We start from the raw sequence: 57,338 nt of genomic DNA, 5'->3' as shown, positions 1-57,338 counted from the left end.
CCGCGTCCAGGACACGGCCGCGCAGGACACCGGCTACATCGACAGCTGGAAGATCACGTTCTGAGCGCTGCCACTCCGGTAAGGCCATGGTGACGTGACCGGCCCCCGCCGTGCGGGACGGGGACCGGTCACACCATTCGTATCCGCCGGGGACGCGGGGGCACCCATACCCCTGAGATCCCTCAGACCGTGATGTCCTTCGTGGTGAACCGGGCCCACGCGGCCGAGCCGAAGACCGCCGCATAGAGCGCCTGGAGGCCGAGGTTGCGCTGGAGCTGCTCCCAGTAGACCGGCTCGCGCAGCAGGTCGGCGAAGCTCAGCCAGTAGTGCGGGAAGAGATACGGCTGGACGGCGTGCAGCTGCGGGAACTGATCCAGGATCTGCGCCGTGATCAACAGCCCCACGGTGGTGGCCATCGCCGCGATACCGCTGTTGGTGAGCGTCGAGACGAACAGCCCCACCGCCGCCACCCCGACCAGGGACGCGGCGACCACGCCCGCGATCGCCACCGCGCGCAGCAGCCCCTCGCCGAAGGAGACCCGCGTTCCGCTGATCAGAGTGACGTCCCCGACGGGGAAGAGCAGCATCCCCACGGTCAGCGCGGAGACGGCCACGACCAGGGTGGCCGTGAGGCAGAAGACCAGCGTCGAGGCGTATTTGGCGAGCAGCAGCCGGCTCCGCCCGGCGGGCGCGACGAGGAGATAGCGCAGCGTGCCGGAGCCCGCCTCGCCCGCCACGGCGTCGCCCGCGACCACGCCGACGGCCATCGGCAGGAAGAACGGCAGCGTCGCGGCGAGGGACGCGAAGACCAGGAACAGGCCGTTGTTGCTGATCTGGCTGATGAACGCCGGGCCGTGACCGTTGCCACCGGACGAGCCGCCGTCGCCCGTTTCCATCTTCACGGCGATGCCGACCAGCACGGGGACCGACGCGAGCACGCCGAGCAGGGCCAGCGTCCGCCACCGGCGCAGCACGGTGGTGACCTCGCTGCGGAAGAGGGACAGCTGCCACAAGGGGCTCGGGGCCGTCCGCGCGCCCCGGCCGTCCGCCACGTCAGCCCGCGACATCGAAGCCCTCCCCGGTGAGCGCGACGAAGGCGTCCTCCAGCGAGGCCCGTTCGACGCCGAAGGACCGCACCCGCACGTCCGCCCGGACCAGGGCCGCGTTGAGGTCGGCGAGGTCGAGGGGGCCGGAGGTGCCGGATGGGCCGGACAGAGGGGTCAGAGGCAGCTCGCCGGTGACGCCCGTTTCCAGGACGACGAGATCGGTCACACCGTGTTCCTTGAGGACGCGGGCGGCGTCCGCGGGGTCGGGGGTGGTGACGGCCAGCCGGCCGCGGGTCGAGGAGGCCAGCTCGCCGACCGTGCCCTGGGTGAGCAGCCGCCCCTGGGCCATGACCGCGGCGTGCGTGCAGACCTGCTCGATCTCGTCGAGGAGGTGGGAGGAGAGGAAGACGGTGGTGCCGTCGGCGGCGAGCTCGCGCACGAGGGTACGGATCTCGCGCATGCCCTGCGGATCGAGGCCGTTGGTCGGCTCGTCCAGCACGAGCAGCTCGCGGGGCTGGAGGAGGGCCGCGGCGAGGCCGAGGCGCTGCTTCATGCCGAGGGAGTACGCGCGGGCCTTCCTGCCCGCGGCGGCGGCGAGACCCACCCGGTCCAGCGCGGCGGCGACCCGGGCCGCGCGGGTGCGGGGGTCGGCGGTGGGGTCGGCGGCGTCGTAGCGCACGAGGTTGTCGCGGCCGGTGAGGAAGCCGTAGAGGGCGGGGCCCTCGATGAGCGCCCCCACCCGGGGCAGCACCCGCCGCGCGGCGCGCGGCATGGGTTCACCGAGGACGTGAGCGGAGCCGGAGCTCGGTTCGATCAGGCCCATGAGCATGCGGATGGTGGTGGTCTTGCCGGACCCGTTGGGCCCGAGGAAACCGAAGACGCTGCCGCGCGGGACGGTGAGGTCCAAGCCGTCGACGGCGAGCTGACCGCCGCGGTACCGCTTGGTGAGCCCCCGCGTCTCGATGACGGCGGCGACGGCATTGTCGACGGGGCCCGTGGCGGCGGATGCGACGGCGGTGTCGACGGGGTCGGGGTCAGCGGGTTCGCCGGACGGTTTCGGCTCGGCATGCACGGCGGACCCGGCGGGCGCGGGGGCGCCTGACGCGGGGGCCCGCGACACGGCAGCACCCGACACGACAGCGCCTGACACGGCAGCACCCGACGCGCCTGACGCGACGCGGGCCGCGGGTGCGGCCGGGCGACCCGGGGCCTCGCCCGGCTCGACGGCCGGCGTTGTCACCTGACCGCCGCCGGAGGCGATCCGCTCCTCCTCCACCGGTTCCCCTTTCGTCGTCCCCCGTCCCCGCCCAGTCCCCAGCCCGCTGCCCGGCGGCACCGTGGTGCCGCCGGGCAGCGGGGCCAAGCGGGCCAAGCAGGCCAAGGAGGAGAGGCAGCCTGCCTACTTCGCGCTGTTGGCGGCCTTGACCAGCGCGTCCTTGGTGACCGCGCCCGCGTAGACCCTGCCGTCGTCCGTCATCAGGACATTGACGATGCGGGTGCTGAACAGCCGGCCGGAGCCGAAGTCGCCCGAGACCTTCTTGCCGAAGCTGTCCAGCAGGGCCGCGGCGTCGCCCCCCTTGCCCTTGCTCTTGCCCTTGGCGTCCTCGCTCAGCTTGCCGACCGCGTCCTTGGGGCCCTTGATCTCGGCGATCGAGGACCAGCCCTTGCCGATGACCTTCATGCCGGACGCGCCGGAGGCTCCGTCCAGGCCGGGCAGACCGGTCAGGCCCGGCAGTTCACCGGCGCCGGGCAGCTTGCCCTTGAGCTTCGCGGCGTCGTCACCCTTGCCCGGCTTCCCTGAGTCCTCGGTGACCTTGGTGCCCTTCGACGGGGCGAAGGTGAAGTTCTTCGCGCCGGGCTTGCCGAAGTCGACCTTGGTGAAGCCCGCGTCGACGATGGCCTTGCCGCTCTTCGGGGCGAGGGTGAACTTCAGCGGCACGCCGTTCTTCGCGTCGACCGCGATCCGGACGGCACCGACCGTGGAGTCGCCGCCCTTCGGCTTGATCACCAACTGGTACGCGTCCCGGCCGGCCACCTTGGCGGTGCCGTCGACGGTCACCGAGGTGGTGTCGTCCACGGCGGCCAGGGCCCGCTTGGCCAGCTCCTGCGGCGAAACACCGGCCAGGTCCTTCGGCACCTCGTGTCCGTCGCCGCCCTGCTGCTCCGGGACCTTGGAGTGGTGGGCGGCGTCGCTCGCGCTGTCGTACGCCCAGACGTCGTCGCCGTTACGGATCACGGAGTACTCGGCGGCGCGCTCGACCATGGAGAGCCGCTGCTTGTCGGGGCCGTCGACGGCTATGCGCAGGGTGTGCGAGCCGGAGAGGAGCTCGGTCAGCTTGGCCTGCGGGTCGGCGGCGTCCCCGCCCTTCCCGCCGCCCGGGCCCTTGCCCGCGTCACCGAGCGAGAAACCCGAGGGCAGCGACGGCAGACCGAGATCGGTGGAGATCTTGACGGTGCCGGAGGCCTGCTGCACATCCGACTTCGCCATCTTGGCTATCAGGTCCTGCGCACTGATCTTCGGCAGGTCCGGGTCTCCGGTGCTCGCCAGGGCCGGTACGACGAACCCGATCGTCGCCGCCGCGACTCCGGCCACCGCGACCGGCACCACGTAACGGGCGGCCTTCCGGCGGCCCGTGCCGGACGTCCCGGTCTCGTCGGCGCCCTGGGTCGGTTGGATCCGTGCCATCTGCTCTACCTCCGTCGTCGGCGGCGGTCATACGCGTCGTGCACTCGCCCACCCCTAGGCTCATTGTGGCCCGACCGCTCGGTGGTGGCGCGGGAGTCCGGGGTTTCCCCCGGGGAACGACACTGTCAATTCCACCAAACCGGCCACGCGACGTCGTCAGCCGACGGGATCACATTCCCGTAGTTCTCGGGGATGACACCCCTTAAGGGCCGTACCACCACAGGGGAATCGGCCGAGACCGTACGGTCCCTCCGGGCGGGCCGGAGCACGCGAGCCCCGGTGCGGGGGCTCAGCCCGCCCGGTGCACGACCGCGTCGCAAAGGTCCTCGAGCGCGGACTTCGCGTCGCACGCGGGCAGCGGCGCGAGGATCGCGCGGGCCTCCTGCGCGTAGCGGACGGTGTCGCGGCGCGCCTGCTCCAGGGCCGGGTGGGCGCGCAGCAGGCGCAGCACCTCGGCGTGCCGGGCATCGTCGGTGAGATCGCCGTCGAGGAGTTCGCACAGTCGGCGGTCGTCGGCCGAACCGCTGGCGGCGGCCTGCGCGCGCAGGTGGAGCACGGGCAGGGTGGGAATGCCCTCGCGCAGGTCGGTGCCGGGGGTCTTGCCCGACTCGTGGGAGTCGCTGGCGATGTCGAGGACGTCGTCGGCGAGCTGGAAGGCCGTGCCGAGCCGCTCACCGTAGTGGGTGAGGATCTCGACGGTGCGCTCGTCGGCGCCGGACATCATCGCGCCGTACCGTCCGGCGACGGCGATCAGCGAGCCGGTCTTGCCGGCGATGACGTCGAGGTAGTGCTCGATGGGGTCGCGGCCGTCACGCGGGCCCGCGGTCTCCAGGATCTGGCCGGTGACCAGGCGCTCGAAGGCTTCGGCCTGGATGCGCACGGCCTCCGGGCCGAGGTCGGCCAGGATGTGCGAGGCCCGGGAGAAGAGGAAGTCGCCGGTCAGGACGGCCACGGAGTTGCCCCAGCGGGCGTTGGCGCTGTCCACGCCGCGGCGCACATCGGCCTCGTCCATGACGTCGTCGTGGTAGAGCGTGGCCAGGTGCGTCAGCTCGACGACGACGGCCGACGGCACGATGCCCGGGGCGTACGGGTCGCCGAACTGGGCGGCGAGCATCACCAGCAACGGGCGGAACCGCTTGCCTCCGGCCCGGACGAGGTGCTGGGCGGCCTCGGTGATGAAGGGCACGCCGCTCTTGGTGGCCTCCAGGAGGCCCTCCTCGACGGCGGCCAACCCGGCCTGGACATCGGCTTCAAGAGCCTGGTCCCGCACGCTCAGCCCGAAAGGCCCGACGACGGTCACGAGGGGTACTCCTGTCTGCCTGCGAACACGGGGATTGTCGATGTGTCGCTGTCTCCACCAAAAGTCAGCGTATCCGGTCGACTGTGGATCACCGTGGGCGCCTGCCCGGCCGGCACTCTCCCGGGGCTCCCCGGCCGCCTTGGAACACGCGTCGGCCTCCGCCGTCACACTGCTCGACGTCTGCCCCGCCGTGTCCTTGATCACCCGGCCGTCACCGCACAGACGTACTGGCCGGCTCCGCCACCCGTGGCAGACCGGCCAGTACGGATTCCCCTGTGTTCCTTTGTGTCCGGGCCCCGCGGGTTGTCCTGCGGGCCGCGGGCCGTCTTTGCCGCCTGCGGCGGCGGGTGCCCTGCGGGCGCGCCCTCAAGCGCCGGACGGGCTGCTGTGCTCTGTCCTCAAGCGCCGGACGGGCTGCAATCAGCCCGTCCGGCGCTTGAGGACACGGCCGCGCAGGCTTAGAGCGCCGCCACCGCCCTGGCCAGCCGGGGCGAGGCGTACTCCGTGCCGCAGACGAACCGCATCACCGGGCCGTAGCTGGCGGCGGCCGGCAGGCCCGTGAAGAACAGACCGGGCACGGACGAGTGGTAGCCGGGGCCCAGCCGCGGGCCGCCCGCGCCGACCGCGAGCTTGGCGCGCAGGCCGTGGCCCAGGAAGTCCAGGGCGGCGAGGTCCACCCGGTAGCCCGTCGCGGCCAGGACGTGATCGGCGGCCAGCTCACCGGCCGCGCCGCCGTCGACGACGAGGGTCAGCACCGGCCGTCCCGACTCCACCCGGCATCGCGCGATCCGCTTGCCCTCGGTGACCTGCACCCGGCCGACGAAACGATCGCGCAGCCACCAGGCGCCGAGCGGGCCCAGCACCCGCCCCACGAGGAACCGGCGGGCCGGGGCCGGAAGATGGCGGAAAGCATCCGCGTAGTAGGAGAACGCGTACAGCGACCAGGCCCGCCCGAAGGGGGACGAGGGACGAAGCGGAGGCTGTCCGTCCGGTGCGGCTCCGAAGCGCACCGCACCCCGGGTGCGGGCGAGCACGCGCACGGAGGCCGCCCCGGCCTCGGCGAGCAGCACCGCGCTCTCCAGCGCCGACTGCCCGGCACCCACGACGACGACGTTCTGGCCGCTGAAACGGGAGAAGTCGCGGTGCTGCGAGCTGTGCGAGACCGGGCCGCCGGGGGAGGGACCGTCCGGGACGGCGGTGGCCAGCTGGGGCGGCAGATGGGCGAAGCCGCTCAGCCCGGTGGCGACCACGACGGCGCGGGCGGTGAACTGCTCCCCCGAGTCGAGCTTCAGCTCGAAGCCCGGCCGGGCGCCGCGCCGGTCGACCGAGACCACCCGCACCTGCTCCAGCCCCGGCACCAGCCGTTCCTGGAACCACAGCCCGTAGCGGGCGAAGATCTCGACCGGGATCGGGTCCCAGTCGGATTCGTAGCGGCGCTCCCCCGTCGCGCGGCAGAAGTCGAGGAGGGTGTGGCCGGGCTGCGGAGCGTCGATGTTGGAGGCGTCGGGGATGGATTTCAGCAGCATCCCGACGGGCATGTGCGCGCGCCAGCTCACCATCGGCGAGCCCAGGACGCGCACAGGAATGCCGCGTGCCCGCAGGTGGGCGGCGGTCGAGAGACCATATGGACCAGCCCCGATGACTGCTACCGGAAGTGTCACGAGTCCCCTCCCAGGGCGTTACTCGACGACGGCAGCGGAACGGCGACGGGATCGCCACAGCTGCCACAGGTGCCGCACGCCCGGTCGTATGAACCGGGCGAGCATGGTGAAGAACGGCTTCATGTCGTCCGCCGCGGCCCAGGCCAGCTCGGTGCCGCTCGCCCGGGCGGGTGCGTGGGGGGTGGTGTAGCCGCTGCGGCGGTAGGCGGCGAGCGCGGGCAGGTCGATGTTCTCCACGACGAAGCGACGGCCCGCGCGCTGCTCCCCCTCGGGGACCTCACGGCCGGTGAGGTCCAGGTGCTGGGCGCGGACGACGTCGATGCCCGCCGCGCTCTCGAAGAGGCGGAACTGCGCGCCCATGCGGGGGTTGAAGTCCAGGAGCTTGTAGCGGCCGTCGCGGCGGTCGTAGCGCCAGTCCAGGTCGATGATGCCGCTGAATCCGACCTGCTTGATGAACTGGGCGGCCATCGAGGCGAGTTCGGGGTTGTCGACGACGTACGCGTTGGCCGTCATGCCCGCGTGCGGCGGCCAGGAGCGCACCTTGACCCCGGTGAACATCGCCAGCGGCGCGCTCTCCGCGTCGAAGTACGCGTGGACGATCCAGTCCTCGGCGTCCTCGCGCGGCAGGTACTCCTGGAGGATCACCCCCGGCACCGGACCCCAGCCGCGCGCCAGCTCCAGCAGCTCGCGGGGGCCGCCTATCCGCGTCGTGCCGTGCACGGCGGGCTGCCGACGGCGCTCGAACGCCTCCCGGTTCTTGGCCACCAGGGGAAAGCGGGCGGTCGTCGCGTACTTCTCGACCTCCTCGTAGGAGGCGGGGAACAGGGACGCCGGAGCGGGCACCCCGTGCTCCACACACAGCTCGTACAGCCCCTGCTTGCTGGCGAGTCTGCGGGGCAGGCCCCGGTCCACCGGCGGGAAGAGGAACGGCCCGGACAGCGCCTCGGCGTGCTCGGCGATGAGCACCGCCGCCTCTTCGTCGGTAGGCACCAGGACCGTGGGGCGCCCGATGGACCGCCCGATCGCCAGGAGCCCGTCGACCAGCTCCTCGGAGCGCTCGGTGCCGGTGGTGGGCCAGACGAAGGCGCGGTCGAGATAGCGGGAGAGCGCGGCGGGGGTCCAGCGGTCCTCGGTGATGGCGTACATCGGGATTCCGAGCCGACCGAGACTGCGGATCGCGCCGACGCCGCCGTGGTGCAGGGGATAGCCACCGATCTTCACGATCAGCCCGGGCACGGACCGGTCCGCCGCGATGGGCGTGCTCCTGCTCGCCACCAGCACCCCCCTCGGCCACTCACCCGCAGCGGCCCCCCACTGTGTGTGACTCGACACAGGACGCTACTTCGGAACTGCCGCCTCCAGCAAGGAAATCCGGGACATTGCCAGCTCTTTGGCGGACGTTCGGACGGCGCGCGAGCAGCGCTTGAGCAACCGTTCGAGCCTCCCGGCCGGCGATGCGGGGTGAGCGTGCGTTGCGAGCCGTCTTGACCGCCGGTCCTTCGGCTGCGGGCCCGTCTTGCCGCGTACGGCGGCGGGGCGCCTCTCGCCTCGTCGGCAGATTCTCGACTACCGGCCCGCCTTGCCGCCTGCGGCGGCGGGCGCCCTGCGGGCGCGTCCTCAATCGCCGGACGGGCTGGTTTCAGCAGCGGAGGTGCGCAGCCGAAGGTCCGCCGGGCAGGCCCCGCGCCGCGGCCAGCACGTAATGTGGTGCCCAGTTCCCACCGGCCCTCCAGGAGCGTCCCGGAGAAAGCGAGGCAGCGTCCCATGCCCGAGCACCGCCCCCGCGAACTGTCCGAAGGCGACCCCTTCGGCGCGGCCACCCTCCCCTACGGCGTGTTCACCACGCCCGACGCCCCGGACCACCCCCGGGTCGGTGTCCGTTACGGCGACTTCGTGCTCGACGCGGCGGCCGCGGCGGCCGCCCACGGTTCCGCGCACGCCGCGCTGCTGGACCAGCCGACGCTCAACCCCCTGCTGGCCGCTGGACGCCCCGTGTGGCAGGCCGTCCGCGCCGAGGTCCGCACCTGGCTCACCGGGGAGCACTTCCACCCGCTCGCCGAGGTGACGCTGCGGCTGCCCTTCGAGGTCGCCGACTACGTCGACTTCTACGCGAGCGAGCACCACGCCACCAACGTCGGCCGGATCTTCCGGCCCGACGGCGAGCCGCTCACGCCCAACTGGAAGCACCTGCCCATCGGCTACCACGGCCGCGCCGGGACGATCGTGGTCTCCGGCACCGATGTCGTGCGCCCCCAGGGCCAGCGCAAGACCCCCGCCGACGCCACCCCCGTCTTCGGGCCGTCCGTGCGGCTCGACATCGAGGCCGAGGTGGGCTTCGTCGTCGGCACCCCGGCACCGGCGAACACCCCGGTCGGCCTCGACGACTTCCGCGAGCACGTCTTCGGCGTCTGCCTCGTCAACGACTGGTCGGCGCGCGACATCCAGGCCTGGGAGTACGTGCCGCTCGGCCCGTTCCTCGGCAAGTCCTTCGCGACCTCCGTCTCCGCGTGGATCACCCCGCTCGACGCCTTCGACGACGCCCGCACCGCGCCGCCGGAGCGCACCCACCCGCTGCTGCCCTACCTCGACGACGCCGGCAGCGAGCCGGGCGGCATCGACCTGCGCATCGAGGTGCGCATCAACGGCGAGACCGTCGCCCGGCCGCCGTTCGCCGCCATGTACTGGACGGCGGCCCAGCAGCTGGCCCATATGACCGTCAACGGCGCCTCGTTGCGCACGGGCGACTTCTACGCCTCCGGCACGGTCAGCGGCCCCGAGCCCGACCAGCGCGGCTGCCTCCTCGAGCTCACCGAGGGCAAGGGCCCGTATCTGGCGGACGGCGACGAGGTCACCCTGACGGCCTGGGCGCCGGGGCCGGGCGGCGCCCGGATCGGGCTCGGCGAGGTCACCGGCCGTATCGTCCCCGCGCACGGCACCACCACGCCATGAACCACGGCACGTCGGCCCTCACGCTGCCGGAAGAGCTGCTGCTGCTCGCCCTCCACCCCGAAAAGGGCAACAGGCTGTGCAGCTCCCGGTATCTGGGATACGGCTTGGCCGGGGCCGTACTGGCCGAACTGCAGCTGGGCGGGCACATCAGGGAGGACCGTGCGCGCCCGGTCGTGCTCCGGAGTGTGCCGCCGGCCGACCGGCGGCTGTCCGGCGCCCTGCGGAGCCTGGGCGAGCCCGGCGCCAAGGCGCCGAAGACGTACCGCTGGGTGCGGACCGCCGCCCGGCACATGGAGGAGCCCTGGCTCACGGGGCTGGTGGAGCGGCGCGCCGTGCGCGCGGAGCGGCGGCGGGCGCTCGGCATCTTCCCCTGCACGAGGTACCCCGTCGGGCCGGTCGATCTGACCGCCGAGACCCGTCGGCGGTTCGAGGCGGCGCGGACGGCGGGCTGGCCCGACCAGCGCTCCCGGGCGCTCGCCGCCCTGGTGTTCGCCATAGGCGTCGGTGGCGTCCTCTACCCCGGCTGGGGCGCGCGGCACCAACGCTCGGCCATGCGGGACATCCTCGACCATTCGTGGACGGCCAAGGCGGTACGCCGCAACATCCAGGCCGACAGGTCCAGCGGTTCCGGGGGCTTCGGCGGCGACGGCGGCAGTGACGGGGGCGGTGACGGCGGGGGTGGCGGTGACGGCGGAGGCGGTGGCGGCGGGGGCGACTGAACGCCCCGGGGCCGCTGGACCAGGGCTGCTAACTTGGCATGTCCTGTTCGACGGCTGAGGAGTAGTACGTGCGCAAGGCAGCGCAGTTCACGGGGGCGGCGCTCATCGCCGCTGTGCTGATGACCGGTTGTGGCAGCGGGAGCGACGACGGCAAGAAGAAGGACAAGGAGACCGGGGCCACGGCCCCGGCGTCCGACAAGCCGGGCGCGGGCGGGGAATCCGCCAAGCCCGGTGCCGGGGACCCCGCCAAGCTGGACGGCATGTGGAACCGCCAGAAGGGCAACGACATCGTCCGGGTGACCATCATGAGCACCACGGCCATCTCCGCCTCCGCCGGCGCGGTGTGCAACGGCCCGGCGACGACGTCCGGCACCACGGTCAAGCTCGACCTCAAGTGCAACACGGGCGACAACACCCGCGCCAAGGGCACCGCCACCCTGTCGGCCGACGGCAAGAAGCTCACGGTCAGCTGGGACAACGGCCCGACCGAGGACTTCACCAAGGACCCCATCAAGGTCGAGATGCCGAAGATCGAGATGCCGAAGGTTCCGACGGGCTGACCGGGCCCGTACCTGCCGCCTCTCGCCTGACCGGCGGACCTTCGGCTGCCGGCCGCTGTGCCGCCTGCGGCGGCGGGCGCCCTGCGGGCGCGTCCTCAAACGCCGGACGGGCTGCTATTGGCTGAGCTCAGCCGATAGCAGCCCGTCGACGTGTGAGGACACCGCCGGACAGGCCTACCGCACGAACGTGCCCGCCTGGCCCGCCAGGTCCAGGAAGTACTGCGGGGCCACGCCGAGGACCACGGTGACGGCGACTCCCACGGCGATGGCCGTGGAGGTGAGCGCGCTGGGCACGGCCACCGTCGGACCGTCGGCCTTCGGCTCGCTGAAGAACATCAGCACGATCACCCGGATGTAGAAGAACGCGGCGATGGCCGAGGACAGCACACCCACGATGACCAGCGTCCCCGCACCGCCCTGCGCCGCCGCCTTGAAGACGGCGAACTTGCCGGCGAAGCCGCTCGTGAGCGGAATGCCCGCGAAGGCCAGCAGGAAGACCGCGAAAACGGCCGCCACCAGCGGCGAACGCCGCCCGAGCCCGGCCCACTTCGACAGGTGCGTGGCCTCGCCGCCCGCGTCGCGCACCAGCGTCACGATCGAGAAGGCGCCGAGGGTCACGAAGGAGTACGCGGCGAGGTAGAACAGCACGGAGGAGACGCCGTCCGGGCTGGCCGCGATGACACCGGCGAGGATGAACCCGGCGTGGGCGATGGAGGAGTAGGCCAGCAGCCGCTTCACATCCGTCTGCGTCACGGCCACGATCGCGCCGAGCAGCATCGTGACGATCGCGACGCCCCACATGACCGGCCGCCAGTCCCAGCGCATCCCCGGCAGGACCACGTACAGCAGCCGCAGCAGGGCGCCGAAGCCGGCGACCTTCGTCGCGGCCGCCATGAAGCCGGTGACGGGGGTCGGGGCGCCTTGGTAGACGTCGGGGGTCCACATGTGGAACGGCACCGCGCCGACCTTGAACAGCAGGCCCATCAGCACCAGCGCGCCGCCGATCAGCAGCAGCGCGTCATTGCCCATGGTCTGGGCCAGGGCGGGGTCGACCGTGCGGGTGGTGCCGCTCACCACCTCGGCGATGCCGGAGTACGTGACGGTGCCCGCGTAGCCGTACAGGAGGGCCACGCCGAAGAGCAGGAAGGCGGAGGAGAAGGCGCCGAGGAGGAAGTACTTGACGGCCGACTCCTGGGAGAGCAGCCGCTGGCGGCGGGCCAGCGCGCACAGCACGTACAGCGGGAGGGAGAAGACCTCCAGCGCGACGAAGAGCGTCAGCAGGTCGTTCGCCGCGGGGAAGACCAGCATCCCGCCGACCGCGAAAAGCGCGAGCGGGAAGACCTCGGTGGTGGTGAACCCCGCCTTCACCGCGGCCTGTTCGGCCTCGCCGCCCGGGACGGCGGAGCCCTGCGCGGCGAAGGAGTCGACCCGGTTGCCGTGCGCGGCGGGGTCGAGCCGGCACTCGGCGAAGGTGAAGACGGCGATCAGCGAGACCAGGAGAATGGTGCCCTGGAGGAACAGCGCCGGACCGTCGACGGCGACGGCCCCCATGGCGGCGACGCGGGCCTTGTCGCCCGCGTGGCCGCCCGCCGCCAGGGCGACGACGGCCGCGAAGGCGGCGGCGAGGCCCACGACGGACAGCAGCAGCTGTGCGTGGTACCGGGCGCGGCGCGGCAGGAACGCCTCGACGAGAATGCCCAGGACCGCGACGCCGAGCACGATCAGTGTCGGGGAGAGCTGGGCGTATTCGATGTGCGGCGCGGGGATCTTCTCGGGGGGATCGGCCGCCAGTGTCCACAGGCTGTGGACGGGTGCTGCGTGGCTCACTTCGCGGCCTCCACATCGGTCAGGGGCACATCGGGCTTGGGGTCGACCTTGTCCACCTGGGTCATCGTGTGCTCGACGGCCGGGTCGACGATCTCGGTCACCGGCTTCGGATAGACGCCGAGGAAGATCAGCAGGGCGATCAGCGGAGCGACGACGACCAGCTCACGCACCCGCAGGTCCGGCATGCCCCGGACGGAGTCCTTCACCGGGCCGGTCATGGTGCGCTGGTACAGCACGAGGACGTACAGCGCGGCGAGCACGATGCCGAACGTCGCGATGGCCCCGATGACCGGATAGCGGCTGAACGTGCCGGTCAGGACCAGGAATTCGGAGACGAAGGGCGCGAGCCCGGGCAGCGGCAGGGTGGCCAGTCCGCCGACGAGGAACGTCCCCGCGAGGACGGGGGCGACCTTCTGGACGCCCCCGTAGTCGGCGATGAGCCGCGAGCCGCGCCGCGAGATCAGGAAGCCCGCGACGAGCATCAACGCCGCGGTGGAGATCCCGTGGTTGACCATGTAGAGCGTCGCGCCGCCCTGGCCCTGTGTGGTCATCGCGAAGATGCCGAGGATGATGAAGCCGAAGTGCGAGATCGAGGCGTAGGCGACCAGCCGCTTGATGTCCCGCTGGCCGACCGCGAGGAGCGCTCCGTAGAGGATGCTCACCAGCGCCAGCACCAGGATCACGGGTGTCGCCCACTTGGATGCCTCCGGGAAGAGCTGGAGGCAGAAGCGCAGCATCGCGAAGGTGCCGACCTTGTCCACCACGGCGGTGATCAGCACGGCGACGGGGGCGGTGGCCTCGCCCATGGCGTTGGGCAGCCAGGTGTGCAGCGGCCACAGCGGCGCCTTCACCGCGAAGGCGAAGAAGAAGCCGAGGAACAGGGCCCGTTCGGTACTGGTGGCGATGTCCAGCTTGCCGTCGGCCCGGGCCTGGACGATCTCCTGGAGGGAGAAGGTGCCGGTGCCGAGCTGGTCGGCGGTGACCGCGTACAGCCCGATGACGGCGGCCAGCATGATCAGCCCGCCGGCCAGGTTGTAGAGCAGGAACTTCACGGCCGCGTACGACCGCTGGGCCGCCGTCTCCTCCTCGCCGCGCCCGCCGGCCCGGTCACCGAAGCCGCCGATGAGGAAGTACATCGGGATCAGCATGGCTTCGAAGAAGATGTAGAAGAGGAAGACGTCGGTGGCCTCGAAGGAGATCACCACCATCGCCTCGACCATGAGGATCAGCGCGAAGAAGCCCTGGGTGGGCCGCCAGCGCGATGATGTCGTCTCCAGCGGGTCGGCATCGTGCCAGCCGGCCAGGATCACGAAGGGGATCAGCAGGGCGGTCAGGGCGATCAGCACGACCGCGATGCCGTCCACGCCCAGCTCGTAGCGGACCCCGAAGTCCTTGATCCAGGCGTGGGATTCGGTCAGCTGGAACGGTCCCCCGGCGCCCGGGTCGAACCGCACGAGCTGGACGGCGGCGAGCGCCAGGGTGGCGAGCGAGAAGACCAGCGCGAGCCACTTGGCGGCCGAGCGCCGCGCGGCCGGGACGGCGGCGGTGAGGACCGCGCCGAGCGCGGGGACCACGGCCGTGGCCGTCAGCAGGGGAAATGACATGGATCAGACCGCCCTCATCAGCAGGGTGGCGACGATGAGCACCGCCGCACCGCCGAACATCGAGACCGCGTAACTGCGCGCGTAACCGTTCTGCAGTTTGCGCATCCGGCCCGAGAGCCCGCCGACCGAGGCGGCGGTGCCGTTGACGACACCGTCGACCAGGCTGTGGTCGACGTAGACCAGGCTGCGGGTGAGGTGCTCGCCGCCGCGGACCAGCACCACGTGGTTGAAGTCGTCCTGGAGCAGATCGCGGCGGGCGGCCCGGGTCAGCAGGCTGCCGCGCGGCGCGGTGACCGGAACGGGCCCGCGCCCGTACTGGAACCAGGCGAGCGCGACACCGACGACGAGCACCACCACGGTCGCGGCCGTCACCGTCAGCGCGCTGACCGGCGCATTGCCGTGCGCGTGCCCGGTGACGGGCTCCAGCCACTTCAGGAAGGCGTCGTTGAGGCTGAACAGCCCGCCGGCGAAGACGGATCCGAAGGCCAGGACGACCATCGGGATCGTCATCGTCCGCGGCGACTCGTGCGGGTGGGGCAGCTCCCCGGCCCCTTCCGTCGTCGCGGCGGGCTCCGCACCGGACTCCTGCGCGGAGGGGGCCGGCTGCCACCTCTTCTCACCGAAGAAGGTCATGATCATGACGCGGGTCATGTAGTACGCCGTGATGGCCGCGCCGAGCAGCGCCACCCCGCCGAGGATCCAGCCCTCCGTGCCGCCCTTGGCGAAGGCGGCTTCGATGATCTTGTCCTTGGAGAAGAAGCCGGACAGACCGGGGAAGCCGATGATCGCCAGATAGCCGAGACCGAAGGTGACGAACGTGACCGGCATGTACCTCCGCAGGCCGCCGTAGCGCCGCATGTCGACCTCGCCGTTCATGCCGTGCATGACCGATCCCGCCCCGAGGAAGAGGCCGGCCTTGAAGAAGCCGTGGGTCACCAGGTGCATGATGGCGAAGACATAGCCGATCGGGCCGAGCCCGGCGGCGAGGATCATGTACCCGATCTGGGACATGGTCGAGCCCGCCAGGGCCTTCTTGATGTCGTCCTTCGCGCAACCGACGATCGCACCGAAGAGCAGGGTGACCGCGCCGACCGTGACGACGGCCAACTGGGCGTCCGGAGCACCGTTGAAGATCGCTCCGGAGCGGGTGATCAGATACACCCCGGCGGTCACCATCGTCGCCGCGTGGATGAGGGCCGAGACCGGGGTCGGGCCCTCCATCGCGTCACCGAGCCAGGACTGCAGCGGCACCTGGGCGGACTTGCCGCAGGCGGCGAGCAGCAGCATCAGCGCGACGGCCGTCAGCCTGCCCTGACCCGCGTCGCCGGCGCTCTCCAGGACGGGCCCGAAGGCGAAGGTGCCGAAGGTGGTGAACATCAGCATGATCGCGATCGACAGGCCGACGTCACCGACGCGGTTGACGATGAACGCCTTCTTCGCGGCGGTGGCCGCGCTCGGCTTGTGCTGCCAGAAGCCGATCAGCAGGTACGAGGCGAGGCCGACGCCCTCCCAGCCCACATACAGCAGCAGGTAGTTGTCGGCGACGACGAGCAGCAGCATGGCGGCGAGGAACAGGTTCAGATAGCCGAAGAAGCACCGCCGCTTCTCGTCGTGCTCCATGTAGCCGACCGAGTAGAGGTGGATCAGCGTGCCCACCCCCGTGATCAGCAGCACGAAGGTCATCGACAGCTGGTCGAGCTGGAAGCCGACGTCCGCCCGGAAGCCGCCGACCGGCACCCAGCTGAACACCGTGGTGTGCAGGGCGCGCCGCTCGCCGTCGCGCCCCAGCATGTCGGCGAAGAGCACCACGCCGATCACGAACGACACGGCCGCGAGCAGGGTGCCGATCCAATGGCCGCTCTTGTCCAGCCGCCGACCGCCGCACAACAGCACGGCCGCGCCCAGCAGCGGTGCCGCGACGAGCAATCCGATGAGGTTCTCCACGTCAGCGTCCCCTTACAGCTTCAGCAGGCTGGCGTCGTCGACCGAGGCCGAGTGGCGGGAGCGGAAGATCGTCATGATGATCGCCAGGCCGACGACGACCTCGGCGGCGGCCACGACCATCGTGAAGAAGGCGATGATCTGGCCGTCGAGGTTGCCGTGCATCCGGGAGAAGGTGACGAACGCCAGATTGCAGGCGTTCAGCATCAGCTCGACGCACATGAAGACGACGATCGCGTTCCGCCGGATCAGCACGCCGGCCGCTCCGATGGTGAACAACAGAGCCGCCAGATAGAGGTAGTTGACCGGGTTCACTTCGCGGCCCCCTTCGTGTCCTCGCTGTGGCCGCGCTCCAGCCAGTCCCCGGAGCGCTGCTCCAGGGCCGCCAGCTCGGCGAGCGCCTCGCCGGAGACGTCACGGACCTGGCCCCGGGCGCGGAGGGTCGGGCTGACGGTGAGCTCGGAGGGCGTGCCGTCGGGCAGCAGGCCGGGGATGTCGACGGCGTTGTGCCGGGCGTAGACGCCGGGTGCGGGTAGCGGCGGCAGCTGCTTGCCTTCCCGGACGCGCGCCTCGGACCGCTCGCGCTGGGTCGCGGCGCGCTCGGCGCGCTCGCGGTGGGTGAGCACCATCGCGCCGACGGCGGCGGTGATCAGCAGGGCGCCGGTGATCTCGAAGGCGAAGACGTACTTGGTGAAGATGAGGGCCGCGAGGCCCTGGACGTTGCCGCCGGAGTTGGCCTGGCCGAGTCCGTTGAACCGGCGGAGCGAGGCATTGGCGATGCCGGCGATGAGCAGGATGCCGAAGCCCAGCCCGCAGCCGGCGGCGAGCCAGCGCTGGCCCCTGATGGTCTCCTTGAGGGAGTCGGCGGCGGTGACGCCGACCAGCATGACGACGAAGAGGAACAGCATCATGATCGCGCCGGTGTAGACGACGATCTGGACGATGCCGAGGAAGTACGCCCCGTTGGCGAGGTAGAAGACCGCCAGGATGATCATGGTGGCGGCCAGCGACAGGGCGCTGTGCACGGCCTTCCTCATCAGGACGGTGGCGAGCGCGCCGAGCACGGCGACGGTGCCCAGCACCCAGAACTGGACCGCCTCACCCGTGGAGGTGGCGGAAGCGGCGGCCAAGGCGATCGTCCCGGCGCTCATTTCCCGGCCACCTTCCGTGAGGCGGGCTCCTCGGGGCCGAAGTCGGAGGAACCCTCCTGCGGCTTGCCCCCCTTGGAGACGGCGGTCTGCTGGACGGTCCCGGGCGCGGCGCCGGTCACCAGGCCGCGGTAGTAGTCCTGCTCGGTCATCCCGGGGAAGATCGCGTGCGGGGTGTCGACCATGCGGTCGTCGAGGCCCGCCAGCAGCTCTTCCTTGGTGTAGATGAGCGACGCGCGGCTGGTGTTGGCCAGCTCGTACTCGTTGGTCATCGTCAGCGCCCGGGTGGGGCAGGCCTCGACGCACAGTCCGCAGAGGATGCAGCGCAGGTAGTTGATCTGGTAGACGCGGCCGTAGCGCTCACCCGGGGAGTAGCGCTCCTCGTCGGTGTTGTCCGCGCCCTCCACATAGATCGCGTCCGCCGGGCAGGCCCACGCGCACAGCTCGCAGCCGACGCACTTCTCCAGGCCGTCGGGGTGACGGTTGAGCTGGTGACGGCCGTGGAAGCGGGGGGCGGTGAGCTTTTTCTCCTCCGGGTACTGCTCGGTGAGCCGCTTCTTGAACATGGCCTTGAAGGTCACGCCGAAGCCGGCCACGGGGTTCTGGAAGGGGGTCCGGGGGGTGTCCCCCCGGGGGGATTCAGCAGGCACCACCGGCCTCCTTTCCGTCACGCGAGTCGTCACTGAGAGTATCGACGCCACCACTGACAATCAGCTCGCGGTCCTGGCGCGACCGCCTGCGGGGCACCGGCGGCAGGGTCTGCCCGGGCAGCGGCGGCACGGGGAAGCCGCCCGCCATCGGGTCGAAGCCGGGGCCCGGCCCGTCGGGCACGCCGTCGGCGCCGTCCCGCTGCCCGCCGCGGTCCCGGAAGATGTCGAACACGAAGGAGACCAGCAGGATCGCGACGACCGCGCCGCCGACGTAGAGCACGATCTCCTGGAAGTCGTACCGCTCGTTGCGCAGCGCCCGCACCGTGGCGACGAGCATCAGCCACACCATCGAGACGGGGATGAGGACCTTCCACCCCAGCTTCATGAACTGGTCGTAGCGCAGCCGCGGCAGCGTGCCGCGCAGCCAGATGAAGAAGAACAGCAGCAGCTGGAGCTTGATGACGAACCAGAGCATCGGCCACCAGCCGTGGTTCGCGCCCTCCCAGAACGCCGAGATCGGGTACGGGGCCCGCCAGCCGCCCAGGAAGAGCGTCACCGCGACCGCCGAGACCGTGACCATGTTGACGTACTCGGCCAGCATGAACATCGCGAACTTGATCGAGGAGTACTCGGTGTTGAAGCCGCCGACCAGGTCGCCCTCGGACTCGGGCAGGTCGAACGGCGCCCGGTTGGTCTCGCCGACCATCGACACGATGTAGATCAGGAAGGAGACCGGCAGCAGCAGCGCGTACCAGCGGTCCTGCTGAGCATCGACGATCGTCGACGTCGACATGGAACCGGAGTAGAGGAAGACGGCGGCGAACGAGACGCCCATCGCGATCTCGTACGAGATCATCTGCGCGCAGGAGCGCAGGCCGCCGAGCAGCGGGTAGGTCGAGCCGGAGGACCAGCCCGCGAGGACGATGCCGTAGATGCCGATGGAGGCGGTGGCGAGGATGTAGAGCACCGCGATCGGCAGATCGGTGAGCTGCATCGTCGTGCGCTGGCCGAAGATGGAGACCTCGTTGCCGGCCGGGCCGAAGGGGATCACCGCGATCGCCATGAAGGCCGGGACGGCGGCGACGACCGGGGCGAGGAGATAGACCGCCTTGTCGGCGCGCTTGACGATCACGTCCTCTTTGAGCATCAGCTTGATGCCGTCCGCGAGGGACTGCAGCATGCCCCACGGGCCGTGCCGGTTGGGGCCGATGCGCAACTGCATCCAGGCGACGATCTTGCGCTCGAAGACGATCGAGAGCAGCACGGTCACCATGACGAACGCGAAGCAGAAGACCGCCTTGAGGGCGACCAGCCACCAGGGGTCCCGGCCGAACATCGACAGGTCCTCGGCGGCCAGTTCGTGGAGCGGGGCGAAATTCGTGATCACAGCCGGACCTCCCGCGCGCCGGTGCCGGCCGTATCCGCTCCCGAGGTGTCCGGGCCGATCCGTACGAGCGTGCCCGGGCTCGCGCCCACGGCGTCGGCGACCGAGCCGCCGACGGAGTTCAGCGGCAGCCACACCACCCGGTCGGGCATGGCCGTGACGGCGAGCGGCAGCCACACCGTCCCGGCCGGGCCGGTCACCGCCAGCGACTGTCCGTCGCGCACCCCCGCCTCCGCCGCCGTTGCGGCGGAGAGCCGGGCGAGCGCCGCGTGCCGGGTGCCGGCCAGGGCTTCGTCGCCGTCCTGGAGCCGTCCCTCGTCGAGCAGCAGCCGGTGGCCCGCGAGGACCGCCTCGCCGGGCCGGGGGGCGGGCAGCGGACGGGCGGACTCGGCCGGGTCCGCCGCGTGGGCGCCGGTCCAGGTGCCGAGCCGGGCCATTTCCGCCCGTGCGGCCGGCACGTCCGGCAGCGCGAGGGCCGCGCCCATGGCATCCGCGAGCATGTGCAGCACCCGGACGTCCGGCATGAGGTGGCGCCGCGTCACCTGGTCGGGTTTGATCGCGACCTCGAACGGGCGAGCCCGGCCCTCCCAGTTGAGGAACGTGCCCGACTTCTCCGCCACCGCGGCGACCGGCAGCACCACGTCCGCCCGGTCCGTCACCTCGCTCGGCCGCTGCTCCAGGCTGACGAGGAAGCCGATGGCGTCCAGCGCGGCACGCGCGCGTGCCGGATCGGGCAGGTCCGCGACCTCCACCCCGGCCACCACCAGGGCGCCCAGCTCGCCCGTGGCGGCCGCCTCGATGATCTGGCCGGTGTCCCGGCCGGGGCTGCGGGGCAGTTCGCCCGTGCCCCACGCGGCGGCCGTCTCCTCACGCGCGCGCGGGTCGGTGGCCGGACGGCCGCCCGGCAGCAGCCCCGGCAGGGCACCCGCCTCCAGCGCGCCCCGCTCGCCCGCCCGGCGCGGGATCCACACCAGGCTCGCCCCGGTCGCCGTGGCGGCGGCCACGACGGCGGTCAGGGCGCCCGGCACGGCCGCCGTCCGCTCCCCCACGATGATCACCGAACCGGGGGCGCGCAGCGCGTCGGCCGCGGCCCGGCCTTCCGTGTCGAGCCCATCGGAGAACCCATTGGAGAGGCCACCTGACAGCCCGCCGGAGTGACCGGCGGTGTCCGCCAGCGCCCGCAGCCACGCGGTCTCGGTGCCGGGGGCGGCGGGCAGCAGCGTGCCGCCGGCCTTCACCAGCCCCCGCGTGGCGTGCGTGGCGAGCGCGAAGAGGCGCTGCCCGTGCTTGCGGTGCGCCTTGCGCAGCCGCAGGAACACCCCGGGCGCCTCCTCCTCCGCCTCGAACCCGACGAGCAGCACCGCCGGGGCCTTCTCCAGCGCCGTGTACGTCAGCCCGCCGCCGTCGACGTCCCGGCCGCGGCCGGCGATCCGGGCCGCGAGGAAGTCGGCCTCTTCCGCGCTGTGCACGCGCGCGCGGAAGTCGATGTCATGCGTATCGAGGGCGACGCGCGCGAACTTGGCGTAGGCGTAGGCGTCCTCGACCGTCAGCCGTCCACCCGTCAGCACCCCGGCCCGGCCGCGCGCGGCGCACAGCCCGCGGGCCGCGGCGTCGAGCGCCTCGGGCCAGCTCGCCGGCTCCAGCACGCCCTCGGCGTTCCGCACGAGCGGGTGCGTCAGCCGGTCCGGCCGCTGCGCGTAGCGGAACGCGAAGCGGCCCTTGTCGCACACCCACTCCTCGTTGACCTCGGGGTCGTCGGCGGCGAGGCGGCGCATGACCTTGCCGCGCCGGTGGTCCGTGCGCGTCGCGCAGCCGCCCGCGCAGTGCTCGCAGACCGTCGGCGAGGAGACCAGGTCGAAGGGCCGCGCGCGGAAGCGGTACGCCGCCGAGGTGAGCGCCCCCACCGGGCAGATCTGGATGGTGTTGCCCGAGAAGTACGACTCGAAGGGGTCGCCCTCGCCCGTGCCGACCTGTTGGAGCGCGCCGCGCTCCAACAGCTCGATCATCGGGTCGCCCGCGATCTGCTGGGAGAAGCGGGTGCAGCGCGCGCACAGCACGCACCGCTCGCGGTCCAGCAGCACCTGGGGGGAGAGCGGCACCGGCTTCTCGAACGTGCGCTTGTGGCCCTCGAAGCGGGTGTCGGACTGCCCGGCGGTCATCGCCTGGTTCTGCAGGGGGCACTCGCCGCCCTTGTCGCAGACCGGGCAGTCGAGCGGGTGGTTGATGAGCAGCAGCTCCATCACCCCGCGCTGGGCCTTCTCGGCGACGGGCGAGGTGAGCTGGGTCCTGACCACCATGCCGTCGGTGCAGGTGATCGTGCAGGACGCCATCGGCTTGCGCTGGCCCTCGACCTCGACGATGCACTGTCGGCAGGCGCCGGCGGGGTCGAGCAGTGGGTGGTCGCAGAACCGGGGGATGGCGATGCCGAGCAGTTCGGCGGCCCGGATGACGAGCGTGCCCTTGGGCACGGAGAGGGCGATGCCGTCGATGGTGACGGAGACGAGGTCGTCCGGCGGCGGTGCCGCCTCTCCTCCGGAGGGGGCGGATGTGGTGACGGTCATGCGTGCACCTCCGGGTGCGACGGCCTGGTGTCATCGGCCCACACCGTCGACGCGGCCGGGTCGAAGGGGCAGCCCTTGCCGGTGATGTGCCGTTCGTACTCCTCGCGGAAGTACTTCAGCGAGGAGAAGATCGGGCTCGCGGCACCGTCGCCGAGCGCGCAGAAGGACTTGCCGTTGATGTTGTCGGCGATGTCGTTGAGCTTGTCGAGGTCGGCCATGCGCCCGTTACCGGCCTCGATGTCGCGGAGCAACTGCACCAGCCAGTAGGTGCCTTCGCGGCAGGGGGTGCACTTGCCGCACGACTCGTGGGCGTAGAACTCGGTCCAGCGGGTGACGGCCCGCACGACGCAGGTCGTCTCGTCGAAGCACTGCAGGGCCTTGGTGCCGAGCATGGACCCGGCGGCGCCCACCGCCTCGTAGTCGAGGGGCACGTCGAGGTGCTCGTCGGTGAACATCGGGGTGGACGAGCCGCCCGGGGTCCAGAACTTGAGGCGATGGCCGGGGCGCATGCCGCCGCTCATATCCAGCAGTTGGCGCAGTGTGATCCCCAGCGGCGCCTCGTACTGGCCGGGGCCCGCGACATGGCCGCTGAGGGAGTAGAGCGTGAAGCCCGGGGACTTCTCGCTGCCCATCGAACGGAACCAGTCCTTGCCCCGGTTGAGGATCGCGGGAACCGAGGCGATGGACTCGACGTTGTTCACCACGGTGGGGCAGGCGTAGAGCCCGGCGACCGCGGGGAAGGGGGGCCGGAGCCGGGGCTGGCCGCGACGGCCTTCGAGCGAGTCGAGGAGTGCCGTTTCCTCGCCGCAGATGTACGCCCCCGCCCCCGCGTGCACGGTGATGTCGAGGTCGAGTCCGCTGCCCAGGATGTTCCGGCCGAGGTAGCCCGCCGCGCGGGCCTCACGCACGGCCTCGTGCAGCCGGCGCAGCACGGGGACGGTCTCGCCGCGCAGATAGATGAAGGCGTGTTCCGAGCGGATCGCGTAACAGGCGATCAGCATGCCCTCGATGAGGGAGTGCGGATTGGCGAAGAGCAGCGGGACGTCCTTGCAGGTGCCCGGCTCGGACTCGTCCGCGTTGACGACGAGGTAGTGCGGTTTGCCGTCGCCCTGCGGGATGAACTGCCACTTCATCCCGGTCGGGAAGCCCGCGCCGCCCCTGCCCCGCAGGCCGGAGTCCTTGACGTAGGCGATCACTTCGTCGGGGGACATCGCGAGGGCCTTGCGCAGGCCCTCGTAGCCGTCGTGGCGCCGGTAGGTCTCCAGCGTCCAGGATTCCGGCTGGTCCCAGAAGGCGCTCAGCACGGGTGCGAGCGATTTCTCGGGACTCGTTTCGTTCAGAGCGGCCGCCACGGTCATCCCTCCCCCTCCTCGGCGTTCGGCCCGGCCGGGAAGTCCGGGTCGGAGTCGGACGTCTGCTGGGGTGCGTCGTGCGAGCTGGGGTGCCGCTCGGGCGGCTGTTCGTCGTGGTGCGGCGGGGTGTCCTGCTGCGGTACGCCGCGCGGGGGGCCGACCCGGGCCGGTCCGCTCTCGCCCCGGGCCAGCCGGAGCCCCGCCAGCGAGGCGTGCCCGGCTCCGCCGGTCGCCTCGACGGCGCCCGGCCGCTCGTCGGGGAAGCCGGCCAGGATGCGGGCCGTCTCCTTGTACGTGCACAGGGGCGCGCCGCGCGTGGGCGAGACCGTGCGTCCGGCGCGCAGGTCGTCGACGAGCCGCTTGGCGCTCTCGACGGTCTGGTTGTCGAAGAACTCCCAGTTGACCATCACGACGGGCGCGAAGTCGCAGGCCGCGTTGCACTCGATGTGTTCGAGGGTGACCTTGCCGTCGGGGGTCGTCTCCTCGTTGCCGACGCCCAGGTGCGCTTTCAGGGCGTCGAAGATGGCGTCGCCGCCGAGCACCGCGCACAGGGTGTTGGTGCAGACCCCCACCTGGTAGTCGCCGCTGGGCCGGCGGCGGTACATGGTGTAGAAGGTCGAGACCGCGGTGACCTCGGCGGTGGTCAGGCCCAGCTGCTCGGCGCAGAAGCGGACGCCGGTGCGGGTGACGTGCCCTTCCTCGGCCTGTACGAGGTGCAGCAGCGGCAGCAGCGCGCTGCGGCTGTCGGGGTAGCGGGCGATCACCTCCTTCGCGTCCGCGTCGAGCCGGGCGCGGACCTCGGCGGGGTAATCGGGGGCGGGGAGCTGCGGCATCCCCAGCTGCACCCCTTGACTGCTCGATGTGGCACTCACCGGTCGACGCCTCCCATCACGGGGTCGATGGACGCGACGGCGACGATGACGTCGGCCACCTGGCCGCCCTCGCACATCGCCGCCATGGACTGGAGGTTGGTGAAGGAAGGGTCGCGGAAGTGGACGCGGTAGGGGCGGGTGCCGCCGTCGCTGACCACGTGCACGCCCAGCTCGCCCTTGGGGGATTCCACCGCCACGTACACCTGCCCGGGCGGTACCCGGAAGCCTTCCGTCACCAGCTTGAAGTGGTGGATCAGGGCCTCCATCGAGGTGCCCATGATCTTTTTGATGTGGTCGAGGGAATTGCCGAGGCCGTCCGGGCCGAGCGCCAGTTGGGCAGGCCAGGCGATCTTCTTGTCGGCCACCATGACCGGGCCCGGCTCCAGCCGGTCCAGGCACTGTTCGACGATCCGCAGCGACTGGCGCATCTCCTCCAGCCGGATGAGGAAGCGCCCGTAGGCGTCGCAGGTGTCGGCGGTCGGGACATCGAAGTCGTACGTCTCGTAGCCGCAGTAGGGCTGGGCCTTGCGCAGGTCGTGCGGGAGGCCGGCGGCGCGCAGGATCGGGCCCGTCGCGCCGAGGGCCATGCAGCCGGCGAGGTCCAGATAACCGACGTCCTGCAACCGGCCCTTGAAGATCGGGTTGCCGGTGGCGAGCTTGTCGTACTCGGGGAAGTTCTTGCGCATCTTCTTCACGAATTCGCGCACCGCGTCCACCGCGCCCGGGGGCAGGTCCTGGGCGAGCCCGCCGGGCCGGATGTAGGCGTGGTTCAACCGCAGCCCGGTGATCAGCTCGTACAGGTCCAGGATCATCTCGCGGTCCCGGATGCCGTAGATCATGATCGTGGTGGCGCCGAGCTCCATGCCGCCGGTGGCGATGCACACCAGGTGCGAGGAGATGCGGTTCAGCTCCATCAGCATCACGCGGACGATCGTGGCCCGGTCCGGCACCTGGTCCTCGATGCCGAGCAGCCGCTCCACGCCCATGCAGTACGCCGTCTCGTTGTAGAACGAGGTGAGGTAGTCCATGCGCGTGACGAAGGTGGTGCCCTGCGTCCAGTTGCGGTATTCGAGGTTCTTCTCGATGCCGGTGTGGAGATAGCCGATGCCGCAGCGGGCCTCGGTGACCGTCTCGCCGTCGATCTCCAGGATGAGGCGGAGCACCCCGTGGGTGGAGGGGTGCTGGGGGCCCATGTTGACGATGATCCGCTCGTCGTCGGCCCGCTTGGCCGCCGCCGCGATCTCGTCCCAGTCCCCGCCGGTGACGGTGTAGACGGGGCCCTCGGTGGTGTCACGGGCACTGGCTCGGGGAGTGCTCATCAACTGTACGACCTCCGCTGGTCCGGAGCCGGGATCTGGGCGCCCTTGTACTCGACGGGGACGCCGCCGAGGGGGTAGTCCTTGCGCTGCGGGTGGCCCTGCCAGTCGGCCGGCATGAAGATCCGCGTGAGCGCCGGGTGGCCGTCGAAGATCAGGCCGAAGAAGTCGTAGGTCTCGCGCTCGTGCCAGTCGTTGGTCGGGTAGACGTCGACGATCGACGGCACGTGCGGATCGCTGTCGGGAGCGCTGACCTCCAGCCTGATCAGCCGGTTGTGGGTGATCGAGCGCAGGTGGTAGACCGCGTGCAGCTCGCGTCCCTTGTCGCCCTCGAAGTGCACCCCGCTCACGCCCGTGCACAGCTCGAAGCGGAGCGCCGGGTCGTCGCGCAGGGTGCGGGCGACGACCGGCAGGTGTTCGCGGGCGATGTGGAAGGTGATCTCGCCGCGGTCGACGACGGTCTTCTCGATCGCGTTCTCCGGGACCAGTCCCTGCTCTTCGAGCGCGCCCTCCAGCTCGTCGGCCACCTCGTCGAACCAGCCGCCGTACGGGCGGCTCGACGCTCCCGGCAGCCGTACCGTCCGCACCAGGCCGCCGTAGCCGCTGGTGTCGCCGCCGTTCCCGACGCCGAACATGCCGCGCTGGACCCGGATGGCCTCGCCCTGCTCGCCGCGCTGGCCCGGGAGCCGCTCGTCCGGTGTCCGTTCCTGCTCGCTCACCGCAGCAGACCCTTCATCTCGATCAACGGCAGGGCCCGCAGCGCCGTTTGCTCCGCCTCGCGCTCCGCTTCCTCGCGGTGCACGCCGAGCTTCTCGCCCTGGATCTTCTTGTGCAGCTTCAAGATCGCGTCCATCAGCATCTCGGGGCGGGGCGGGCAGCCGGGCAGATAGATGTCGACCGGCACGATGTGGTCGACGCCCTGCACGATGGCGTAGTTGTTGAACATGCCGCCGCTGGAGGCGCAGACCCCCATGGAGATCACCCACTTGGGGTTCGGCATCTGGTCGTAGATCTGGCGCAGCACCGGCGCCATCTTCTGGCTGACCCGCCCGGCCACGATCATCAGATCGGCCTGGCGGGGCGAGCCGCGGAAGATCTCCATGCCGAAGCGGGCGAGGTCGTAGCGCCCGGCGCCGGTCGACATCACCTCGATGGCGCAGCAGGCCAGGCCGAAGGTGGCCGGGAAGACGGACGACTTGCGGACCCAGCCGGCGGCCTGCTCGACGGTGGTCAGCGCGAAGCCGCTGGGCAGCTTCTCTTCGAGTCCCACGGTTGGTGCCCCCTAGTCCCATTCCAGGCCGCCGCGCCGCCAGACATAGGCGTAGGCGACGAAGACGGTGAGCACGAAGAGCAGCATCTCCACGAGCCCGAACAACCCCAGGGCGTCGAAGGTGACGGCCCAGGGATAGAGGAAGACGATCTCGATGTCGAAGACGATGAAGAGCATCGCCGTCAGGTAGTACTTGATCGGGAAGCGCCCGCCACCGGCCGGCTGCGGGGTCGGTTGGACGCCGCATTCATAGGCCTCGAGCTTGGCGCGGTTGTACCTCTTGGGCCCGATGAGCGAGGCCATGACCACGGAGAAGATCGCGAAGCCTGCTCCGAGGGCTCCCAGTACGAGGATGGGCGCGTAGGCGTTCACCGCTCCTCGCTCCTTCCAGTCGACGCTGACTGCTGGCTGACCGGACCCGGCGGGCGCACCGCGCTCGCATCCGGGGGCCGTGGCGTCGCCACGAAGATCACCCCCATGTGAGGCAGTTCACAAGCCCGGGTCGCCTGCATCCTATGCCCGCCGGTCTGTGATCTGCGACACGGGGTACGCGCCGGTGTTTGTGATCTCCGCCACCTGACGAACGATCATCAAGTCGGATGAGCAGTGATCTTCATACGCGAAGCGGCCGAGTGATCACGAGAGGTGACATTCAGGGGCGTCCGCGCTGGTGGGAAGGGGTGAGCCATTATCAAGCCATGGCCGGTGCAGGCAAATTGGCAATGATCGCCGTCAACTGATAAGGGATTGCCACCCGGTGGGGCGACCACCGTCACCCACGACCCCCGATCGCGGTACACGACCCGGTTCGCACCCCCGGCCCGCGAAGGAGGCCTGGGACGGGAGAGGCGTGACGTCCGCCACGTGACGGCGGGTTTCCCGGGTGAATTAGAGGGGAAGCCTCGACGGGAGTGCTCTAAAAGTGATAGGCCGTCCAATGGGTGGCACGGATGGCCAAATGCCATGCTGAGGAACATGATCACGGATCACGGCCAGGTCACGGCCGCGATGACACCGGGGGCGAAAAGTCCGAATTCCAGGCGTGCGCACGGAGATTGTGGCGCACGCCACTTTTGTTGATCTCAACCTACGGGGACTGATAGCCGTTATTCCATGTCCCCGAACGCGCAGATAACCAGCCACCGGAAGCCCCGCCGTGCGACGCAGTCCTGGGTGGTCCGCACCGGCGTTGCAGGCGGTGTCCTCGGCACCCTCGCGGTGACCGGGGCGGCGGCCGCCAACGCCGCCGAGAAGCCCGTCGAGTCGACGATGGAGATGCCGGCGATCAATGCCGCTCTCGCCGCCTCCATCACGCAGAGCGCCGCCTCCACCCACCAGGCCGCCTTCGACTACGAGGTCCAGGCGCAGCAGGACAAGGCCGAGGGCGAGGCCCGCGCCGAGGCCAAGAAGGTCAAGGAAGAGGCCGACCGCAAGGCCGAGGCCGAGAAGAAGGTCGCCGAGGCCAAGGGGAAGGAGGCCGCGCAGGCCCGCGCCTCCCGCACCTCCGACCGTTCGGAGCTGAGCACCAAGACCGCTTCCGCCGACTCCACCGAGGCCGCCGGTTCCACCTCCACCGCCGGTTCCTCCGCCACGGGTTCGGCCGCGACGCTGGTCTCCTACCTCCAGGCGCAGGTCGGCAAGGCGTACGTGATGGGCTCCACCGGCCCCTCCTCGTTCGACTGCTCGGGCCTGGTCATGTCGGCCTTCAGCCAGATCGGCATCGACCTCCCTCGCATCTCGCAGGACCAGTCGACGGCGGGCACCGCGGTGTCCCTCGACAACCTCCAGGTCGGCGACATCCTCTACTGGGGCGCCGCCGGCAGCGCGTACCACGTGGGCGTCTACATCGGCGACGGCAAGTTCATCGGCGCGCAGAACCCGAGCACGGGCGTCGTCGAGCGCTCGCTGAGCTACTCCCCGCCGACGGGTGCCGTTCGCGTCATGTGACGCGGGTACCCCCAGCATCTTTGTGAAGGCCGCCGTTCCCCTCCGCTCGGGACGGCGGCCTTCGGCGTGTGCGCCGGGCTTCGGCGTGTGCGGCGGGCTTCGGCGTGTGCGGCGGGCTTCGGCGTGTGCGGCGGGCTTCGGCGTGTGCGGCGGGCGCCGGGAATTCGCTGGTCCGCCGAGGGATTTGCCGTGACAATCCCGGTATGTCACGAACCTTTGAGGAACTGGTGGCCGAGGCCGAGACCGTCCCGGTCGACGGCTGGGACTTCTCCTGGCTGGACGGCCGGGCCACCGAGCAGCGCCCCTCCTGGGGCTACCAGCGCACCATGGGCGAACACCTGGCCCGCGCGTCCGCCGCTCTCGACATCCAGACGGGCGGCGGTGAGGTCCTGGCCGGGGTGCCGAAGCTGCCCGCCCTGATGGTGGCCACGGAGTCCTGGCCGCCGAACGTCGCGAAGGCGACCGAGCTGCTGCACCCGCGCGGGGCGGTCGTCGTCGCGGACCCCGACGAACCTCCCCTGCCGTTCGCCGACGCCGCCTTCGACCTGGTGACCAGCCGACACCCCGCGACGGTGTGGTGGTCGGAGATCGCCCGGGTGCTCCGGCCCGGCGGCACCTACCTCGCCCAGCACGTCGGACCGGCCAGCGTCTTCGAGCTGGTCGAGTACTTCCTCGGCCCGCAGCCCGAGGAGATCCGGCGCAGGCGCCACCCCGACGACGAGCGGCGGGAGGCGGAGGCGGCCGGCCTCCAGGTCCTCGATCTGCGGCTGGAGTCCCTGCGGACCGAGTTCTTCGACATCGGTGCGGTGATCTACTTCCTGCGGAAGGTGATCTGGATGGTCCCCGGCTTCACCGTCGACCGGTACCGCGACCGGCTGCGGGAGCTCGACGAGAAGATCCGGGCCGAGGGCCCCTTCGTCGCGCACGCCACCCGCTTCCTGATCGAGGCCCGCAAGCCGGCCTGACGCGACGCCGCGGGCACGTCCCAGGGGGTGCCCGACGGGTCTTCGGCCGCGGGCCGTCGTTGCCGCCTGCGGCGGCGAGCGCCCTGCGGCTGAGCCCGGTCAACCGCTTGAGGACGCGACCCCGCGCCGGCCGGGCCCCGGGCGTGAACCGCTCTCGGATGCGCCCGGAGCCGAATATCGTGGCGGGTGTGAGGGAGACCTGGGATCCGAGCGCCGCCGGTGTGCTGAGGCTGCCGTCCGGGCGGCTCGTGCGCGGGCGGGGGCTGCGGCGGGCCCTGCCGGCCGGGATCACGCCCACGTTCGCCGTGTATCTGCTGGGCAAGCAGCCGCCCGAAGTGCCCTGGGAGTACCGGTGGTTGCGGTGGCCGGACTTCCGACTGCCCGCCCGCGACGTGGATGCCCGTGGACTGCTGGGCGAGGCGTGGAAGCGCGCCGGGGGCGAGCGGGTCGAGGTGGCCTGTGGTGGCGGCCGGGGGCGGACCGGGACGGCTCTGGCTTGTATCGCCGTACTCGACGGGGTGCCGGCCGACCGGGCAGTGGCCTTCGTCCGCGAGCACTACGCCCCGCACGCCGTCGAAACCCCCTGGCAGCGGCGGTACGTACAACGCTTCGCCGACGGCCCGGCGTAGGCGCGCGCCGGACGCGCGCGCCGGCCGCCGTCAGGAGCGCGGTGCCACCTTGCTCAGCCCGTTGATGATGCGGTCCATCGCGTCGCCGCCCGTCGGGTCGGTCAGGTTCGCCAGCATCTTGAGCGTGAACTTCATCAGCAGCGGGTGCGTCAGGCCGCGCTGTGTCGCGATCTGCATGACCTTCGGGTTGCCGATGAGCTTCACGAACGCGCGGCCCAGCGTGTAGTAGCCGCCGTAGGTGTCCTTGAGGACCTTCGGATAGCGCTGCAGGGCCAGCTCGCGCTGGGCGTAGGAGGAGCGGGCGTGGGCCTGGACGATGACGTCCGCGGCGAGCTGGCCGGACTCCATGGCGTAGGCGATGCCCTCGCCGTTGAACGGATTGACCAGGCCGCCCGCGTCGCCCACGAGCAACAGCCCGCGCGTGTAGTGCGGCTGGCGGTTGAAGGCCATCGGGAGCGCGGCGCCGCGGATCGGCGTCGTCATGTTCTCCGGGGTGTAGCCCCAGTCCTCCGGCATCGAGGCGCACCACGCCTTGAGGATCTCGCGCCAGTCCAGCTCCTTGAAGGAGCTGGAGGTGTTCAGGACGCCGAGGCCGACGTTGGACGTGCCGTCACCCATGCCGAAGATCCAGCCGTAGCCGGGCAGCAGCCGGTCGGTGGCGCCGCGCCGGTCCCACAGCTCCAGCCACGACTCCAGGTAGTCGTCGTCGTGGCGCGGGGAGGTGAAGTACGTCCGGACGGCCACGCCCATCGGGCGGTCCTCGCGGCGGTGCAGGCCCATCGCGAGGGAGAGCCGGGTGGAGTTGCCGTCGGCGGCGACCACCAGGGGGGCGTGGAAGGTGACCGGCGTCTTGTCCTCGCCGAGCTTGGCGTGCACGCCGGTGATGCGGCCCGTGCGGTCGTCGATGACGGGCGCGCCCACGTTGCAGCGCTCGTACAGCCGGGCGCCGGCCTTCTGGGCCTGGCGGGCGAGCTGCTCGTCGAAGTCGTCGCGCTTACGGACCAGGCCGTAGTCGGGGAAGGAGGCGAGGTCCGGCCAGTCGAGCTGGAGACGGACGCCGCCGCCGATGATGCGCAGGCCCTTGTTGCGCAGCCAGCCCGCCTCCTCGGAGATGTCGATCCCCATGGCGACGAGCTGCTTGGTGGCCCGCGGCGTCAGGCCGTCACCGCACACCTTCTCGCGCGGGAACGCCGTCTTCTCCAGCAGGAGGACATCGAGCCCCGCCTTGGCCAGGTAGTACGCGGTGGTCGAGCCGGCAGGACCCGCCCCGACCACGATCACATCGGCGCTGCGCTCTGAGTCGGTCACGGTCGGCTCTCCCGTTCGGCGAGGGGCTGGTCACCGCCGAGTCTATGAGCCGGACGGGCAGGGGCGGCCAGTGGCCACCCCGTACCCTCCCGTGCGGACCGCCCTTCCCTAGTCGAAGTCGAGCGGGGCGACCCGCCAGTACCGCACGGCGTTGTCGAAGATGGTCCGCGTAGCGGTCCAGTTCTCGTCGTAGTCCTCGTACTGGATGGCGTACTCGGTGCCGGTTTCGTCGATGTACGCCTGGTCGATGGCGCGCACGAGGCGGCCGGAGCCCTTCTCCTTGTACGTCCACTCCCACAGCGCGCCCTGCTTGCCCTGGAACGTGTTCGTCGTCAGCTGGACCCGCTGGTAGCCGTCCTGCCGGGAGACCACCTTCTCCAGCTCCAGGAAGTGGTCGTTCGCGGACTTCCCGAGGTCCTTGACGATGCCGACGCGCACGTGGCGCATGCCCGTGGAGCCCACGAAGTCGATCTGGCCGCTGCCCTTGTCCAAGCGGTGCCAGCCGTCGGGCAGCACGATCGAGAAGCCCTCCGGGGCGATCGTCGTCGTGTACCCGCTGGGCAGGTCCTTCTCCGGGACGGGCCCGGCGGGCCCGTCGTGGAACGGGGCCGGGGAGGACGGGGACGTGCCGGGCGAGCCGGACGCCTTCGCGCCGTTCGCGGGGCTCGCGGCGGGCTTGTTCGCCTGGGCGGTGCCGGTTCCGCCGCCGCTCTTCTCGTCGTTCTTCTTGTTCATCAGCAGCACACCGCCCGCGGCGGCGCCGCCCACCACGAAGGCGGCGAGACCGATGGCCACCCACATGAAGATCCGGCTACGGCCGGTGCGGCGCAACGGGGTTGCGGCAGGGGCTGCCGGGGCGGGCGGGGTGACGTCCGTGACGGCCGTCGGCACCTCGGGGGTGGTGGGTGCGGCAGGGGCCGCGGGAGCCGCAGGGGCGGCGGGGACCGCCGGGGTCGCCGGGGCGGCCGGCGGCTGTGCGGGCGCTGCAGGAGGTGCGGCGGGCGCGGCGGGCGCCGGCCACGGCGTCGGCGGCACCGGCGGTGCCGGGTAGCCCGGCGGGACGCCCGGTGTCGTGTGGCCGGAACGGGTCAGGGCCGCGGCCAGGATCACCGCTCCCGCCGTCCACAGCAGGCCGAACAGCAGGGACTCACCGACGTCCGGCCCCAGCCGGCCTCCCCCGGACTGGGAGCCGTAGCCGAAGCTCGTACCCGCCGACATCTTCATCTCCGCGCCGGAGACGAGGGACAGCAGCCAGAACGCCCCGAGGAAGAAGGCTCCGGAGAGCGCCTGTTCGCGCCGGTCGGCCGAGCGCCGTGCCAGCAGGAGGGCGAGGATCACCGCGCACACGACGCCCATCGCCAGCGCGCCCGCCTGGGCCCAACCGCCATAGGTGTCACCGAGTTCGGAGAGCCCGAAGGTGCCGCCCTCCTCGCCGCCGCGCCCCTTGGCGGCCGACGCCTCCACGCCCGCGCCCCAGGACAGACCGAGCGCCATGAGCGCCAGGTTGACGAGGACCAGCAGCGAGGCCACCACGCCCCAGCCGGACACATCGCTCTCGTGCGAGGCGACGACCACGAACACGACGACGGCGCAGAGCGCGACCGACAGCCCCAGGGCACGCAGGGCGGTTCCCCACGCCCGTACGGCCATCAACGCGCCCGCGCCGCACCGTGCGACGAGCTCCTCGCGGCACAGCACGCTCGCGCTCACCGCACCCGACAGCGCGAACGTGAACAGCGCGGCGAGCACCGGGGTGGTGTCGACCGTGAAGAGCTTCATGTCCGGCTGCCCGTACAGGCCGAGCGCCAGCACGACCCCGCCCGACAGCAGCCCGATCCGCAGCGCGGCCTCCGCGCCGCCGCCCGCGCCCTGGGGCCGGGAGCGGCGCAGCAGTCGCGCGCCGAGGGCCACGGCACCCGCCCACGCGAGCGTGAACGTCAGCAGCCATACGGACAGCGAGCCGCTGCCCTGCACGAACATGGTGACGAGGCTGCCGCCGCGGCTGGTCTCCACCTCGAAGGTGCCGCCGAGGCCCTGCATCAGCACCGCGATGACGACCTGGAAACGGTCACTCCAATGAGCGAAGTCCGCTTCCTCGTAGTCGTCCGAGGAGGGGAGGGAGACCGCCAGCGCGAGGACGAGCAGGAGGGCGGTCGGCCACAGGACGGCCTTGGCCGAGCCCAGCCAGTCGCCGGTGAACGTCCGACGCAGGAAGAGCGCGCCGGGGGTGGGCTGTGCGTAGCCGCCCTGCGGCGCGTAGGCGGGGGGCGCGGGTGACGAGGGCGGTGGTGGCAGTGGCGGTGCCGCGGGTGGCGCGGACGGCGGCGCGGCCGGAGCGGCCGGGGTCGCCGAGGCGGCGGCTGGGGTCGCCGAGGCAGCCCCACCCGCCTCCAGCGGGCGCTCCCGGCCACACTTCATGCAGAAACGCGCGTCCTGGACGAACGCGGAACCACAGGCAGGACAGAACGACGGCAATGGTGCTCCCGTTTTCGGGCGGGCGGTTCGGATGGGGGGTGCGGATGATCGTACAGATCACGCACCCTGCCCATGACAAACCGTCAATATGCGCCCGAATTGCGGGGTATGCCGTACCCAAGGGTTACCCGGCGTGCTTGATCCCCCGGTGCAGAGCCACGACTCCGCCCGTCAGATTGCGCCAGGCGACCTTCGACCAGCCGGCCTGCTGGAGCCGTGCCGCGAGCGCGGCCTGGTCGGGCCAGGCGCGGATGGACTCGGCGAGATAGACATACGCGTCGGGGTTGCTGCTGACGGCCGTCGCGACCGGCGGCAGGGCCCGCATCAGGTACTCGGTGTAGACCGTGCGGAACGGCGCCCACGTGGGGTGGCTGAACTCGCAGATCACCACGCGCCCACCGGGCTTGGTCACCCGCAGCAGCTCGCGCAGCGCGGTGTCGGTCTCCTGCACGTTGCGCAGCCCGAAGGAGATCGTGACGGCGTCGAACACGTCGTCCGCGAAGGGCAGCCGGGTGGCGTCACCGGCGGTGAGCGGCAGCCACGGGTGGCGCTTCTTGCCCTCGCGCAGCATGCCGACGGAGAAGTCGCACGGCACGACGTAGGCGCCGTCGGCGGTGAAGGGCATCGAGGAGGTGCCCGTGCCGGCCGCGAGGTCCAGCACCTTCTCCCCCGGCCGCGCGGCCACCGCGCGGGCCACAGCCTTACGCCACAGACGGGCCTGGCCGAGCGACAGTACGTCGTTGGTCAGGTCATACTTCGCCGCCACGTCGTCGAACATCGCGGCGACTTCGTGCGGCTGCTTGTCCAGGGATGCTCGGGTCACGCTCCCATTGTTCATGGTGCGCGTCCGGCGGGGGGCGCCGGTACCCCCATTCGCCTGGTCGAGGACGGCCCGCTCCCCTTGGCGGGCCGCCGCCTCGCGATGCCGACTGCGCCGCCCCGGAAACCCCCGCTTCCCGGGACCGCCGGCCCTCTGCCTGACCGCCCCCTCGACGGCCGCTGCTTCCTCCGGCGTGCGCGTCCTTGCGGCCCGGCAGTACGTATGGCTGCCCGGGCCCTCCACAGGGCGCATCGCGAAGCGGCCTGAGCGGCCGTCCCCGCGGTTTCCATCCTGGCGGGTGAAGCGGGAGGAACGGCTCCCTTTGATGCGGCTCTGACGTGCGGCGACGGCGTCCTGACGGATCACTGACGGTGCAGCGAAACCGCCCGTCAGAGCTTGATGAGCTCAGCCAGGTCGATCACGACGGGGAAGGGAAAGTCGGTTTCCAGCTTGCCGGTGTGACACGGACGCTCGGGGCGCGGGATGTATTCACCCCGGTCACGGTGGAGCCAGAATTCGTGCACCTCAGGAAGGTGGTCCTCACCTCGCTCCACGCGCCAGTAGTACGGCACGCCTGCCGCCGCGTACAGGGCAGGCTTACGGACGCGGTCGTCCTGGCGCGAACCCGGGGAGACCACCTCGACCAACAGAGCAGCCTTCTCGACGGGGATGCACTCCGTCTCAAAGATATTGAGGTCCAGCTTGTCGAAGACAACGACATCGGGGACCGGGGGGTTGTAGTCGTCGATGAGGACGCACTGTTCGGAGAGAGCGGCGTAAGGCTCACACGCGGCTTCGGCCAAGCGCCCCTCGATCCTGCTCCGCACCTGGTTGTGCCATAGAACCGTCCTCCCCCGAACCACGATCACTCCGTCCACGAGTTCCCAGTCGAAGGGCAGCTCCAAGTCCTTCACCTGGTTGAACGTCCAGCCCTCCGGAGGCGGGAACATCCAGTTCTCAGGAGTGGCCTTCTCCAGCCGTTCTGCGCTCATGACTGCTCCCATGGACGCGAGTGTGGACGTAGGTACGGTTCGCGGTCCTACATACGACGGTAGTGCCACCCGAAGTGATGATTACCCGTAACGCCTTTGACGACGCACGGCCGCAGGCCGTCAGGCCCGACGATGCACCAACCGCCCGCCCAGCACCGTCGCGACGCACCGCCCGTCCTCGGTGAACGCCGCCAGATCCGCGCGCCCGGCCTCGGCGATCGCCACCGGCCGTACCCGCCCCAGGACGGCCACACCGACCCGCCCCGCCGCCGCCCGCAGCTCGGGATCCGCCACGTGCTCGGCCAGCACCGCCCCGCCGCCCCGCTTGAGCACCTCGTGCACCCGCTCGCGCGGGCTGGGCGCGTCCGGCAGCGGGCCCTCGTGCACCAGCGCCGGGCCGAGCGTGCCGGGCCACTTGCGCACCCGCGCGCCCGGGAACCGCTCCAGCAGCTCCGTGAGCGGGCCGACCGCCGCGATCCGGTCGCCGTCGACGGCGACACCGCCGTCGGCGATCGGTTCCGCGTCCCAGGTGCGGCGCACGAAGGGCGCCGTGTGAAGCGTCAGCACCACGCGGCCCTCAGTCGGAAGCGACGAGCTTCAGCTCGGGGTGCGCCGTGCCGCCCTCGATGGCCGTCGAGGACAGGTGCGAGACGACCCTGTCGTCCACCGGGTCGTTCGCCGGGTCGTCGTGCACGAGCAGGTGCTCGTACGTCGTGGCGCGCTGCGCCGGGACCCGGCCCGCCTTGCGGATGAGGTCGATGATCTCCATGCGGTTGGAGCGGTGCTTCGCACCGGCCGAGGAGACCACGTTCTCCTCCAGCATGATCGAGCCGAGGTCGTCCGCGCCGTAGTGCAGGGAGAGCTGGCCGACCTCCTTGCCGGTGGTCAGCCACGAGCCCTGGATGTGGGCGACGTTGTCGAGGAAGAGCCGCGCGATGGCGATCATGCGCAGGTACTCGAAGAGCGTCGCCTGCGTCTGGCCCTTCAGGTGGTTGTTCTCGGGCTGGTAGGTGTACGGGATGAAGGCGCGGAAGCCGCCCGTGCGGTCCTGCACGTCGCGGATCATCCGCAGGTGCTCGATCCGCTCGGCGTTCGTCTCGCCGGTGCCCATCAGCATGGTGGAGGTCGACTCGACACCCAGGTTGTGGGCCAGCTCCATGATCTCCAGCCAGCGCTCGCCGGACTCCTTGAGCGGCGCGATGGCCTTGCGCGGCCGCTCCGGGAGCAGCTCGGCGCCCGCGCCCGCGAAGGAGTCGAGACCCGCGGCGTGGATGCGGCGGATGGCCTCCTCGGCGGTGACGCCGGAGATCCGGGACATGTGCTCGATCTCGGAGGCGCCGAGGGAGTGGATGACGAGCTGCGGGTACGCCTTCTTGATCGCCGAGAAGTGCGTCTCGTAGTACTCGACGCCGTAGTCCGGGTGGTGACCGCCCTGGAACATGATCTGTGTGCCGCCCAGGGCGACGGTCTCCTCGCAGCGGCGCAGGATGTCGTCCAGGTCGCGGGTCCACACCTTGTCGCTCTTCGGCGCGGCGTAGAAGGCACAGAACTTGCACGCGGTGACGCATGCGTTCGTGTAGTTGATGTTGCGCTCGATGATGTACGTCGCGATGTGCTCGGTACCCGCGTAGCGCCTGCGGCGCACGGCGTCGGCCGCCGAGCCCAGCGCGTGCAGCGGCGCGTACCGGTACAGGTCGAGCGCCTCCTCCGGGGTGATCCGGCCACCGGCGGCGGCCCGGTCGAGGACGGCTGCGAGATTGACGGACGTGAGGTCGGCGGTCTCGGTCACCGGGCGTCCCTTCGGAGGGGTTGTGTACGACGATTCACCCTACGCCAGGGCCTTGACAGGCCGGTGGGTCAGGGCAGTGGGGGCGGTCAGCCGACGCTCTTGGCGAGCTTGGACGTGGGTTTGCCGCCCTTGGGGTCGTCGGAGGCGAACGACAGCTTGCCGTCCGCTTCGAGGGTGTAGGTGACCGTGGACGTCTCGCCCGTGCAGAGCGGGCTCCGCTCCCCGTCGGTGACCTCCTCCAGCGTGAGCTTCCGGTCGGTGGCGGAGATCAGTTTCGCCTTGCTGCGGCACTCCACGACGTTCAGCACGGAGTACTTCGTCCGGATCACGTACGTGCCCTTGGCGCCGCCCGTGATGGTGCTGGTCATCGTGCCGTTGGGGGTGCCGTTGGACTGCAGGACGTTGCCGGTCCAGGTGCCGCGGAAGGCCTGCGGCACGTCGGACGCCGTCGGCGCCGACGAGGCGGTCGCGGACGGCTTCCGCGCGGCCTCCTTGTGGGCGTTCCTGCCGGACCCCGGCAGCAGGTCGAAGACGAACGCCGCCGTCGTCGCCGCGGCCAGCGCCCCGGCCACCGACAGCACGAGCGTGCAGCTCACCCGCCGTGGTCTGCCCGGCTCCCGGTCGCGGCCGCTCGCGCCGACGGACAGCGCGATCTTCTTCTCGCCCTGCCCGGCCGTCGTCCCCTCCGCCGGGGGCCGCGGCCGCGGGGGCATCGGCGGGTACGACGGCTGTGTCAGCTCGTGTGCCCGCGGGCGGTCGTCCGCCAGGCCCCTCCCGTACGACGGATCGGGCGGCCCGAAGCCGCCGCCCGTCGCTGCGGCCTCCGCGGCCGGCTCCAGGTCCAGGAGTTCCACCGCCCGCACGCTCACCTGCTCGACCAGCGGTGCGGGCAGCCAGCCGGGCCGTACGAGGGGCAGCGCACCGGGCGCCGTCGCGAGCCGGCGGACGATGTCGCCGGGGGTGGGGCGGGCGGCGGGGGACTTGGCCAGGCAGTCGGAGACGAGGGCGCGCAGATCGCCGGTGAGGTGCGGGCCGAGCTCCGCGGGCTCGTGGACGACCTTGTAGAGGAGGGAGGCGGAGTTGTCGCCGGAGAACGGCGGCCGGCCCGTGGCCGCGTAGGCGAGGACCGCGCCGAGGGAGAAGACATCGGCCGCCCCCGTCACCTCCTCGCCCAGGATCTGCTCGGGCGACATATAGCCGGGCGAGCCGATGGAGACGCCCGTGGCGGTCAGGGACGCGGTGCCGTCCGTCGCGCGGGCGATACCGAAGTCGATCAGCCGGGGGCCGTCGAGGGCCAGCAGCACGTTGGAGGGTTTGACGTCCCGGTGCACCAGGCCCAGCGCGTGCACGGCCGACAGGGCCTCCGCGAGGCCCGCGCCCAGCACCCGCACGGTCGGCTCCGGCAGCGGGCCCGTCTCCGTCACGGCCTGGGAGAGCGCGGGGCCCGCCACATAACCCGTGGCCACCCACGGCACGGCGGCGTCCGGATCGGCGTCCAGCACCGGCGCCGTCCACGCGCCGCCGACCCGCCGGGCGGCCTCCACCTCGCGCCGGAAGCGGGCCCGGAACTGGTCGTCGAGCGCGAAATGGGGGTGGACGACCTTCACCGCCACCGTGCGGCCGCCCGCGCTGCGACCCAGGTAGACCCGGCCCATGCCGCCCGCTCCGAGCCGGCCCAGCAGCCGGTAGGCGCCGATGACCTGCGGATCCTCGGACAGAAGTGGTTGCATCGGGCTCCCCGTCTCCCCCTGCGGCGGCCGGTACGGCCCCGGAAATCAGCCTATGACTCAATTCACGACGCCCGGCAGGAACCCCGCAGCCTGGTTTGCCCATCTGCAAGGTCGGAACAAACCGTCATGTCCTTCGGGGCAGCAGGATCATCCGGAGCGACGCGATGCCGCACTCACACGAGGGGGCCTACCGGTCCCAGGGCCACCACCGGGCCTCTCGCGCCAAACGATGGATCATCGTTGTGGCGTCGATAGCCGTGCTCGGGCTGATCGCCTGGCCCGTCATGAGCTACTTCGAGATCCCCCCGTTCACCGACAAGGGCAAGCCCGTCAGCTTCGGCAACGACGAGCCCGCCACGGGTGGCACGGGCGGCCAGGCCGGCGGCCAGAACGGTGCGCAGCCCGCGGACTCCAAGGTCCTCATGCCGACGGGTCCCAAGGCGGACTTCCGAATAGCCAACTCCCTGGGCGACGGCACGAAGATCGGCGTCGTGACGCTGGACGGCAAGAAGTCCGGCTTCAAGGGCAAGGTGTGGGTCTGGGCCCCGCCGCAGTACAACGACCCGCAGTACAAGAAGAGCGGCTTCCCGGTCATGATCGCCCTGCCCGGCGGTCCCGGCTACCCGAACAACTACTGGATGGGCACGGACCTCAAGCTCCAGTCCTCCATCGCCAAGTGGTCGAAGGAAGGCAAGAGCCTGCCCTTCATCCTGGCCATGCCGGTCCTGAACCCGGACGAGAAGTACTACTACGACGGCAGTGACATCCCCGGCCAGGCGAAGATGGGCACCTGGCTGACCGAGGACGTCCCGGACCTGGTCAAGCAGAACTTCCGGACCCTGAAGTCGCGTGACGGCTGGGCGTTCATGGGCTCCTCCTCCGGTGGCTTCGCCGGCCTGAAGGCCGTCATGAAGTACCCGGACCGCTTCAAGGCCGTGATCGCGTCCGGCCCGGACATCGTGCCGGACTCCCCGCTGTGGGCCGGTCACGAGAAGGAGAAGCAGGAGAACAACCCGGAGAAGCTGGCCCAGGAGCTGATCAACCGGAAGGGCCCGGACGTCTACCTGGCCTTCCAGGTCGGCACCAAGGAGCCCCCGATCGTCATGCAGAACGTCAAGAAGTTCATGGCGACGTACGGCAAGGGCCCGGTCCACACCATGCTCCGGGAGATCCCGGGCGGCTCGCACAACGCGCACACCTACGTGCCGAGCATGGGCGAGGGCCTGATCCAGTACATCAGCAAGAACATGGAAGGCCCGACGCCGGCCTCCTGACCCGAAGGCCCGGGGCCGGGCGGCCCGGTGACCTGATCCCGGTCCGCCGCCCCGCGCCCCCGCCGCAGGCAGCTCCGAAGTCCTGATCCCCGCCCGGGGGTCAGGACTTCAGCAGTTCCACCCGCACATCGGCTGGGAAACCGGTCGTCGGGCCCGTGCGGCGGGCGAACTCGGCCACCCCGGCGAGCTGGTCCGGTCCGAAACGGAAGTCCAGTGTCGTGAAGTAGCGCTCCAGCAGTTCCGCGTCGAAGGACTCCCAGCGCGCCGCCTGCTCGGCGACCTTCCCGACCTCCTCCAGGGACAGGTCCCGGGAGGCGAGGAACGCCTCGTGGACCTTGGAGACGATGCGCGGCTCGCGGGCCAGGTAGTCGCGGCGGGCGGCCCAGACGGCGAAGACGAACGGCAGCCCCGTCCACTCCTTCCACATCTGCCCGAGGTCGTGGACCTGCAGGCCGAGCCGGGGGGCGTCGTGCAGCGAGGCCCGCAGCGCGGCGTCCCCGATCAGCACGGCGGCGTCCGCTTCCCGCATCATCAGGCCGAGGTCGGGCGGGCAGGTGTAGTACTCCGGCCGCACCCCGTACCGGTCGGCGAGCAGCAGCTGCGCCAGGCGCACGGACGTCCGCGAGGTGGAGCCGAGGGCGACCCGGGCCCCGTCCAGCTGGTCCAGCGGCAGCTGGGAGACGATCACGCAGGACATGACCGGGCCGTCGCAGCCGACGGCGATGTCCGGCAGCGCGACGAGGTCGTCGGCGTTCTTCAGGAACTCGACGAGGGTGATCGGGGCGATGTCCAGCTCGCCCCGGACGAGCTGCTCGCTGAGCTTCTCGGGGGTGTCCTTGGTCAGGTCCAGGTCGAGCAGCGTGCCGGTGCGCGCGAGGCCCCAGTAGAGCGGCAGACAGTTGAGGAACTGGATGTGTCCGACGCGGGGGCGGCTGCGCAGCCGCTCCGGCGGCAGGCCGGCGCGGGTGGCGGGGATCGCTGGGTCCGAGGCTGAAATGTCCACATCCGGAGGCTAGCCCCGGGCCGCCGGGAAGGCGGGGGCGGGGGTCGCGCCGCGCCGGGCCCGATCGTCGATCTTTTCCGCGCGGGAGGCGCCGAAAACCTGTGAACAGCGTGATCTTCGACTCTTTCCCAGCGCGAACCCACCGTGCTACGCTCGCCGCAAGTTGCAGTTTGGTTTCCCTTGCAGTACAGAGCCTGCGGAGCATGTGACCCCGCAGGCTTTTGTAGTTTTCAGACTTCTCGCAGGTTCTGGAGCAGGGCAACCCTTTGGGCCCAAGGAGGGCTTTATGGCTACCGGAACCGTGAAGTGGTTCAACGCTGAAAAGGGCTTTGGCTTCATTGCCCAGGACGGCGGGGGCCCCGACGTCTTCGTCCACTACTCCGCGATCAACGCCTCTGGCTTCCGCTCCCTCGAGGAGAACCAGCAGGTCAACTTCGACGTCACGCAGGGCCCGAAGGGCCCGCAGGCGGAGAACGTCACCCCGGTCTGATCCTCGGATCCCTCCGGTGCGACGGCTCGACCGATCGCGGTCGACGTGCTGTACCCAAGGAGCCCTGCTCCCCCGCTACGGCGGAGGGGCAGGGCTCCTGCCTTTTCTCAAGGCGGTCGGCTCACCCGGATCTCACGGCTCTGCCGAACCTTGTTGAACTCATGACGCACAGAACCCGCACGCCTTTCGCCGCTAACCGGATCATCCTTTTCCGCTATCGCTCGTACAACGCATCGATTTCCGCCGCGTAACGGTTCGCGATCGCGGAGCGCCGCAGTTTCAGGGTGGGGGTCAGCTCCCCGCCGCCGACCGTGAAGTCCTCGTCCAGAATCGTGAACGCCCGGATCCGGGCGGGCCGGGCCACCTGGGCGTTCGCGGCGTCGACGGCCTCCTGGCAGCGGGCCCGCACGAACGGGTGCCCGGCATGCCCCCGGCCCGGGTCCAGCCCCTCGCCCCGGGCCCAGGCCGCGATCTCCTCCGCGTCCAGGGTGATCAGCGCGACGGGGTACGGACGGGCGTCGCCGATCATCACCGCGCGCGAGACCCAGCGGGACTGCTGGATGGCGGCCTCCACCAGCGAGGGGGTGAGGTTCTTGCCGCCCGACGTGATGATCAGGTCCTTCTTGCGGCCGGTGATCCGGAGGAAGCCGTCCGCGTCGAGGCTGCCGAGGTCGCCGGTGTGCAGCCAGCCATCCGGGTCCAGCGCCTCGTCGGTCGCGGCCGGATTGGCGTGATAGCCGGGGAAGACCCCGGGCCCCCGGGCAAGCACCTCGCCGTCCGCCGCGATCCGCACCTCGCAGCCGCGCACCGGCCGGCCGACCGTCCCGTACCGGACCGCCCCCGGGTGGTTGAGGGAGATCACCCCGGCCGACTCGGTCATGCCGTAGCCCTCGAAGACCCGGATACCGCAGGCCCGCAGGAAGTCCATGGTCTGCGGCGCGATGGGGGCGCCGCCGGTGAGCGCCCAGCGCAGCCGCCCGCCGAACGCCGCCCGGACGAGGGAGAACAGGCTCTCGTCCGCCGCCTGCCAGGCCGCGCGGAGCGGGCCGGTGGGCTCCTCGCCCCGGGCGCGCAGTTCGGCGACCTCGACTCCGGTCCGTACGGCGGCCTCGAAGCGGTCCCGGCCGTCCTGGCCGCGTGACTCGGCGAGCGAGGCGACGGTGGCGTGCACCTTCTCGAAGAGCCGGGGCACGGACGGCAGATGCGTGGGCCGGACCTCGGCGAGCTCGGCGACGACGTTCTCGATCCGGCCGCCGAAGTAGCAGAGCGTGCCGCCCTGGCGCAGGCACGTGAGCTGGATGAGCTGGGCGAGGAGGTGGGCGAGGGGGAGGTAGAGATACGTGGTGTCGCCGGGACCGCCCTCGATGAGGTCGGCGGTGGCGTCCTGGACGGCCGTGAAGTTGCCGTGCGTGAGCCGACAGCCCTTGGGAAGGCCGGTGGTGCCGGAGGTGTAGACGATGGCGCAGAGATCATCGCCGGTGCGGGTCGCGCTCCGCGCGAGGAGTTCCGCCAAGGGCGCTTGGGGCAGCGCCCCGAGCAGCGGCGGGGCACCCCCGCGACGGCGGACGCCGCTCCCGTCACCACCCGCACCCGGCCCCGTCCCCGGCAGAGCCGCGGCCCGAGCGCCGGACGCGGACTCGGACCCGGGTGCGGACCCAGGCGCGGGCCCGACCGCAGACGCAGGCCCGGACCCGAGCTCGGCGGCCCGCCCGTCGATCGTGCCTTCCCCGCCTTCCCCGCCTTCCCCGCCTTCCCCGGCGATCCGCACCACGTGCCGTAGCCCCGGCAGCTTCGCCCGCAGGGCCTCGACCCGGGCCGCCTGGGCCGCGTCCTCGCAGATCACCACCGTCGCCGCCGAGTCCCCGAGCACCCAGGCGAGTTCGTCCTCACCCGCCGTCGGATAGACGGGGACGACAACCGCGCCGGCGGCCAGGATCGCGAAATGGGCGTAGGTCCACTCCGGGCACGTCTCGGCCAGAATCGCCACCCGGTCGTCCGGGCGCACGCCGAGGGCGACGAGGCCCCGCCCGACGGACCGTACGGACTCGCGAAGAGCGTCGTAGCCGACCTCCGTCCAGTCGCCGCCCGGGGACTTGAAGCGCAGGGCGGGCAGTTCCCCGTACCGCCGCGCCGCCTCCTCCACGAACTCCGCGAGCGTGCCCGGTACCTGCCGACCGTCGCGCATGACGCCTCCCTCGGATCCGTACGCCCGACGCTACGAAGCGCGGCCCCGGACCGGGGATGACCGGAAGCGTCAGCGCCGCTGACCCCGGCGCTCATCGGGGCTACCGTGCAGGGCATGGGCAGGCGGACGATCACCGTGCACCACGTACGGGCCGCGCTCGGCGGCGCCCGGCGGCTCGGCATCGACACCGTGCCGTTGCTGCAGACCGCGCGGATCCCGCCGCTGCTGCTCGCGGACGACCGGGCGCGGGTGACGCCCGAGCAGTTCACCTCGCTGGTGAAGGCGCTGCACCGGGCGACGCGGGACGAGTTCCTGGGGCTCGGGCCCACGCCCAGCAGGAACGGCACGTTCGCCATGATGTGCTCCGCGTGCCTGGGCTGCCGCGACCTCGGCGCGGCGCTGGAGCGGGGCGTCCGCTTCTACGGGCTCTTCCCCGGCGGGCCCGATCTGGCGCTCGAACGCCGGGGCGCGGAGGCGGTGTTCACCGTCCGCAACGACCTGCGCGGCTATGCCGAGGGGCGCTTCCTCGCCGAGTGCGTGGTCATCGTCTGGCACCGGCTGGCGAGCTGGCTGATCGGCCGCCGGATCGCCCTGCGCTGGGCGGAGTTCGCCTTCCCCGCCCCGCCGTACGCGGGCGAGTACGGGCTGCTCTTCGGCTGCCCCGTGCGGTTCGGCGCGCGGCGCACGGGGGCCGGGTTCGACGCGCAGTGGCTGGCCGCGCCCGTGGTCCGCGACGAGGCGGGCCTCGCGGAGCTGCTGCGGCGGGCGCCCGCCGATCTGCTCAGCCGCCGCGAGTACGGGACGACGGTCGCCGAGCAGGTGCGGCGGGCGTTCGGCACCGCGCTGCGCGAGGGGCGGCGGCCGGCCCGGCTGCCGGAGGTGGCCGAGGTCGCGGCGCGGCTAGCGATGAGCCCGGCGACGCTCCGGCGGCGGCTCCAGGAGGAGGGCACCTCCTACCGGCTGCTGCGGGACGGGGTGTTGCGGGACGCGGCGATCAGCGGTCTCGCGGCGAGCCGGGAGCCGATCGCCGAGCTCGCGGCCCGGCTGGGCTTCTCCGAGGACACCGCCTTCCACCGGGCGTTCCGGCGCTGGACGGGGACCACGCCGGGCGCGTACCGGCTGCTGAGCACCGAGAGCGGCGAGTGGCACGAGGGCATGCGGCGGGGTCAGCAAAGCTGAGCGTCCCGGTCAGCGCCCGGATTACCCGCCGGTCACTACGGTCGCCCCAACCGGTTCGGCACCACTGGACATTCGGGAGAGCCGCATGCACCTGCGTACCAGAGCCCTGGCCGCCCTCGCCGCGCTGGCGGCCGCGTTCGCCCTGGCGGGCCCCGCCTCGGCCGGGCAGCCGGACCGGGGCGGCGGAGCCCCCGGCGACATCGTCAGTTCCGCGCCCACGTCCTTCCACCCCCTGCCCGGCCAGCCCACGAACACCCGGGCCTGGCACATCACGTACCGCTCCACCACCGCCAAGGGCACCCCGAACGTCGTCTCCGGCACCGTGATCGTCCCCCGGGACGGCCGGAAGGGGCCGCGGCCGCTGATCACGTACGCCGTCGGGACCGTCGGCCTCGGTGACGCGTGCGCCCCCTCGGCGGGCTTCCCGTACGGGACCACCCTGGAGGCCAATCTCATCCAGCAGTTGACCCTGCGCGGCTGGGCCGTCGCCGTCACCGACTACGAGGGCCTCGGCACGCCCGACGAGCACACGTACGCGGTCGGCCGCGCCGAGGGCCATGCCGTGCTCGACGCGGCACGCGCCGCGCAGCGGCTGCCGGAAGCGGGCCTCGGCACGGACTCCCCCGTCGGGATCATGGGCTACTCGCAGGGCGGGCAGGCATCGAGCTGGGCTGCCGAGCTGCACGGGGCTTACGCACCCGAGCTGGACGTCAGAGGCACGGCCACCGGTGGTGTCCCGGCCGACCTCCTCAAGACCGCCGACTTCAACAACGGCGGCATCGGCGCCGGTCTCGTCCTGATGGCCGCCACGGGCCAGAACGCGGCCTTCCCGGAGCTGGACCTGGACCGCTATCTGAACGACAAGGGCCGCGGCTACGTCGACTTCATGAAGAAGCACTGCGTGGCGATCGACGCGGTGGCGGGCCTCTTCCGGAAGATCTCCGACGTCACCGTCAAGAACCCCCTCCACGAGGCGGACTGGCAGCGCGTCCTGCGCTCATCCGACCTCGGCACCCGCGCCCCCGACCGGCCCGTGTACCTCTACCACGGCGTCATCGACGAGCTGATCCCGTACGCGGTCGGCAAGAAACTGCGCGCGGACTGGTGCGCCAAGGGCGCGAACGTGCAGTGGAAGGCGCTGCCGCTCGGCGAGCACGTCCTGGGCGTGATCACCGAGTCGATCCCGGCGGCCGACTGGCTGGCGGACCGGTTCGCGGGCAGGCCGACCGTGGGCAACTGCGGTTGATCCAACGCCGGACGGGCTGATCGAGCCCGTCCGGCGTTTGAGGACGCGCCCGCAGGGCGCTCGCCGCCACGGAGCGCCGGAACCTGGGGGCTCAGCCCCGCGCCGCGGACCAGCACCGGCCGTTCATGAGATTCCCCAGGCCCGCCCAGACGAGGTTCATCAGCGTCGACGCCGTCTCCTTCTCCGAGGGGGCGGCGTCGCCGCGGGTGTTGGCCCACGCGGCGAGCGACTCGGCGGCCCCGACGAGCGCGTGCGCCAGGCCGGAGATCTCCCGCCCGCCGGGTTCGGCGGCGCAGGCGGCCTCCCGGGCCGTCGCGGCGATGAGCTGGGTGACCACGTCGACGATCTCCTGCCGCATCGCGCAGACGGCCGAGGCGAACGGCTCGCCGTGCGTCCGGGCCTGGCAGTGCAGCACCGCCCAGGCGTCGGGGTGGGCCGCGGTGTGCGCGAAGAAGCCGAGCAGCCCGCTCCACAGCCGGCCGTCGGGGGACGCCTCCGGGTCGATGGCGGACCGCACCGCGGTCACCAGCGCCTCGGACTCGCGCCGTATGCAGGCGCTGAAGAGGTCTTCCTTCGAGTTCAGATAGAGATAGACGAGCGGTTTCGATGCCCCCGCCAGTTCGGCGATCTCGTCCATGGACGCCGCGGCGTAGCCGCGTCGCGCGAAGATCTCCACCGCCGCGTCGAGCATCTGGCGCTCGCGCACCTCGCGCGGCATCCGCTTGGTCTTGACCTTGGTCCTGATCCCGGCGCCGGTCCTGGCCTCGGTGCTGACCTGAGCAGCGTCGGTCTGTGCGGTCTGTGCGGTTTTCACAACAAACATCCCTCCGCCCCCGTCACGTTACCGGCTGGTAATTTTACGGGGAGGAGGGATGCCGTCGAGGGTGCGGATCAAGCCGTACGGATCACGCCGCTACCGGCTGCGGCTCCGCGCCCGGGGCGTCGTCGAGCTTCGACCCGTCGGCCGAGTCGTACGCCGCACGGTCGAGGATCTTCTCCCGGGAGGCGACGAGGATCGGAACGACCGACTGACCTGCGACGTTCGTCGCGGTGCGCATCATGTCCACGATCGGGTCGATGGCCAGCAGCAGACCGACACCGGCCATCGGCAGGCCCAGCGTCGACAGCGTGAGGGTCAGCATCACGGTCGCACCGGTCAGACCGGCGGTGGCGGCCGAGCCGATCACGGAGACGAAGGCGATCAGGACGTAGTCACGGATCTCCAGCGGCACGTCGAAGACCTGCGCGACGAAGATCGCGGCGATGGCGGGGTAGATCGAGGCGCAGCCGTCCATCTTGGTCGTCGAGCCGAACGGCACGGCGAAGGACGCGTACTCCTTCGGCACACCCAGGCGCTCGGTGACCTTCTGCGTCAGCGGCATCGTGCCGACGGAGGAGCGGGAGACGAAGGCCAGCTGAATGGCCGGCCAGGCACCCTTGTAGAACCGCAGCGGGTTGACCTTGCCGACGGTGGCGAGCAGCACCGGGTAGACGCCGAAGAGCACGATGGCGCAGCCGACGTAGATGTCGGCGGTGAACGTCGCGTACTTGCCGATCAGGTTCCAGCCGTAGGTGGCGATGGCCGTGCCGACCAGGCCGAGGCTGCCGAGCGGGGCGAGCCGGATGACCCACCACAGAACCTTCTGGAGCAGGTCCAGCGCGGCCTGGCTGAGGTCGAGGACGGGCTTGGCCTTGTCGCCGATCTGGAGGATGGCGATGCCCGCGGCGGCGGCCATGAAGACGATCTGGAGCACGTTCAACTCGGTGAACGGCGTGATCACGTCGGTCGGGATGATCCCGGTCAGGAAGTCCAGCCACGAGCCGTGCTTCTTGGGCTCGGCGCCGTCGGCCGGGGTGAGGCCGGTGCCGGAGCCGGGGTCGGTGAGCAGGCCGATCGCGAGGCCGATGACGACCGCGATCAGCGACGTGATCATGAACCAGAGCAGCGTGCGGGTGGCCAGCCGGGCGGCGTTGGAGACGTTCCGCAGATTGGTGATCGACACCAGGATGGCGAAGAAGACCAGCGGGGCGATCACGACCATCAGCAGCTGGACGAAGATGTCGCCGATCTTGCCGAGGGTGACCTCGAGCCAGTGGATGTCACCGCTCTGGGCGGCCCAGCCGAGCAGGGCGCCCAGCATGAGGCCGAGCAGGATCTGGGCCCAGAACGGGACCTTGGGTATGCGCCGGCGGGTGGCCGTGGCGGCGGACGCGGGTGTCGAAGGCACGGGGATCTCCGGGGACGGAAGTAAGAAAAAGGGCGTTCAGGCGCCAGGAGGTCCGTAGAGACGGGATCTCCGGCCGCGGCGGTCGTGACGTCAGCGGCGGCAACAGGCCGCGGACACGCAGCGGCAAAGATCGACGTGCAGGCGCGCCACGAGCACGGGGCTCACGGCTGATCGGTGCGCTGCTGCTGTCTTCATGTCGAATACGTTAACACTCGGCCTTTGGGCAACTCAAAGCTCTCCTTTGAGTTCAAGCACACGCGTACGGCCGGAATACGCCGGACGCCCCCTCACGGAGCGGTCGCTCTGCGAGGGGGCGTCTATGCGTTGTGAGCGGGATTACACCCGATGGTCCGGGTAGTTCCCGCTTGGGGGATTCAGGCGGTCGCGTCCTCCTGGCCGCTGTTGGCGGCCAGCTTCTGCTTCGCGCGGTCCACGCGCTCGACGATCTGCTCGGACATGGCGTCACGCTGCTTGCGCAGCAGCACCCAGCTGAGCGGGGCGGAGATGACGAGCGCGAGCAGGATCATCCAGATGAGGTTCGAGCCGCGCGCGGCGATCGGGACGGCACCCGCCCAGCAGAGCCCGTAGACGACACCGAAGCAGGCGATGAGCAGACCGAACCGCAGAGCGGTGTAGCGGAGCGAGGCGAACTTCTGGCTACTCACGGACGGGACCTTCTTCTCAACGGCAACCGAAAGGGTCACCGTCCAGTCAAGCACGGACCGATAGGGATCAGACCAGGGGGAGCCACATCGTGATGTCGTCGCGATGATCGTCCGGCGCGACGCGGATCGCGGCGGGCACCCGGCCGACCTCCTTGAAACCGACGGTCTCGTAGAAGCGCTCGGTGCCCTCGCCACCCCGCACGCCCAGCCGCACAGCATGGAAGTCCAGGTCGCGGGCCATCTCTATCGCCTCGCGCACCATTGCCTTGCCCCGGCCGCCACCCTGCAGCGTGGGGTGGACCATGACCGTGACGAGGGTGCACCAGTGGGTCATCAGGCGGTGCGAGTTGAGCTTGAGAAAGGCCGTGCCGATCAGCCGTCCGCCCGCGCCCCCCTCATATGCACCGAGCATCCGCGTCCCCCCGGCGGTCACGTCGTCCAACTGCCGCCGCATGACGGGCGCTATGTCCTCGGCGGTGACGGGCGGCACGAAACCGACGGCGCCACCGGCCTGCGAGACGTCGAGCCAGAGGTCGGCGAGTTCCTCGCGGAGGGCGGGGGTGAGCTGGGGATCACGGACGAACGTAAGGGTCATGGACGCCATGCAACCATTACGAAGATCAGAGCGCAATGACTTATGGACAGGCCAGGCGGACAGCCCGCGGCAGACACGACAGAAGCCCCGGCGGACGTGTCCACCAGGGCTTCTCCTGCAACCGGAACGCGCCTCCGGGACGTCAGATCCGCATCGGCTGCGGCGACTCGCGGCGCGCGGCGTCGGGGCCGGGGTACTCGCGGATGATCTCGTAACGGGTGTTGCGCTCCACCGGGCGGAAGCCGGCGTCGCGGATGAGGTCCAGCAGGTCCTCACGGCCGAGCTTGTTCGGCGTGCCGTAGTTGTCGGCGTCGTGCGTGATCTTGTATTCGACGACCGAGCCGTCCATGTCGTCCGCGCCGTGCTGCAGCGCGAGCTGCGCGGTCTGCACGCCGTGCATGACCCAGAAGACCTTCACGTGCGGGACATTGTCGAAGAGCAGCCGGGAGACGGCGAAGGTCTTGAGCGCCTCGGCACCGGTCGCCATGGTCGTCCGCGCCTGGAGCCGGTTACGGACCTTGCCGTCCTTCATGTCCACGAAGTCGTGCTGGTAGCGCAGCGGGATGAAGACCTGGAAGCCGCCGGTCTCGTCCTGCAGCTCGCGCAGCCGCAGCACGTGGTCCACGCGGTGGCGCGGCTCCTCGATGTGCCCGTAGAGCATCGTGGAGGGGGTCTTGAGCCCCTTCTCGTGCACCAGACGGTGGATGCGCGACCAGTCCTCCCAGTGGGTGTCGTGGTCGACGATGTGCTGGCGGACCTCCCAGTCGAAGATCTCCGCGCCGCCGCCGGTCAGCGACTCCAGACCGGCATCGATCAGCTCGTCGAGGATCTCCGAGGCGGGCATGCCGGAGATCTTCTCGAAGTGCTGGATCTCGGTGGCGGTGAAGGCCTTGAGGGAGACGTTCGGCAGCGCCTCCTTGAGGGCCTTCAGCGAGCGCGGGTAGTAGCGCCAGGGCAGCGTGGGGTGCAGGCCGTTGACGATGTGCAGCTCGGTGAGGTTCTCGTTCTCCATCGCCTTGGCGAGGCGGACGGCCTCCTCGATGCGCATCGTGTACGCGTCCTTCTCGCCCGGCTTCCGCTGGAACGAGCAGTACGCGCACGAGGCGGTGCACACGTTCGTCATGTTGAGGTGCCGGTTGACGTTGAAGTGGACGACGTCACCGTTCTTGCGCGTGCGCACCTCGTGGGCCAGACCGCCCAGCCAGGCCAGGTCGTCGGACTCGTAGAGGGCGATGCCGTCCTCGCGGGTCAGCCGCTCCCCGGCGTGGACCTTCTCCTCCAGCTCGCGCTTGAGCCCCGCGTCCATGCGCCCGCCTCTCCAAACATCCGCTTTTGCAACCCTGTCGAGCGTACTCCTTGCGTTTTCGCCGCCGACTGCGGGCCGTCCGTGCCGCCTGCGGCGGCGAGCGCCCTGCGGGCGCGTCCTCAATCGCCGGACAGGCTGGTTTTGGCTGAGCTCCGCCGAATCAAGCCCGTCCGGCGATTGAGGACACCGCCGCGCAGCGGAGGTGCACACGCCACGGCCCGCAGGGGCCAACGACATCCGCCAAAGGAGGCCTACGCCTCCTCGGGCAGCTCCCCGACCCGGTTCTCCCACTTGGTCGAGAGGACGATCGTCGTCCGGGTGCGCGCGACGCCCCGGGTGCCCGACAGCCGCCGGATGGTGCGCTCCAGGCCGTCCACGTCACCGACGCGCACCTTGAGCATGTACGAGTCGTCGCCGGCGATGAACCAGCAGTCCTCGATCTCCGCCAGGTCGCGCAGCCGGCGCGCCACGTCCTCGTGGTCGGCGGCGTCGGAGAGCTGGATGCCGATCAGCGCCGTGACCCCGAGGCCGAGCGACGCGGAGTCGACGGTCGCGCGGTAGCCCGTGATGACTCCCGCCGCCTCCAGGCGGTTGATCCGGTCCGTGACGCTCGGCCCGGACAGGCCCACGAGCCTGCCCAGCTCCGCGTACGAGGCCCGGCCGTTCTCCCGCAGGGCCTGGATGAGCTGCCTGTCCACCGCGTCCATTGGCTGGCACCTTTCAAATAATCAGCGAAGTCGCCGGTTTACGTGTAGAATCTAAGGCATGCAGGGGAGATGCCCTGTAAATCATTCACCAGATCGACGTTGATCCTTCAGGAGTGAGCTTCCCGTGTACTCGATCGAGATGGCCTACGCCCGGATGCGCGAGCTGCAGGACCTGGCCAACCGCTCGCGTGCCCACCAGACCACCGACCAGCGCCGCGCCGAGGCCAAGACCCGCCGCACCAAGAAGCGCTAGTCCTCACCCGGGGAGCGCGCGGCACCGAGCTCTCCCTTCCACCGGCGGTAGAGCTGGTGCGGCACCCCCGCCGCGTCCAGCACCCGCCCGGCGACGAAGTCCACCAGATCCTGGATGTGCGTCGCCCCCGCGTAGAACGCCGGAGAGGCGGGCAGCACCACGGCGCCCGCCTCGTCCAGCGCCACGAGCTGCTTGAGCGTCTGACCGCTCAGCGGCGTCTCCCGCACCGCGACCACCAACCGGCGCCGTTCCTTGAGCGTCACGCTCGCGACCCGCTGCAGCAGATCCTTCGACAGCCCCAGCGCCACCCCGGCCACACAGGCCGTGCTCGCCGGGACGATCAGCATCCCCTTCACGGCGTAACTGCCGGAGGACGGCCCCGCCGCGAGATCCCCGGCCGGCCAGTACCGCACCCGGGCAAGGTCGGTCTCGAAGGTCCCGGGCTTGCCGTCGGCGCCCAGCGCCAGCCAGTCCCGCAGATCCTCGCGCCAGTGCGCGTCCCGGAACGCGATCCCGGTCTCGTCCAGCAGCGTCAGTCTCGACGCGCGGCTGACCACCAGGTCCACGTCCTCGCCCGCGGCCAGCAGACCGCGCAGCACGGACGCGGCATACGGGGTCCCGGACGCGCCGGACACCCCGACCACCCAGGGCCGGCGTTGCGTTGTGTGTTCGTACGGCTCCACGTCCCGAGCCTATCCGCAGCGCAGCGGAAGCCCACCGGTCACCTGCGGCGACCGGGGATCAACCGGCCGGAACCACGGACGGCCAGGCGTCGAGGCTACTCACACGGTCAGGCCGCGCACCAGCAGATCGAGCAACGCGCACACGAACAGGGCAATCCCGATGAACCCGTTGACGGTGAAGAACGCCCGGTTCAGCCGCGACAGGTCGTGCGGCTTCACGATCGAGTGCTCGTAGAGGAAGGCCGCGATCACCACGGCCAGCCCGACCCAGAAGAACAGCCCGGCGTTCGTGGCCAGCGCGTACCAGACCAGCAGGCCCGTGGTGACGACGTGGCAGGCCCGCGCGCCGTACAGCGCGGCCGGGACACCGAAGCGGGCCGGGACGGACTTCACGCCCTCCGCCCGGTCCGCCAGCACGTCCTGGGAGCCGAAGATCAGGTCGAAGCCGCCGATCCACACGCCGACCGCGAGACCGAGTATGACCGCGTCCCAGGACCACTCGCCGGTGATCGCCAGCCAGGCGCCGACCGGGCCGATGGCCTGGGCGAGACCGAGGATCGCGTGCGGGAAGTTCGTGAACCGCTTGCCGTACGGATAGACCACCATCGGGATCACGGCGAGCGGTGCGAGCGCCAGACAGAGCGGGTTGAGCAGCGCGGCGGCGCCCAGGAAGAAGGCGACGGCGATCAGCGCGCCCGTCCACGCGGAGCGCACGGAGACGGCGCCGGTGACCAGCTCGCGATTGGCGGTGCGCGGGTTACGGGCGTCGAGCTCGCGGTCGATGATCCGGTTGCAGGCCATCGCGAAGGTGCGCAGGCCCACCATGGCGACGGTGACCAGCAGCAGCCGGACCCAGTGGATGTTCTCGTCCCACTGGTACATCGCGGTGAGGGAGGCGATGTACGCGAAGGGCAGTGCGAAGACGGAGTGCTCGATGAGCACCAGGCGCAGGAACGCCTTCACCTTGCCGGTGGACGGCGCGGGGCCGGGGCCGAGGACCCCTTCGGCGGCGGAGGTCACAGCCCGTACCCCGGTTCGTCCCCGCGGTGGCGGGGAAACCCCGGCCGCGCACCTTCCACCATCGGCCTACGGATCACAGCCCGTACTCCTTCCAGCGCTTCGTCACCCGATCGGCGACTTCCGGGTCCGACTCGACCATGTGCGGCCAGCCGCCGTCGCGGGTGTAGCCCTCCTCGGGCCACTTCGCGGTCGCGTCGATGCCCGCCTTGCCGCCCCAGAACTGCTGGTACGAGGCGTGGTCGAGGTGGTCGACCGGGCCTTCGACGACGGTGAGGTCACGGGCGTAGTCGGTGTTGCCGAGCGCCCGCCAGGACACCTCGTGCAGGTTGTGCACATCGCAGTCCGCGTCGACCACGATGATCAGCTTGGTCAGCGACATCATGTGCGCGCCCCAGATGGCGTGCATGACCTTCTGGGCGTGCTTCGGATACTTCTTGTCGATCGAGACGATCGCGCAGTTGTGGAAGCCGCCCGACTCCGGCAGGTGGTAGTCCACGATGTCCGGAATGATGATCTTGAGCAGCGGCAGGAAGAACCGCTCCGTCGCCCGCCCCAGCGGACCGTCCTCGGTCGGCGGCCGGCCCACCACGATCGACTGGAGCAGCGGGCGCCGGCGCATCGTCACACAGTCGATGGTCAGCGCCGGGAACGGCTCCTGCGGCGTGTAGAAGCCGGTGTGGTCACCGAAGGGCCCCTCGGGCAGCATCTCGCCCGGCTCCAGCCAGCCCTCGATGACGACCTCGGCGTTGGCCGGGACCTGCAGCGGGACGGTCTTGCAGTCGACCATCTCGATCCGCTTGCCCTGGACGAAGCCCGCGAAGAGGTACTCGTCGATGTCGCCGGGCAGCGGCGCCGTCGAGGCGTACGTCACGGCCGGCGGGGCGCCGAAGGCGATCGCCACGGGCAGCTTCTCGCCGCGCTTGGCCGCCACCTGGTAGTGGTTGCGGCTGTCCTTGTGGATCTGCCAGTGCATGCCGATGGTGCGCTTGTCGTGGCGCTGGAGGCGGTAGAGGCCGAGGTTGCGCACGCCCGTCTCGGGGTGCTTGGTGTGCGTCAGCCCCAGGTTGAAGAACGAGCCACCGTCCTCGGGCCAGGTGAACAGCGCCGGGAGCTGCTCCAGGTCGACGTCGTCGCCGGTCAGCACCACTTCCTGGACCGGGGCGTCCTTGACCTTGCGCGGCGGTACGTGCGCCATCGCGCCCAGCTTGCCGAACGCCTCCCGCATCCCGACGAAGCCCTGCGGCAGCTCGGGCTTGAGCAGCCCGCCGATCTTGTCGCTGATCTCGTCGTAGGACTTCAGGCCGAGCGCCTTGAGCAGCCGGCGGTCCGTGCCGAAGACGTTCATCGCGAGCGGCATCGAGGCGCCCTTGACGTTCTCGAAGAGCAACGCGGGACCCCCCGCCTTGTTCACTCTGTCGACGATCTCCCCGATTTCCAGGTACGGGTCGACTTCGGCCTTGATGCGCTTGAGGTCACCGTCGCGCTCCAGCGCCCGGAGGAACGAGCGGAGATCGTCATAAGCCATGCGTTCCAGTATCAAGCACGCACTACCCTGGAGCGGTCACGGGGGCCGCCGAGCGGCCCGTACACCGCTCACTGGGGGCTCGCCACCATGCTCAGGTATCTGCCGCTTCTGCTGATCCTGGCGTTGTGGATCTATGCCTTCATCGACTGCCTCAACACCCCGGAGAACGAGGTGCGCGGGCTGCCGAAGATCGCCTGGGTGTTCGTCATCCTGCTCTTCGGCGAGGTCCTCATCGGCCCCGTCGCCTGGCTCTTCGCCGGCCGCCCGCGCCGCGCCGCCACCGGCGGCGGACGCGCCTACGGCCGCGGGCGCGGCGGACAGTGGGTGGCCCCGGACGACAACCCGGAGTTCCTCAAGTCGCTGAAGAAGGACGAGGACCCGGACCAGGACGGCAAGGGCCCGAAGGGCTGACCCATCCCGGCCGCCTGCCTCAGTCGCGGGGCCAGCCCGCGGTGTCGATGGTGATCTCGGGGAACGGAAGCGTGAACTTCTCCCCGAAGGCATAGGTCGTCACGTCGGCGTACGCACCGTCACGCGGCTCGCTGAACACGTGCACCGTGGCCTTCTTCGGGTCGACGATGACGTACGTCGGCACACGGGACGCGGCATAGACCGTCAGCTTGGCGTCGTAGTCGTCCCGCCGACTGCCGCGCGAGACGACCTCGGCCACGAACTCCACGTCCCGGAAGTCGTGCCTGCCCTCGTCGCCCTCCTCGGCGTCGTCCTTCACCAGCGCCACATCCGGGGCGTAGCCGTTGAGGACACCTGGGAAGTCGATGCGCACATCCCAGAGGATGTTGGCCTCGCTTCCACGAGCGTCTTCCAAGGCCCTGTTCAATCGCCGGATGATCGTGGCATGCACCTTGCGCTGCGGATTCAGGACGATCTCTCCCTCGATGATCTCCACCCGGTAGCCGGCGGGCACGTTCATGCGCGAGATGTCCGCGAACATCTCGTCCAGCTCGGCCGAGTCCACTGCCAGGTCCACTGCGGTGCTCATGTGCGCCTCCATGGCTGTCGCCTCCGAGTCTAACGAGCTGGTGCGTGATAGCGGGGTGAGTGTCGTGCCTGGCTGGTGGCATGATCCGGCTGTGGCGATCACGATCAATCGGGCGGTACTGGCACATCAGCTCTTCACAGGGATCTCTCGGCGTCATCTCGCGGGTCTGGTGCAAGAGTTGGCGGTGCGGTGGCAGGCCGGCGTCGAGGGTCGCCGTCATGCTGCGCGGGGCGGGGCGAGAAAGCGGGCCGCGGGCGCCGGCGCTCGCCACCAGTTGGTGTTCGTCGACAGGCTGACGGCCACGCTGATCCATCTGCGGCACGACCTGCCGCACTCGGTGCTGGGGCTGCTGTTCGGTGTCGACCGTTCCACCATCACCCGTGCGATTGCAGAAGTACGCACGCTCCTGGCCGAGCGGGGATGCGCGGTCCCCGACCGTCCCGGCCTGCGTCTTCGGACGCTGGCTGACGTGTTCGCT

Annotated in this window: 53 protein-coding genes (1 of these 53 running past the window's edge); 14 read left to right on the top strand and 39 right to left on the bottom strand. The window is 70.9% G+C overall.

The features are described 5' to 3' along the window. Positions 1-64, top strand: partial view of a M28 family metallopeptidase gene (locus tag ACZ53N_RS11720; RefSeq protein WP_469140724.1) — the final stretch only. It extends 1,271 nt beyond the left edge of the window; only the last 64 of its 1,335 coding nucleotides appear in the window; the start codon falls outside the window, past its left edge; the stop codon is at positions 62-64. 118 nt (positions 65-182) lie between these two features. On the opposite strand, the gene ACZ53N_RS11715 is transcribed toward ACZ53N_RS11720, so the two are convergent. The 6 genes from ACZ53N_RS11715 to ACZ53N_RS11690 all read right to left on the bottom strand — a co-directional run bounded on the left by ACZ53N_RS11715 (position 183) and on the right by ACZ53N_RS11690 (position 7,968). Next, a complete protein-coding gene (locus tag ACZ53N_RS11715) occupies positions 183-1,067 on the bottom strand; it encodes an ABC transporter permease (protein ID WP_469140723.1) in 885 nt (294 codons plus the stop codon). Then, positions 1,054-2,010, bottom strand: a complete 957-nt coding sequence (locus tag ACZ53N_RS11710; protein WP_469140803.1) for an ABC transporter ATP-binding protein — start codon at positions 2,008-2,010, stop codon at positions 1,054-1,056. The genes ACZ53N_RS11715 and ACZ53N_RS11710 overlap by 14 nt, the downstream gene beginning before the upstream one ends. Positions 2,011-2,445: 435 nt before the next feature. Then, positions 2,446-3,732 (bottom strand): LolA family protein, encoded by a 1,287-nt coding sequence (locus ACZ53N_RS11705; RefSeq protein WP_469140722.1) that lies wholly within the window; start codon positions 3,730-3,732, stop codon positions 2,446-2,448. A 289-nt stretch (positions 3,733-4,021) separates the two neighbouring features. Further along, complete coding sequence (locus ACZ53N_RS11700) at positions 4,022-5,032, bottom strand: polyprenyl synthetase family protein (RefSeq protein ID WP_356448950.1); 1,011 nt, start codon at positions 5,030-5,032, stop codon at positions 4,022-4,024. Positions 5,033-5,490: 458 nt separating this feature from the next. Then, positions 5,491-6,693, bottom strand: coding sequence for an NAD(P)-binding domain-containing protein (locus ACZ53N_RS11695; RefSeq protein WP_469140721.1), 1,203 nt, complete (start codon positions 6,691-6,693; stop codon positions 5,491-5,493). A gap of 18 nt (positions 6,694-6,711) precedes the next feature. Then, complete coding sequence (locus ACZ53N_RS11690) at positions 6,712-7,968, bottom strand: carboxylate--amine ligase (RefSeq protein ID WP_469140720.1); 1,257 nt, start codon at positions 7,966-7,968, stop codon at positions 6,712-6,714. Positions 7,969-8,457: 489 nt separating this feature from the next. Between ACZ53N_RS11690 and fahA the strand changes: the two genes are divergently transcribed. The 3 genes from fahA (at position 8,458) to ACZ53N_RS11675 (ending at position 10,921) form a co-directional block, all read left to right on the top strand. Next, entirely contained in the window at positions 8,458-9,642 is a 1,185-nt protein-coding gene (gene fahA, locus ACZ53N_RS11685) for a fumarylacetoacetase (protein ID WP_469140719.1), read from the top strand. Further along, positions 9,639-10,361 carry a GOLPH3/VPS74 family protein gene (locus ACZ53N_RS11680; protein WP_469140718.1) on the top strand — a complete coding sequence of 241 codons (723 nt, stop codon included), beginning with the start codon at positions 9,639-9,641 and terminating at the stop codon, positions 10,359-10,361. Before fahA ends, ACZ53N_RS11680 begins: the two co-directional genes overlap by 4 nt. A 68-nt stretch (positions 10,362-10,429) precedes the next feature. Next, a complete protein-coding gene (locus ACZ53N_RS11675; RefSeq protein WP_469140717.1) occupies positions 10,430-10,921 on the top strand; it encodes a hypothetical protein in 492 nt (163 codons plus the stop codon). Positions 10,922-11,095: 174 nt separating this feature from the next. Here the strand turns inward: ACZ53N_RS11675 and nuoN are convergent, their stop codons facing one another. From nuoN to ACZ53N_RS11605, 14 genes are read right to left on the bottom strand one after another with little or no spacing between them, the layout of a single operon-like run. Next, positions 11,096-12,748, bottom strand: a complete 1,653-nt coding sequence (nuoN, locus tag ACZ53N_RS11670) for an NADH-quinone oxidoreductase subunit NuoN (protein ID WP_469140716.1) — start codon at positions 12,746-12,748, stop codon at positions 11,096-11,098. Next, a complete protein-coding gene (locus ACZ53N_RS11665) occupies positions 12,745-14,352 on the bottom strand; it encodes an NADH-quinone oxidoreductase subunit M (protein ID WP_469140715.1) in 1,608 nt (535 codons plus the stop codon). The genes nuoN and ACZ53N_RS11665 overlap by 4 nt, the downstream gene beginning before the upstream one ends. Positions 14,353-14,355: 3 nt before the next feature. Beyond that, the gene (gene nuoL / locus ACZ53N_RS11660) at positions 14,356-16,296 is read right to left on the bottom strand and encodes an NADH-quinone oxidoreductase subunit L (protein ID WP_469140714.1); all 1,941 of its coding nucleotides are present in this window, start codon (positions 16,294-16,296) and stop codon (positions 14,356-14,358) included. Between the two features lie 12 nt (positions 16,297-16,308). Next, positions 16,309-16,608: an NADH-quinone oxidoreductase subunit NuoK gene (nuoK, locus tag ACZ53N_RS11655; RefSeq protein WP_184733830.1), complete on the bottom strand. Its 300-nt coding sequence runs from the start codon at positions 16,606-16,608 to the stop codon at positions 16,309-16,311. Then, positions 16,605-17,444 (bottom strand): NADH-quinone oxidoreductase subunit J, encoded by an 840-nt coding sequence (locus ACZ53N_RS11650; RefSeq protein WP_469140713.1) that lies wholly within the window; start codon positions 17,442-17,444, stop codon positions 16,605-16,607. Before ACZ53N_RS11650 ends, nuoK begins: the two co-directional genes overlap by 4 nt. Further along, a complete protein-coding gene (nuoI, locus tag ACZ53N_RS11645; protein WP_469140712.1) occupies positions 17,441-18,091 on the bottom strand; it encodes an NADH-quinone oxidoreductase subunit NuoI in 651 nt (216 codons plus the stop codon). The genes ACZ53N_RS11650 and nuoI overlap by 4 nt, the downstream gene beginning before the upstream one ends. Continuing rightward, complete coding sequence (nuoH, locus tag ACZ53N_RS11640) at positions 18,081-19,427, bottom strand: NADH-quinone oxidoreductase subunit NuoH (RefSeq protein WP_469140802.1); 1,347 nt, start codon at positions 19,425-19,427, stop codon at positions 18,081-18,083. Before nuoH ends, nuoI begins: the two co-directional genes overlap by 11 nt. A 47-nt stretch (positions 19,428-19,474) precedes the next feature. Beyond that, a complete protein-coding gene (locus tag ACZ53N_RS11635; RefSeq protein WP_469140711.1) occupies positions 19,475-22,036 on the bottom strand; it encodes an NADH-quinone oxidoreductase subunit G in 2,562 nt (853 codons plus the stop codon). Further along, the gene (gene nuoF / locus ACZ53N_RS11630; RefSeq protein ID WP_469140710.1) at positions 22,033-23,394 is read right to left on the bottom strand and encodes an NADH-quinone oxidoreductase subunit NuoF; all 1,362 of its coding nucleotides are present in this window, start codon (positions 23,392-23,394) and stop codon (positions 22,033-22,035) included. The genes ACZ53N_RS11635 and nuoF overlap by 4 nt, the downstream gene beginning before the upstream one ends. Continuing rightward, a complete protein-coding gene (gene nuoE / locus ACZ53N_RS11625) occupies positions 23,391-24,221 on the bottom strand; it encodes an NADH-quinone oxidoreductase subunit NuoE (RefSeq protein ID WP_469140709.1) in 831 nt (276 codons plus the stop codon). Before nuoE ends, nuoF begins: the two co-directional genes overlap by 4 nt. Positions 24,222-24,256: 35 nt before the next feature. Continuing rightward, positions 24,257-25,579, bottom strand: coding sequence for an NADH-quinone oxidoreductase subunit D (locus tag ACZ53N_RS11620; RefSeq protein WP_130878904.1), 1,323 nt, complete (start codon positions 25,577-25,579; stop codon positions 24,257-24,259). After that, on the bottom strand, positions 25,579-26,295 hold the full coding sequence (locus ACZ53N_RS11615) for an NADH-quinone oxidoreductase subunit C (RefSeq protein WP_469140708.1): 717 nt from the start codon (positions 26,293-26,295) through the stop codon (positions 25,579-25,581). Before ACZ53N_RS11615 ends, ACZ53N_RS11620 begins: the two co-directional genes overlap by 1 nt. Continuing rightward, positions 26,292-26,846 carry a NuoB/complex I 20 kDa subunit family protein gene (locus ACZ53N_RS11610; protein ID WP_469140707.1) on the bottom strand — a complete coding sequence of 185 codons (555 nt, stop codon included), beginning with the start codon at positions 26,844-26,846 and terminating at the stop codon, positions 26,292-26,294. Before ACZ53N_RS11610 ends, ACZ53N_RS11615 begins: the two co-directional genes overlap by 4 nt. A gap of 12 nt (positions 26,847-26,858) precedes the next feature. Continuing rightward, positions 26,859-27,218 (bottom strand): NADH-quinone oxidoreductase subunit A, encoded by a 360-nt coding sequence (locus ACZ53N_RS11605; protein ID WP_130878901.1) that lies wholly within the window; start codon positions 27,216-27,218, stop codon positions 26,859-26,861. 741 nt (positions 27,219-27,959) lie between these two features. On the opposite strand from ACZ53N_RS11605, the gene ACZ53N_RS11600 reads away from it, so the two are divergent. The 3 genes from ACZ53N_RS11600 (at position 27,960) to ACZ53N_RS11590 (ending at position 30,387) form a co-directional block, all read left to right on the top strand. Further along, the gene (locus ACZ53N_RS11600) at positions 27,960-28,793 is read left to right on the top strand and encodes a C40 family peptidase (protein WP_469140706.1); all 834 of its coding nucleotides are present in this window, start codon (positions 27,960-27,962) and stop codon (positions 28,791-28,793) included. Between the two features lie 203 nt (positions 28,794-28,996). Further along, complete coding sequence (locus ACZ53N_RS11595; protein WP_469140705.1) at positions 28,997-29,758, top strand: class I SAM-dependent methyltransferase; 762 nt, start codon at positions 28,997-28,999, stop codon at positions 29,756-29,758. Positions 29,759-29,946: 188 nt separating this feature from the next. Continuing rightward, positions 29,947-30,387, top strand: coding sequence for a protein-tyrosine phosphatase family protein (locus tag ACZ53N_RS11590; RefSeq protein ID WP_469140704.1), 441 nt, complete (start codon positions 29,947-29,949; stop codon positions 30,385-30,387). A 30-nt stretch (positions 30,388-30,417) separates the two neighbouring features. Here the strand turns inward: ACZ53N_RS11590 and ACZ53N_RS11585 are convergent, their stop codons facing one another. The 7 genes from ACZ53N_RS11585 to ACZ53N_RS11555 all read right to left on the bottom strand — a co-directional run bounded on the left by ACZ53N_RS11585 (position 30,418) and on the right by ACZ53N_RS11555 (position 39,501). Next, the gene (locus tag ACZ53N_RS11585) at positions 30,418-31,695 is read right to left on the bottom strand and encodes a geranylgeranyl reductase family protein (protein WP_469140703.1); all 1,278 of its coding nucleotides are present in this window, start codon (positions 31,693-31,695) and stop codon (positions 30,418-30,420) included. Positions 31,696-31,803: 108 nt separating this feature from the next. Further along, positions 31,804-34,113, bottom strand: a complete 2,310-nt coding sequence (locus ACZ53N_RS11580) for a hypothetical protein (RefSeq protein ID WP_469140702.1) — start codon at positions 34,111-34,113, stop codon at positions 31,804-31,806. Positions 34,114-34,294: 181 nt separating this feature from the next. Continuing rightward, entirely contained in the window at positions 34,295-34,993 is a 699-nt protein-coding gene (locus ACZ53N_RS11575) for a demethylmenaquinone methyltransferase (RefSeq protein ID WP_130878895.1), read from the bottom strand. Positions 34,994-35,379: 386 nt separating this feature from the next. Then, the gene (locus ACZ53N_RS11570) at positions 35,380-35,994 is read right to left on the bottom strand and encodes a Uma2 family endonuclease (protein ID WP_469140701.1); all 615 of its coding nucleotides are present in this window, start codon (positions 35,992-35,994) and stop codon (positions 35,380-35,382) included. A gap of 108 nt (positions 35,995-36,102) precedes the next feature. Then, positions 36,103-36,549: an imidazolonepropionase-like domain-containing protein gene (locus tag ACZ53N_RS11565; protein WP_469140801.1), complete on the bottom strand. Its 447-nt coding sequence runs from the start codon at positions 36,547-36,549 to the stop codon at positions 36,103-36,105. A 10-nt stretch (positions 36,550-36,559) separates the two neighbouring features. After that, positions 36,560-37,771: a cyclic dehypoxanthinyl futalosine synthase gene (mqnC, locus tag ACZ53N_RS11560; RefSeq protein WP_469140700.1), complete on the bottom strand. Its 1,212-nt coding sequence runs from the start codon at positions 37,769-37,771 to the stop codon at positions 36,560-36,562. A gap of 86 nt (positions 37,772-37,857) precedes the next feature. Next, positions 37,858-39,501 (bottom strand): serine/threonine-protein kinase, encoded by a 1,644-nt coding sequence (locus tag ACZ53N_RS11555; protein ID WP_469140699.1) that lies wholly within the window; start codon positions 39,499-39,501, stop codon positions 37,858-37,860. A gap of 284 nt (positions 39,502-39,785) precedes the next feature. On the opposite strand from ACZ53N_RS11555, the gene ACZ53N_RS11550 reads away from it, so the two are divergent. Beyond that, on the top strand, positions 39,786-40,775 hold the full coding sequence (locus ACZ53N_RS11550; RefSeq protein WP_436800563.1) for an alpha/beta hydrolase: 990 nt from the start codon (positions 39,786-39,788) through the stop codon (positions 40,773-40,775). 100 nt (positions 40,776-40,875) lie between these two features. On the opposite strand, the gene ACZ53N_RS11545 is transcribed toward ACZ53N_RS11550, so the two are convergent. Then, a complete protein-coding gene (locus ACZ53N_RS11545; protein ID WP_469140800.1) occupies positions 40,876-41,772 on the bottom strand; it encodes a menaquinone biosynthetic enzyme MqnA/MqnD family protein in 897 nt (298 codons plus the stop codon). A 292-nt stretch (positions 41,773-42,064) separates the two neighbouring features. On the opposite strand from ACZ53N_RS11545, the gene ACZ53N_RS11540 reads away from it, so the two are divergent. Beyond that, entirely contained in the window at positions 42,065-42,268 is a 204-nt protein-coding gene (locus ACZ53N_RS11540) for a cold-shock protein (protein WP_003984261.1), read from the top strand. Between the two features lie 214 nt (positions 42,269-42,482). On the opposite strand, the gene ACZ53N_RS11535 is transcribed toward ACZ53N_RS11540, so the two are convergent. After that, positions 42,483-44,453 (bottom strand): AMP-dependent synthetase/ligase, encoded by a 1,971-nt coding sequence (locus tag ACZ53N_RS11535; RefSeq protein WP_469140698.1) that lies wholly within the window; start codon positions 44,451-44,453, stop codon positions 42,483-42,485. Positions 44,454-44,567: 114 nt separating this feature from the next. Between ACZ53N_RS11535 and ACZ53N_RS11530 the strand changes: the two genes are divergently transcribed. Continuing rightward, on the top strand, positions 44,568-45,632 hold the full coding sequence (locus ACZ53N_RS11530; RefSeq protein ID WP_469140697.1) for an AraC family transcriptional regulator: 1,065 nt from the start codon (positions 44,568-44,570) through the stop codon (positions 45,630-45,632). 85 nt (positions 45,633-45,717) lie between these two features. After that, on the top strand, positions 45,718-46,878 hold the full coding sequence (locus ACZ53N_RS11525) for a lipase family protein (RefSeq protein ID WP_469140696.1): 1,161 nt from the start codon (positions 45,718-45,720) through the stop codon (positions 46,876-46,878). Between the two features lie 91 nt (positions 46,879-46,969). Here the strand turns inward: ACZ53N_RS11525 and ACZ53N_RS11520 are convergent, their stop codons facing one another. The 6 genes from ACZ53N_RS11520 to ACZ53N_RS11495 form a co-directional block, all read right to left on the bottom strand. After that, complete coding sequence (locus ACZ53N_RS11520; RefSeq protein ID WP_469140799.1) at positions 46,970-47,596, bottom strand: TetR/AcrR family transcriptional regulator; 627 nt, start codon at positions 47,594-47,596, stop codon at positions 46,970-46,972. A gap of 187 nt (positions 47,597-47,783) precedes the next feature. Further along, entirely contained in the window at positions 47,784-49,106 is a 1,323-nt protein-coding gene (locus ACZ53N_RS11515; protein ID WP_469140695.1) for a dicarboxylate/amino acid:cation symporter, read from the bottom strand. A gap of 374 nt (positions 49,107-49,480) precedes the next feature. Next, positions 49,481-49,771, bottom strand: a complete 291-nt coding sequence (locus ACZ53N_RS11510) for a DUF4229 domain-containing protein (protein ID WP_469140694.1) — start codon at positions 49,769-49,771, stop codon at positions 49,481-49,483. 67 nt (positions 49,772-49,838) lie between these two features. Beyond that, positions 49,839-50,366, bottom strand: a complete 528-nt coding sequence (locus ACZ53N_RS11505; RefSeq protein ID WP_469140693.1) for a GNAT family N-acetyltransferase — start codon at positions 50,364-50,366, stop codon at positions 49,839-49,841. A 142-nt stretch (positions 50,367-50,508) separates the two neighbouring features. After that, on the bottom strand, positions 50,509-51,672 hold the full coding sequence (gene mqnE, locus ACZ53N_RS11500) for an aminofutalosine synthase MqnE (RefSeq protein ID WP_130878883.1): 1,164 nt from the start codon (positions 51,670-51,672) through the stop codon (positions 50,509-50,511). A 251-nt stretch (positions 51,673-51,923) separates the two neighbouring features. Continuing rightward, the gene (locus tag ACZ53N_RS11495) at positions 51,924-52,379 is read right to left on the bottom strand and encodes an Lrp/AsnC family transcriptional regulator (RefSeq protein ID WP_356448891.1); all 456 of its coding nucleotides are present in this window, start codon (positions 52,377-52,379) and stop codon (positions 51,924-51,926) included. Between the two features lie 124 nt (positions 52,380-52,503). On the opposite strand from ACZ53N_RS11495, the gene ACZ53N_RS11490 reads away from it, so the two are divergent. Further along, the gene (locus ACZ53N_RS11490; protein WP_469140692.1) at positions 52,504-52,632 is read left to right on the top strand and encodes a hypothetical protein; all 129 of its coding nucleotides are present in this window, start codon (positions 52,504-52,506) and stop codon (positions 52,630-52,632) included. Here ACZ53N_RS11490 and ACZ53N_RS11485 read toward each other — a convergent pair. The 3 genes from ACZ53N_RS11485 to ACZ53N_RS11475 form a co-directional block, all read right to left on the bottom strand. Beyond that, positions 52,629-53,315: a UbiX family flavin prenyltransferase gene (locus tag ACZ53N_RS11485; RefSeq protein ID WP_390154691.1), complete on the bottom strand. Its 687-nt coding sequence runs from the start codon at positions 53,313-53,315 to the stop codon at positions 52,629-52,631. The genes ACZ53N_RS11490 and ACZ53N_RS11485 overlap by 4 nt on opposite strands. 99 nt (positions 53,316-53,414) lie before the next feature. Further along, complete coding sequence (gene mqnP / locus ACZ53N_RS11480) at positions 53,415-54,335, bottom strand: menaquinone biosynthesis prenyltransferase MqnP (protein ID WP_469140691.1); 921 nt, start codon at positions 54,333-54,335, stop codon at positions 53,415-53,417. Positions 54,336-54,408: 73 nt separating this feature from the next. Further along, a complete protein-coding gene (locus tag ACZ53N_RS11475; RefSeq protein ID WP_418100780.1) occupies positions 54,409-55,860 on the bottom strand; it encodes a menaquinone biosynthesis decarboxylase in 1,452 nt (483 codons plus the stop codon). A gap of 87 nt (positions 55,861-55,947) precedes the next feature. Here ACZ53N_RS11475 and ACZ53N_RS11470 point away from each other — a divergent pair, with 87 nt between their 5' ends. Next, positions 55,948-56,271: a PLD nuclease N-terminal domain-containing protein gene (locus ACZ53N_RS11470; protein WP_469140690.1), complete on the top strand. Its 324-nt coding sequence runs from the start codon at positions 55,948-55,950 to the stop codon at positions 56,269-56,271. A 19-nt stretch (positions 56,272-56,290) separates the two neighbouring features. Here ACZ53N_RS11470 and ACZ53N_RS11465 read toward each other — a convergent pair whose 3' ends face one another. Then, positions 56,291-56,860, bottom strand: coding sequence for a Uma2 family endonuclease (locus ACZ53N_RS11465; protein ID WP_469140689.1), 570 nt, complete (start codon positions 56,858-56,860; stop codon positions 56,291-56,293). Positions 56,861-56,951: 91 nt separating this feature from the next. On the opposite strand from ACZ53N_RS11465, the gene ACZ53N_RS11460 reads away from it, so the two are divergent. Then, the coding region (locus ACZ53N_RS11460) for a helix-turn-helix domain-containing protein (RefSeq protein WP_469140688.1) at positions 56,952-57,338 on the top strand (387 nt) is incomplete at its 3' end.

It is taken from the genome of Streptomyces sp. NPDC033229 (assembly GCF_055576875.1).
Note: the sequence above shows the minus strand (reverse complement) of the source record. Positions and strands in the feature narration are given on the sequence as shown.

Bases quoted from the DNA above. Each gene is read 5' to 3' on its own strand.
- ACZ53N_RS11475 (WP_418100780.1), bottom strand. From the start codon at position 55,860: ATGGCTTATGACGATCTCCGCTCGTTCCTCCGGGCGCTGGAGCGCGAC.
- ACZ53N_RS11680 (WP_469140718.1), top strand. From the start codon at position 9,639: ATGAACCACGGCACGTCGGCCCTCACGCTGCCGGAAGAGCTGCTGCTG.
- ACZ53N_RS11705 (WP_469140722.1), bottom strand. From the start codon at position 3,732: ATGGCACGGATCCAACCGACCCAGGGCGCCGACGAGACCGGGACGTCC.
- ACZ53N_RS11550 (WP_436800563.1), top strand. From the start codon at position 39,786: ATGAGCTACTTCGAGATCCCCCCGTTCACCGACAAGGGCAAGCCCGTC.
- ACZ53N_RS11520 (WP_469140799.1), bottom strand. From the start codon at position 47,596: ATGCCGCGCGAGGTGCGCGAGCGCCAGATGCTCGACGCGGCGGTGGAG.
- ACZ53N_RS11580 (WP_469140702.1), bottom strand. From the start codon at position 34,113: ATGAAGTGTGGCCGGGAGCGCCCGCTGGAGGCGGGTGGGGCTGCCTCG.
- nuoF (WP_469140710.1), bottom strand. From the start codon at position 23,394: ATGACCGTGGCGGCCGCTCTGAACGAAACGAGTCCCGAGAAATCGCTC.
- ACZ53N_RS11540 (WP_003984261.1), top strand. From the start codon at position 42,065: ATGGCTACCGGAACCGTGAAGTGGTTCAACGCTGAAAAGGGCTTTGGC.
- ACZ53N_RS11465 (WP_469140689.1), bottom strand. From the start codon at position 56,860: ATGAGCACCGCAGTGGACCTGGCAGTGGACTCGGCCGAGCTGGACGAG.
- ACZ53N_RS11505 (WP_469140693.1), bottom strand. From the start codon at position 50,366: ATGACCCTTACGTTCGTCCGTGATCCCCAGCTCACCCCCGCCCTCCGC.
- mqnE (WP_130878883.1), bottom strand. From the start codon at position 51,672: ATGGACGCGGGGCTCAAGCGCGAGCTGGAGGAGAAGGTCCACGCCGGG.
- ACZ53N_RS11555 (WP_469140699.1), bottom strand. From the start codon at position 39,501: ATGCAACCACTTCTGTCCGAGGATCCGCAGGTCATCGGCGCCTACCGG.
- ACZ53N_RS11530 (WP_469140697.1), top strand. From the start codon at position 44,568: ATGGGCAGGCGGACGATCACCGTGCACCACGTACGGGCCGCGCTCGGC.
- ACZ53N_RS11535 (WP_469140698.1), bottom strand. From the start codon at position 44,453: ATGCGCGACGGTCGGCAGGTACCGGGCACGCTCGCGGAGTTCGTGGAG.
- nuoE (WP_469140709.1), bottom strand. From the start codon at position 24,221: ATGCCGCAGCTCCCCGCCCCCGATTACCCCGCCGAGGTCCGCGCCCGG.
- fahA (WP_469140719.1), top strand. From the start codon at position 8,458: ATGCCCGAGCACCGCCCCCGCGAACTGTCCGAAGGCGACCCCTTCGGC.
- ACZ53N_RS11470 (WP_469140690.1), top strand. From the start codon at position 55,948: ATGCTCAGGTATCTGCCGCTTCTGCTGATCCTGGCGTTGTGGATCTAT.
- ACZ53N_RS11525 (WP_469140696.1), top strand. From the start codon at position 45,718: ATGCACCTGCGTACCAGAGCCCTGGCCGCCCTCGCCGCGCTGGCGGCC.
- ACZ53N_RS11650 (WP_469140713.1), bottom strand. From the start codon at position 17,444: ATGAGCGCCGGGACGATCGCCTTGGCCGCCGCTTCCGCCACCTCCACG.
- nuoH (WP_469140802.1), bottom strand. From the start codon at position 19,427: ATGTTCGGCCGGGACCCCTGGTGGCTGGTCGCCCTCAAGGCGGTCTTC.
- ACZ53N_RS11620 (WP_130878904.1), bottom strand. From the start codon at position 25,579: ATGAGCACTCCCCGAGCCAGTGCCCGTGACACCACCGAGGGCCCCGTC.
- ACZ53N_RS11595 (WP_469140705.1), top strand. From the start codon at position 28,997: ATGTCACGAACCTTTGAGGAACTGGTGGCCGAGGCCGAGACCGTCCCG.
- ACZ53N_RS11665 (WP_469140715.1), bottom strand. From the start codon at position 14,352: ATGTCATTTCCCCTGCTGACGGCCACGGCCGTGGTCCCCGCGCTCGGC.
- ACZ53N_RS11715 (WP_469140723.1), bottom strand. From the start codon at position 1,067: ATGTCGCGGGCTGACGTGGCGGACGGCCGGGGCGCGCGGACGGCCCCG.
- ACZ53N_RS11600 (WP_469140706.1), top strand. From the start codon at position 27,960: ATGTCCCCGAACGCGCAGATAACCAGCCACCGGAAGCCCCGCCGTGCG.
- ACZ53N_RS11635 (WP_469140711.1), bottom strand. From the start codon at position 22,036: ATGACCGTCACCACATCCGCCCCCTCCGGAGGAGAGGCGGCACCGCCG.
- ACZ53N_RS11570 (WP_469140701.1), bottom strand. From the start codon at position 35,994: ATGGGAGCAGTCATGAGCGCAGAACGGCTGGAGAAGGCCACTCCTGAG.
- ACZ53N_RS11495 (WP_356448891.1), bottom strand. From the start codon at position 52,379: ATGGACGCGGTGGACAGGCAGCTCATCCAGGCCCTGCGGGAGAACGGC.